Source organism: Pseudomonas sp. NBRC 111138 (genome assembly GCF_001320835.1).
In the GTDB taxonomy this organism is placed as follows: domain Bacteria; phylum Pseudomonadota; class Gammaproteobacteria; order Pseudomonadales; family Pseudomonadaceae; genus Aquipseudomonas; species Aquipseudomonas paracarnis.
Genome location: NZ_BCBO01000013.1, coordinates 1 through 57,671 on the forward strand (window position 1 = coordinate 1; position 57,671 = coordinate 57,671).

Below are 57,671 nucleotides of genomic sequence, written 5' to 3' on the forward strand. Positions count from 1 at the left end.
CAAGAGCAGATCAAGAGCGGCTCGCTTCGCATCGTGGTTACAGTTGGCTGCTACAACCTCCAACGTTGTGTAGATCCCTTCCACCTCGGCCCGCGCTCATCAGAAGAGTTTCCAAGCTTCTCACCACCCCTCTTTCAACATCCGCAGCTCCAGATGCTGCAACAACATAATCGTCTTGCCATCCACAATCTCCCCGCTCTGCACCATCGCCAGTGCCTGCTCAAAGCCCAGCTCCAGTACCTCGATATCCTCGCCCTCTTCTTCCAGGCCTCCGCCCGCTCCCACTCGGTCGCCTGGCTGGTATTCACCGATAAAAAAGTGAATCCGCTCCGTCACCGATCCCGGGCTCATGAACGCCGCGTAGATTTTCTCAACATGCCCGACGCGATAGCCGGTCTCTTCCTCGGCCTCCAGGCGGATGCGTTCTTCGGCGCTGGCGTTATCGAGCAAACCGGCCGCCGCTTCAATCAGGTAGCCGGGGTAATCGTTGACGAAAGTGGGCATGCGGAACTGGCGAATCAGCAAGACTGTGCGTTGCTCACGGTTGTACAACAGGATGGTCGCACCGTTGCCCCGGTCATACACCTCGCGGGTCTGGGCTTGCCAACTGCCGTCGCGACGGCGCAGGTCGAAGCTGTATTTCTTCAGCAGGTACCAGTTGTCCGAGAGGGTTTCTTCGGCGGTGATGCGCACGGGGCTGTTGTTCATGTGTGGGCCTTTGCAGGTAGGGCAGGTTCGAGCCGTCCACCCTATCAACCCGCGCGAGGATTGTTCAATGCTGTAACACTTTCATCCGTCACGGCCGTCGCATTAATGCCTACCCGCCCAGGCCATCTGGTAAAACCCGTGCTTCATCTTTGTTCTGGAACCTTCATGTCTTCTGTTTCTATGCCCCGCCGGGGCCTGCGCTGGCTTGTCTGGCTGTGCATGGCCGTGTTGATTGTCGGCCTGCCGGTCGGCTGCGCCGTGTTGCAACACAAGGAGCGCGAACTTGTGTTTCGCATCGAGCCGGGAACCGCCGGCTGGTACACCGGCCTGCCCAAGGCGGTGCAGGAATTCGAACTCACGCCCGCCAGTTTCAAAGCAGGGCAGAACATTCATGGCTGGTGGTACCCGGCAGCCAACAAAGACGCGCCCGCCATCCTCTACCTGCACGGGGTACGCTGGAACCTCACGGGCCAATTGTTTCGCATCGAGCAACTGCATGCCCTGGGCTTTTCGGTCCTGGCCATCGACTATCGCGGCTTTGGCCAAAGCCAGGGCGACCTGCCCTCGGAAGCCACGGTGTACGAGGACGCACGCATTGCCTGGGAGCGTTTCCAGACCCTGCAACCAGACCCCGGCAAACGCCTGATCTACGGGCACTCCCTGGGTGGCGCGGTCGCCATCGACCTCGCTGCCGAGTTGGGCAAGCAGGTGCCATTGCCGGTGCGTGGGCTGGTGATCGAGTCCACGTTCACCTCCCTGGCGGATGTCGCCACGGCCGTTGCCAACACCTCATTGCCGGTACGCTGGTTGCTGTCGCAGAAGTTCGATTCCATCGACAAGATTGCCGACATCCACATGCCGCTGCTGGTGGTCCACGGCCTCGACGACCGCTACGTGCCGCCGCGCTTCAGCCAGCAGTTATTCGAAGCCGCCCAGCAACCCAAACACCTGTTGCTGGTGCCAGGTGCCAGCCATAACAACAGCATGAACCTCGCCGGACGCAGCTATGGCCAGGCGCTGGAAAACCTGATGCGCACGAAGATGCCGGCTCAGGTGGTAACACACTCCACAGGCCGCGATAACGCCTCATAAATACGCTTTTCGGCACTGGGTTAGCGCTTGGCTGTCAAGCGCAAACCCTGGCCATGTTGGCCCGAAATACAAGTTGATCAAATAATGACCTTCGCTGAAATCGCCAACGCTGCCGGGCCTTCGCAAAGTTATCCACAGAGATACCCACGGTTTTCGTGGACAACTCTTTTTATATTTTTACGTTTTTTTTGCTCAAGCCGTGCTTCCAGGAAAGGTACCGGGCAACAGGATTTCGCGATTCACTTCGCGTATATCCTTATAGCCACAGAGCGCCATCGACACATCCAGTTCGCGGGCGATGATATCGAGGGCCTTGGTCACGCCCGCCTCGCCCATAGCCCCTAGCCCATACAAGTGCGGGCGGCCAATCATGGTGCCCTTGGCGCCCAGCGCCATGGCCTTGAGCACGTCCTGGCCGGAACGAATACCGCCGTCGAGCCACACTTCAATGCGGTTGCCCACGGCCTCGACAATCGCCGGCAATTGGCTGATGCTCGACGGCGCGCCATCAAGCTGGCGGCCACCGTGGTTACTCACCACCAACGCATCGGCACCGCAATCGGCTGCCAAGCGCGCATCCTCCACATCGAGAATGCCCTTGATGATCAGCTTGCCGCCCCAGCACCGCTTGATCCACGCCACATCGTCCCAGCTCAGGCGCGGGTCAAATTGCTGGGCGGTCCACGACGACAGCGAACTCATGTCGGCCACGCCCTTCACATGCCCGACGATATTGCCAAAACCACGCCGCTGGGTACCCAGCATGCCCATCACCCAGCGCGGCTTGGTGATCATGTTGAGAATGTTCGGCAGGGTCAGCTTGGGCGGCGCGGACAAACCATTGATCAAGTCCTTGTGGCGCTGCCCCAGAATCTGCAAATCCAGGGTCAGCACCAATGCATCCACCCCGGCCGCCTTGGCGCGCTCGATCAACTGCTCGATAAAACTGCGGTCGCGCATCACATACAACTGGAACCAGAACGGCTGGCCGACATGCTCGGCGATGTCTTCCAGCGAACAGATACTCATGGTCGACAAGGTGTAGCGCAGCCCGAACGCAGCAGCGGCACGGGCAGTGAGGATTTCGCCATCGGCGTGCTGCATGCCCGCCAGGCCAGTCGGCGCCAACGCCACAGGCATGGCCATGTCCTGGCCGATCATGCTGGCGCGGATCGAACGCTCGTCGATATTGCGCGCCACCCGTTGGCGGAACTTGATACGCGCAAAATCAGTTTCGTTGGCGCGGTAGGTGCTCTCAGTCCAGGAGCCGGAATCGGCGTAGTCGTAGAACATGCGGGGGACACGTTTTTGCGCCAGCTTGCGTAAGTCTTCGATGGTTGTGATCAACGGCATCGGGTCACCTCTCCCTGAACTGAACAAAGTGTCAAAGGCCATGCGCGATTGCAGCAGGTACGGGTCGCCCTGCTCGGCGCTGATGTGGTGGTAGAGAATGCCTTCCTGTAGCGGCGCCAGCGGGTAGATATCCTGGATATTCGCTGCACCACCCGGCACGCTGGCGACAATCCTCGCGATGGCCTGCGGGGTGAGTTGCACCAGGCTCAGCATCGACGGTGTGATCTGTATGCAGCCGGTGGGGATGCCATTGGCGGGCACCACGATTTCTCTGCCGCTGCCCACGGCTGCCGCCAGCGCGGCCAGGCTTGGCTGGCTGAACAAGACGCGCACATCGGCGCTCAGGCCCACTTGGCGCATGCGTTCGATCAGGCTGACCGCCAGCAACGAATGCCCGCCCAATTCGAAGAAATGATCATGGCGCCCCACGCGTTCAAGCTTGAGCACGTCCTGCCAGATCTGCGCCAGCAGGCTTTCCACCTCGCCTTGTGGGGCGTCGTAGCCACGGCTGATCAAGGCGGCCTGGTCGGGTGCCGGCAATGCCTTGCGGTCGAGCTTGCCGTTGGCGGTAAGCGGCAACTGCGCCAGCCACACATAAGCCGAAGGCACCATGTAATCGGGCAACCGGCCTTGCACATGAGCTCGCAGGGTTGCGATATCCAACGTTGCGTCGGCGGTGTAATAGGCCACTAACCGTTTGTGGCCAGGCTCGTCTTCGCGAACCGATACCACAACGTCCCTGATCCCGGCACAGGCACACAGGCACGCTTCGATTTCACCGGGTTCGATACGAAAGCCACGAATCTTCACCTGCAGGTCATTGCGCCCCAGATACATCAAATTGCCGTCGGCTCGCCAGCAGGCCAGATCACCGCTGCGGTAGAGTTGGCCATCGCCGAATGGGTTCGGGACAAATTTTTCCGCGCTCAGCTGAGGCAGATTCAAGTAGCCTTTCGCAACGCCCGCACCGCCGATATAGAGCTCGCCGGTCACACCCACGGGCAGCGGTTGCTGGCGCGCGTCCAGTACATAGGCCTGAGCGTTGGCAATCGGTCGACCAATCGGAATAGCGCCCTCGCCAAGGGTAGTGATCTCAAACGTGGTGGAGAACGTGGTGGCTTCGGTCGGGCCATACCCATTCAGCAGATGCTGGGGTTTGCCGAGCTTGAGTACCCGGCCAATCACCTGAGGGTCAAGCACGTCGCCGCCGACGATCAGGTAGCGCAATTGGCGGAACACCGGCATCAACGCATCGGCGTACTGATGAAATAGCCCGGCGGTCATCCATAACACGTTGACCGTCTGTTTTCGCAACAGCTCGGCGAACGCGGCTTGGGATAACAACTGCACCTGCTCGACCACCACCACACAACCGCCATTGAGCAACGGTGCCCACACTTCGAGGGTGCTGGCGTCAAATGCCGGGTTAGAAGCAAAGGCCACCCGGTCGTGGGCATTGAATTCGGCAAAACCGTTGTTCAGCACCAGCCGCGAGATAGCGAGGTGGGGCACTTGCACGCCCTTGGGTGCCCCGGTGGAACCGGAGGTGTAGAGGATGTAGGCAACGCTCTGCGCGGATTGGGCCAGGTCTGGGTTAGCGGGCGACTGCGTGTCCAGATCCAACTGCGCCAGGTCGTCCAGCACATGGCGTGCGCCGCTGTCTTTGACGATGAAAGCCTGGCGTTCGACAGGCGCGTTGACGTCCAGCGGCACATACACCGCAGCGCACTTGAGGATCGCCAGTTGGCAGACCAGCAGATCCAGGCAACGCGGCAAGGCAATCGCCACGCTTTCGCCGGGCTGCACCCCCTGGCTGACCAGATGATGGGCCAAGCGGTTGGCACGGCGATTGAGGTCACGGTAGCTCAGTGACAGCTCGCCCTGCACCGCCGCCGACGCTTCAGGGCGAGCCAGCGCCTGAGCTTCAAACAGTTGCGAGACAGTAAGTTGCGAGGGGTATTGCCGGGCGGTGGCGTTGAAACCTACCAGCACTTGATGACGCTCGGAAGGCGGCAGGATCGACACCGCCTGCAGCGGCGTGGTCGGCGCATGCTGCAGCGCGCTCACCACATGGCGCAACGCGGTGAGCATGTACTCACCCACGCGTTGCACATCCAGGTGCGCGACGCCTTGCACCGTCAGCGCAAAGCCACTCCCCAGGTCATCAACGTTGAGCACCAGCGGATAGTTGCTACGTTCTTCGGAGCTGAGAATCTCGATACCGGAAGTGGCAAAGGGGTTGTCCCCCGGCGCTTCATCGGCTGCGCTGTGCCGGTAGTTGAGCAAGGTGCTGAACAGCGGCAGCGAGCCCGGCACGCCACTGCAACGCTGGGCCAGGGACAACGAGGCATGTTCGTGCCCGAGCAGTTGCGCCAGGCGCGCATGGGTGGCGCGCACGCCGGCCTGCACGCCGACGCTGCCAACGCTGACCCGCAGCGGCAAGGTATTGATAAACATCCCCAGCGCCCGGTCCGCGCCCTCGCCGCCCTGCATACGGCCCAGCAACACGGTGCCGAATACCACCTCCTGCTGGCCAGACACCTGGCCCAGCACCTGGGCCCAGGCCAGGTGTACCAGGCTCGCGGTGCTCACGCCCAGTTGCCGCGCCTGTTCGCGCAAGCCCAGGTTGAGCGCAGGCTCCAGCGGCAGGCGCGCTTCATGGATGCCGCTGCCGTCACCATTCACGTCCTGCAAGCCGAAGGCCAGGGTCGGCTCGTCGATGTCGCCCAGCATCTGGCTGAAGAAGGCTTCATGCTGGGCCTGGGTGACACCGAGGCGGGCCTGGGCCACGTAGTTGCGATACTGCACCGCGTCAGGCAGTTGTGCGCTGTGGCCATGCAGGCTGGCACTCATCTCTTTGACCAGCACGTGCAGGGCCGTGTGGTCGAGGAGGATATGGTGCAGCAGCAAAATGCCGACCAAGCCGTGGCTGTCCTGCGCATACGCCAGGCGCATCAGCGAGGCGCGTGACAGGTCCAGGCGATAGCGGCGTGGGTCGAAACGCTGTTGCAGATGCTCCAGTGCATCACTGCCCAGCGCATCCAGGCGTTCGATCACCAAGGGTGCCTGGCGTAACACCACTTGCACCGGCTCTTCCAGGCCCTCCCAGAGGATGGCGGTGCGCAGAATATCGTTGCGCTCGATCACCGTGTGCAGCGCGTTGACAAACCCGTCGACGGCGCCCTGGTCGTGAAACCGCAACTGCACCTGCAACACGTAGGGGTCGCCCTCGGTGGTCGCCAGGTGATGGTAGAGAATGCCGGCCTGCAACGGCGCCAGGCCGTAGATGTCCTGCACGTTGGCAACGCCACCGGGCACGGCCTCAAGGATATGGTCGATAGCGGCCTGATCCAGCTCGACCAGGGGCAGCATGTCCGGGGTGATGGCCTGCGTGTCTGCTTGAATAGGGTTGGCCGGCACCTGCACGGTCTGCTGGCCGCCCACCGCCGCAGCGAGCGCCGCCAAGGTCGGTTGACCGAACAGCACGCGCACATCGGCGCTGAGGTCGACCTGGCGCATGCGTTCGATCAGCTTGACCGCCAGCAGCGAATGGCCGCCGAGCTCGAAGAAATTGTCCTCACGACCGACACGGTCGACGTTGAGCAGGTCTTGCCAGAGCATGGCGAGGGTAGTTTCCACCGCCCCCTGGGGCGCCGCATACTCGCGCCGGGCCACGGCGTCGGCATCGGGTGCGGGCAAGGCCTTGCGGTCGAGTTTGCCGTTGGTGGTCAACGGCAGCGTATCCAGGCGCACGAAGGCGCTGGGCACCATGTGTTCGGCCAGGCTCAGCAGTAGATGGTCACGCAGGGCGGCCACGTTGAGTTCGCCATCGCTGATCACATAGGCCACCAGGCGTTTGTCGCCCGGCTGATCTTCACGGGCGATCACCACCGCATCGCGCACGCCGCTGGCAGTGGCCAGGTGCGCCTGGATTTCACCCAGTTCGATACGGAAACCACGGATCTTGACCTGGTCATCGTTACGCCCCAGGTACTCGACACTGCCGTCGGCCAGCAGGCGGCCGAGGTCGCCGGTCTTGTACATGCGCAAGCCGGTGGCCGGGTCGGCAAGGAAGCGTTCGGCATTCAGCGCCTGGCGGTTGAGGTAACCACGCGCCACCCCGGCACCGCCCACGTACAACTCGCCCACCACACCCAGGGGCAAGGGCTCATGGCGCTCATCCAGCACGTACAACTGCAAATCGGGAATACGCACGCCAATCGGGCTCACGCCGACCAAGTGCGCGTCGGCCGCTTCCAGCGCACGGTAGGTCACATGCACGGTGGTTTCAGTGATGCCGTACATGTTCACCAGTTGCGTACCGGCATTCACTGCCCGTGCGTACCACGGCTTGAGCATGCCCGGTTCCAGGGCTTCGCCGCCGAAAATCACTTGGCGCAAGGAATGGGACTGGGCACTGTTGCCCTGGGCCGCGATCAACTGACGGAACGCGCTCGGCGTCTGGTTGAGGATGCTCACCCGGGCGTCGCACAACAGCGCGTAGCACTCATCCGGCGAGCGGCTGACCAGTTGCGGCACGATCAGCAACTGGCCGCCGTGCATCAGCGCGCCCCAGATTTCCCACACGGAAAAGTCGAACGCGAAGGAATGGAACAGCGCCCACACATCGTGCGGGTTGAACCCGAACCAGTGGTGGGTAGCGCTGAACAGGCGTGCGACCTGGCGATGCTCGATCATCACGCCCTTGGGCTGGCCAGTGGAGCCGGAGGTGTAGATGACGTAGGCCAGGTTGGCCGGGCTCAGGTGCAACCCAGGGTTGGTGATGGGCAACGGGCCCAGGTGGTCCAGGTCGATCCGGGCCAGTGCGCCGACCTGCTGCGCCGTGTTGGCCTGCACCAGTACCGCCACCGGCTGGCTGTCGGCCAGGGTGTAGGCGATGCGTTCCTGGGGATAGGCCGGGTCGATGGGCACATAGCCCGCACCGGCCTTGAGAATGCCAAGCAGGCCGATGATCATCTGCGGGCCACGCTCCACGCAAATCGCCACGCGCGCGTCGGGGCACACGCCGTGGGCCAGGAGCGCGTGGGCGAGCTGGTTGGCGCGTTCGTTGAGTTGGCGGTAGGTCAGGGCGTGCTGCTCGAAGCGCAACGCAATGGCATCGGGCTGGGCAGCGGCATGGGTTTCGACTTGCTGGTGGATAAGTTGGGTGTCGGCGTAATGCGTGGAGCAATGATTCAAGGTGTGCAGCAAATGGTGGCGTTCAGCGTCAGGCAGGATGTTCAGGCCGCAGAGCGGCATATCCGGTCGTTGTTCAAGGGCGTCGGCCAGGCTTTGCAAGGCCGTATGCAGATAACCCGCAACCCGCTGCGCGCCAATGGACGCATCAACCATCACGGTCAGGGCGAAGTCTTCACCCAGGTCATCGACGTTCAGCGTCAGCGGGTAATTGGTGCGCTCCTCGGCGCCCAACACCTGGATGCCGTCGGCGACTGCGATCACCGCCGCCATGTCGGTGGCGGCGCTGTGACGGTAGTTGAGTATCGCGCTGAACAGCGGCGTAGGCGCAGCCACGCCGCTGCACCGTTGTGCCAGCGCCAGGGACGCATGTTCGTGATCGAGCAAGCGCGTGAGACGCTCATGGGTGATCTTGACCGCAGCGCGCACGCCCTGCTCACCCACATCCACCCGCAGTGGCAAGGTGTTTATGAACATGCCCAAGGCCCGCTCACCGCCCTCGCCTGCGCCCATGCGCCCGAGCATAACGGTGCCAAATACCACCGCCTCCCGCCCCGAAACCGCACTCAGCACTCGCGCCAAGGCCAGGTGCATCAGGCTCGCCACACTCACCCCCAGCGGGCGCGCCATGCTTCGCAGGCGGCGGCTCAGAGCGCTGTCGACGGGAATGCGCACTTCGTCGATCCCCTGGCCGCCGCCCTGCACATCTTGCAGGCCGAACGGCAGCGTCGGTTCATCGATATCCGCCAGCATGTCGCGGAAGAACGCCTCATGGGCCTGCTCGCTGACGCCATGGCGCACCTGGGCGATATAGCTGCGAAACGCTACCGGTGCAGGGGCCTGGGCTTGCTGCCCGGCCAGGTACAGCTGGATCTCATGCCGAACGCCATCCAGGGCCGTGTGGTCAAGGATGGTGTGGTGGAACAGCAACATCGCCACCACCCGCTGGTTGGCCGGGTCGTCAGCGAACACCAGGCGCAGCAGCGGCGCCTGGCCCAGGTCCATGCGATAAGCGCGGGCATCATAGCGAGCGAGCAATTGAGCGAGGCGGTCAGCACCGTCCAGAGGCACCTCTTCGCAGGCCAGCACAGCCTTGCGCCACACCACTTGCAGCGGCTCGTCCAGGCACTCCCAGGCCATGGAGGTGCGCAGGATGTCGTGACGGTCGATGACCCATTGCAACGCCTCGGCAAAGGCCTCAAGGCGTGCACGGCTGTCGAACACGAACTGCGCGTGCAGCACGTAAGGGTCACCCTTCTGCGCCGAAAGATGGTGATAAAGCATGCCTTCCTGCAGCGGCGCCAGGGGGTAGATATCCTGCACATTCGCCGCACCGCCTGGGACCGCCGCGACGATGCGGTCGATGGCCGGCTGGTCGAGGTTGACCAGGGCCAGCATGTCCGGTGTGATGCGGTAGGCCGGGCTCAACCAGTCACCGCCATGTTCGGCGACCAACTGCAACAGCTGGGGTTTGTGCGCGATCAATTGATCCCAGAGCGCGTCGTCCAACGCTTCGTCATCGCCCAGGACGATCAGGTCGCCCTCTTCGGTCTGCAGACGGATCGCGTGGGTGGAGATCGCTGCCAGTAAGTCGCTGAACTGCATGGGTAACCTGCCTGATAATTCACGGTTGACGAGAATGTCCGTATTCAGTTTTGCCGCTTGGATCGGCAGTGCCGGGCGCCCAGGAAAAAAATAGCGGGCGCAGCCGAGGGCCTGGAGTGGCTTCCGGCAGGCTTGGAAAATTAAGGTATCTGTGGGCTGGGGGGTGACATGGGAAGCGGGGACAAGTGCCCGGCTGAAGGGTTCCACCGGACTCTGGCGGTTACCCCTCTCTGTGGATGCCAAGGCGGCCCGGAGCTGACAGCCTCAGGGTAAACAAGGTGCGCGGGACATGGTAAAACAGCGCCGTGCCCTTTTCCGGAGAACGCGGCGATGACGTCCAAACTTGAACAACTCAAGCCATTCACCACCGTGGTCTGCGACACCGGCAATCTGGAAGCCATCAGCCGCCTGCGGCCCGTGGGCGCCACCACCAACCCGTCGCTGCTGCTCAAGGCCTGCGCCATCCCGGAATACGTCGAGCGATTGCGTGCCGAAGGGATCCGGCCGTTTGCGCGGGATCAGGAAAAACTGGAAAAGCTGCTGGCCAGCGCATGACTGCACTCTCTGCTTTGGCCCAACCCCGCACGTTGGTGTTCCTGACCTACCCGCACATGGGCTTGCTCGACCTGACTGGCGCCCAGACGGTGTTCTGGGCCGCGACCAAGGCCATGGCCGAGCGCGGTTTGCAAGGTTATGTGTTGCACAACGCCAGCCTGGCGGGCGGGCTGATGCCGACCGCCGAGGGCTTGAGCGTCGACACCGTCGCCTTGGCACAGTTTGACCCCGCTGCCATCGACACCCTGGTGGTACCCGGCGCGCCGGCCATTGAGCAAGCCATGCTGGAAAATACCGCGCTGGTGGACTGGTTGCGCAACGCCTCCGGCCAGGCGCGACGGACCGCCTCGGTGTGCAGCGGCACGTTTTTGCTGGCGCTGGCGGGCTTGCTGGAGGGGCGCCGCGCGGCAACGCATTGGGCCATGTGCGAGCTGCTCAAGCAACGTTTCCCGAGCATCGAGGTGGACGTGGACGCGATCTTCGTGCAGCAAGGCCAGGTGTGGACCTCGGCGGGCGTCAGCGCCGGGATCGACCTGGCGCTCGCGCTGGTGGAGGCTGACTGCGGGCGCGAAGTGGCGCTGCAAGTGGCACGCGAATTGGTGGTGTTCCTCAAGCGCCCCGGTGGCCAGGCGCAGTTCAGCCAGGTGCTGCAAGCGCAAACCGCCGACAGCGCCAGCTTTGATGCGCTGCATGCGTGGATCAGCGACAACCTGCGCGACAGCGACCTCAGCGTCGAGCGCCTGGCCGCGCAGAGCCATATGAGCCCACGCAACTTTGCCCGGGTCTATAAGCAAAAAACCGGTCGCACCCCGGCCAAGGCCATCGAACTGTTTCGCATGGAAGCGGCGCGCCGCATGCTCGAAGACTCCCAGCGCAGCATCGACCAGATCGCCGGGCTTTGCGGGTTTGGCGATGAGGAACGCATGCGCTGCACCTTCCACCGCCACCTGGCCATCTCACCGCGCGACTACCGCGAGCGCTTTTCCCGCTAGGCCGGCAGAGGTGGCAGTCATCCAGGGTTATATGTCCTTTCGGACAGGCCCTGCTGCTTTTACAGTGATCCGGCAATGCCTTGCGGCTTATCTGGTCTCTGGAGCAACCCCATGAAACAACACATTCTGATCATTGGCGCCGGGTTCGGTGGCGTGTGGAGCGCCTTGAGCGCGGCTCGGCTACTGGATAAACACGACCGCAACGATGTGCGCATCAGCCTGCTCGCCCCCCAAGCGGAGCTGCGTATCCGCCCGCGGTTCTACGAGCCCGATGTACATACCATGCTGGCCCCGCTTGATGCGCTGTTCGACGCTGTGGCCGTGACCTTTGTGCAAGGCGCCGCCGACAGCATCGACGCCACTAATAAGCAAGTGACCTACCGCAACGCGGCCGGCATCCCGGCCACCCTCGCCTACGATCGCCTGGTAGTGGCCGCCGGCAGCCGCTTGAACCGCCCCGGCATGGACGGCATCGAGCATGTGTTCGATGTGGATCAGATCGAAGACGCCGCGCACCTTGAAGCCCATATCAACGCCCTGAAAAACCTGCCCGACAGCCCGGCCCGCAATACCGTGGTGGTGGCCGGCGGCGGCTTCACCGGTATCGAGACCGCCACCGAAATGCCGGCGCGCCTGCGTGCGGCACTGGGTGAGACGGCCAACATCCGTGTGATCGTGGTCGACCGCGGGCCGCAGATTGCCGCGTCGATGGGCGATGGCATACGCCCATCGATCATCGAAGCCAGCCAGGCACTGGGGCTTGAATGGGTACTGAACACCTCGGTCGCCTCGGTGGATGCCGGTGGCGTGACCCTGGCAGATGGGCAGCGGATTGAATCGAGCACCGTGATCTGGACCATCGGCTTTCGCGCCAACCCGCTGACCGAACAGATTGAGGGCACCCGCGATCCCCAGGGCCGCCTGCACGTGGACGCCCACCTCAAGGTCAAGGGCCAGGCTGCCATCTTCGCCGCTGGCGACGTGGCCTACGCCCCCACAGACGCGCTGGGTAACTTCGCTGCCATGTCCTGCCAGCACGCCATCGCGCTGGGCCGCTACGCCGGCAACAACGTCGCCGCCGATCTGATCGGCGTGGCCCCCATGGCCTACAGCCAACCCAAATACGTGACCTGCCTCGACCTCGGCGCCTGGGGCGCGGTGTACACCGAAGGCTGGGACCGTCAGCTCAAGCTGGTGGGCCAGGAAGCCAAGGAACTCAAACAGCAGATCAATAGCGTGTGGATCTACCCACCGGCAGCGGATAGAAAGGTGGCGTTGGCGGCGGCGGATCCGTTGATCCCGGTGGCGTAGAACTTCGCGTTGCTCACTACAATGACAGGATGTGAACGATCCATTTTTTTGATGTCATCCACTTCCCGGTTGCGATGGAGCATCGCGCAGGCTACTCTTTCAACTCGCAGCAAGTGCTGCGATTGGACTTGGCGGTCCGACCAGATATAGGCGCAACGGCGCCCCCAACACGATTGCAGGCGCTTTTTTTGCGCCCGTGATTTCGTGCAATGGCGGGTTGCGCAGGGACTTCTTCGGAAGTGCCGGGTCCTATATCCCCGGTCCGCCAACCTTGCGTAATCCGCCACCCTAATTCTGCTTGGCGGCAGAAGGTGACGGCTCACTTAGATATAGGAGCAAGAACCATGACCTCATCTGATCGGTATATGCCCATAACGGGCCCCGATTGCACCATACCTACACTGCTAATCGATACTCAGGCGCCGCTTGATGCTTTGCATGACGCAGCAGTTTTTCGTATTCGGGCAGTCACTCAAGTTCTGGAAAACCTGGCACTTCGCGATGAAATCAGCAGCGATACCGTGGTGCTGCAGGACTTCGCGTCGCTGTTGAGTATTCCATTGCGGGACGGCTGCGATTTACTGGATGTGATCGGGCGTAGGCTAAGGGCAAGGATGTCGTAACCGAAAACAGGCGACCTTACGGTCGCCCTCTATAAACTCAGCAAATCAGCAAAGCCGCATTTATTCAGCGTACCTTGTGATAGTTGGCCAAAGCATTCATATATGCTGCTTTAACGGTCAGGCCTACAGTATCCAATACCTTCGCGTTAAGGGCAGCAAGCTTGTCACCTATCAAGCTTTGCCCCGCCTGCTTCAACTTGAGCCGGGAATGCCCGGCATATTTCGTGCCGGCGATATCCACCGTCAGGCTAACCTCACAGGCGTAATAGTCAGGAGAGTTCCAAGTCTTGACGAAGACTCTGTCGATCTCGACGCTGGTTTTGAGTGTCGAAGAGGGAGAAACGCCCACCGCACGCTTGGTGAAGTCGGTCCAGTCGTCAACAGGAACGTTGGCGAACCCCTCGTAAAGGCCGACATTGTAATTAGCAGCATGCCAAACAAGCTTGCTCGACTCCTTGCAGCGCGTACACTTTTCAGCGCCAGTCACTTGCACGATGTCGGCCTGTACAACACTACTTTTGATTGCCGCCAACTCGGCCTCCGTCGAGTACGCCGCGAAGTGCAACTGGTTGGTAACGCAACCACTGAGCCCTAACAGAACACATGCAACGATCAAGTACTTCATCAATCACCAATCCCTGTGAAATTCATTTATTAAGCGGCACACCCTGCCCAAACCGCCGAATCGCCAGGCAATACCCCACCAACGCCAGCCCCGCCAACAAACCGCCCGCCGCGCCGATCCAGGCGAAGCCGAAGTGGCTGCCCACCCAACTGCCCATCAACGCGCCGCCGCCGATGCCAATGTTGTAGATCCCGGAAAACATCGCCATGGCCACATCCGTGGCATCCGGTGCCAGCACCAGCACCTTGGACTGCATGGCCAGGCCAAACCCCATGATCGCCATGCCCCAGAAAATGCTCAGCCCCACCAGGTAAGACTCGGCGCCGCTCAACGGCAGCATCAGCGCCAGGCACGCGGCGAGGATAGACACTGCGCCGATCACGAACAGGTGGGGGTTGAAGCGATGCACCAGGCTGAACAACAACGAGCCGATGATGCCAGCACCACCGAACACCAGCAGGATCAGGGTCACGGCACTGCCGCCCAGGCCGGCGACGCCTTCGACGAAGGGTTCGATGTAGCTGTAGGCGGTGAATTGCGCAGTGACAGTCATTGCGGTCAGCACATAGAGCGCCACCAGCGCTGGGCGCTTGAACAGCAACGGCAGGCTGCGCAGGGAGCCGGAGTTCTGGCTGGGCAGCAGCGGCAAGGTGCGCGCCAGCCAGAACACAAGGGCGGCGGCGAAGGCGGCGATCACCAGAAAGGTGGTACGCCAGCCCATGGCCTCGCCCAACAGACGGCCCAACGGAATGCCCAGTACCATCGCCAGGGACGTGCCGGTGGCCAGCAAACCAAGGGCCTGCACCTGCTTGCCCTCTGGCGCCAGGCGTACAGCCAGCGAAGCCGTGATCGACCAGAACAACGCATGGGCCAGGGCAATGCCGACCCGACTGACCATCAGCAAGCCGAAGCTGGTGGCCACGCTGGAGAGAATATGGCTGGCGATAAACAGACCGAACAGCACAATCAACAATTTTCGCCGTTCGACGTTGCGGGTCAGCAGCATCACCGGCAGCGAGGTCAGCGACACAATCCACGCGTAGATGGTGAGCATCAGGCCGACGCTGGCCACGGGCATGTCAAAGCTGGCACCAATGGCGCTGAGCAGCCCGACGGGGACGAATTCGGTGGTATTGAACACAAACGCGGCCAGCGCGAGGGCGATGACCGGTTGCCAATTGGCTTGGGGGGTTGCGGCTGAAAGGCTCATTGACGGGCGCGGTACTCTGACAGTGATCAAGCGGCCACCCAGGACAAGCGCCGCCGCCGAGCATTCTATAGGTTTCTCGCACCGCTGTTGCTGCGGATCGTCGCCCCAGGGTTTATGGCGAGGTCATGGTAATCACGTAATTGCCCGACTGAATCAGCTTGCCAGCGCGGTCTACCAGCACGTACCGCTGATCGTAATAGCGCCCCTCGCCGGTGTCCGCTACCAGCCGCACATGGGGTGCGTCGACGCTGACCACCGGCGCGACACTGCGCACCTCGATTCGGCTGCCACGACTGGATTGGGCGCAACCGCGCAGTTCCATTACCGAGCCGCTGCGCGCATTTGTCGCACACCCTGACTCGACAATCGCGCCGCTGAACCTGATGGTGCCCTGCCCCACGGTCTGGGCGGCGCCGCAGGTACTTGCCCACAGGCCCAGGAGGCCAGTCATTACCGCAACACGACGAACGTTCATGCCGACACTCCTTCTTGGGTTAGTTAAGAAGTAAGTCGTCGGCACGCCGGTTAACTTGAGCTTATTTACCCGCGAATGAGAGGTGCATCACGGATCTACCTGCCCCATCAATTCAGGAATGCTCTCCGGCCGCTGGGCATAGCGTTGGGCCAACGCCGCGCAGACCATCAACTGGATCTGGTGAAACAGCATCAACGGCAAAATCAACACCCCCATGCTCGCCCCGGCAAACAGCACCTGCGCCATCGGCACGCCGGTCGCCAGGCTTTTCTTCGAGCCGCAGAACAGGATGGTGATGCGGTCTTCCTGGTTAAAACCAAACGCCTTGCCCAGCAGCGTCGACGCCACCAACACCAGGGCCAGCAACACGCAGCAGGCCACCACCAACCCGCCCAATTCCCACAGCGGGATCTGGTGCCAGATGCCCTCATTGACCGCCTCGCTGAAGGCGCCGTAGACCACCAACAGAATCGAGCCCTGATCGACGAATTTCAGCCAGGCTTTGTTACGCCCGACCCAGCCCCCAATCCAGCGGCTGGCGACTTGCCCGGCAATGAACGGCAGCAACAACTGCACGCTGATTTTGACAATCGCATCGACTGTGGAGCCGCCATCCCCATGCACGTTGAGCAGCAGCGCTACCAGCAGCGGCGTCAGGAAGATGCCGAACAGGCTGGACGCCGCCGCGCTGCAGATGGCCGCCGGGATATTGCCGCGGGCCAGGGAGGTAAAGGCAATCGCCGATTGCACAGTGGCCGGCAAGGCGCAGAGGTAGAGCATGCCCATGTACAGCTCGTTGCCGATCAACGGCGACAGCACTGGCTTGAGCGCCAGGCCCAGCAACGGAAACAGTACGAAGGTCAGGCTGAACACCAGCAAATGCAAACGCCAGTGGCCGGCACCGGCGACGATGGCCTTGCGCGACAGCTTGGCGCCGTGGAGGAAAAACAGCAGCGCGATGGCCAGGTTGGTGACCCAGCCGAACGCCACGGCGGTCTGGCCGCTGGCGGGCAGCAGTGAGGCGAGGATCACGGTGGCGATCAGGGTGAGGGTGAAGTTGTCGGGGAGAAACCGGGGCCGGGTCATAAGCAATTCTTCCAGGGGTTGCCAAGAGCGTCGCGACGACTCTAACGTAACCACCTGTTACCGACTAACGCCAATGAGCCAGTAAATGCCGCCTAAAGGACATGAAAAAGCCGTGCGCCGCAGTGTACCTGGGCTTTCCAGCCTGCCGAGGCCGGTGTACGGGCGTACTGAATCCTTGCCCAACCGGGCGCTGACACGACGCCACAGCCACCCGTGGGTGCAGTTGTCCTACGCGATTTCCGGGGTGCTGGAGATCCAGACCAGCGTCGGTCGTTTCGTCGCGCCACCGCAGCGCGCCGTATGGATTCCGGCAGGCATGCCCCATCGTGTGTTCAGTTCGCCCCATACGGAAATGCGCAGCTTGTACCTCGATTGCAGCGTCACCGCCTGGGCCGCCGAGCGTTGCCAGGTGCTGGAGGTGAGCAGTTTGTTACGCGAGCTGATCCGCAACTTCAGCCAATTGCCGGTGGAATATACCGAGGACGGGCCGGACGGGCGCCTGGCTCAGGTACTGCTCGATCAGCTCGCCGCCGCGCCCCAGGTGGATTTGATGTTGCCGCTGCCTCACGACCCACGGCTGCGGCAGATCTACCGCAGCCTCAACCTGCATCCCGAGCAGCAGACGACGTTGGGCGAGTGGAGCCGAAAGCTGGAGGTTAGTGAAAAGACCCTCAGTCGGGTGTTCCTGAGTGACACCGGGCTGACATTCCGCGCGTGGCGCCAGCGCCTGCGCCTGTTGAGCGCCCTGCCCGCCCTGGAACAAGGCGAGCGGGTGACGGATGTGGCACTGGGGTGTGGCTATGAATCGACCTCAGCCTTTATCAATGCATTTCGTCAGCAGTTCGATTCCACCCCCGGTGAGTTCTTCCGCTGACCCTCCCACGACGCAAATAATCCCCAAACCCACGCTCGGCTGGTATTGTGCCGCGCTTTGAAACACAGCAACCGACTGCGAGGAATGGACGTTGAACACTGACGAAAAAATGACCGGGGACCTGTTCGAGGTTGATAAGCGCCTGTCACTCAAGCCCGTGGTGGACTTCAACGCCTACCTGCGCAGCGCCTTCGGCGACGGCCCTTGCACCTGCGTGCGCTGCACGGCCAACGGCGGCGATGAAAGCGGCTATGAGTTCCAACACACCTTCACCTTCGACGCCAAGCCCCTGCACCGTCGCTTCGCTTCGACGGCGGGCAGTGATGTATTGATGGCGTTGAAGAAGGCATGGTTGTCGTACACCAAGGCCGAGCTGCCGCTCAGTGGTACGTTGGCGCTGGATACGGTCAAGGAGTTTGTCGAGCCACAGTGGCACAAACGCCTGGCGCCGCTGTTTGTCGCCAGCGGGTTGGTCAAAGATGTCGAAGGTGAATTGCGCATCCAGCCGCAAGCCGCAGCCTGACACCGGTTAATGTGGGAAACACCACTGTCGAAGCAAAGAAGAACCAGCTCCCACATTGGTCATGCATCGCCCACAAAATCAGCGTCCGGCACAGATCCCCTGTGGGAGCGGGCTTGCCCGCGAAGGCGGCGTGTCAGTCACTGAATATTCAACTGAACCACCGCTATAGCAGGCAAACCAGCTCCCACATTTTTCCGGTTATTGGCCTAGAACCCGGGAACGCTTTGTACGCGCAACTCAGGGGTCAGTTCGTCCAGCGGCTCGGTCAGCGGCCGGTCGCTCCCACCCGGCAGCAGGATCACCTTGCGGCATTCCTCCTCGGCTTTATCAAACAGCTCATACCCCCGCGCCGCCTGCTCCAGGGGCAGCCTGTGAGTGATGATCGCCTCCGGATGCAGATGCCCCAGCTCGATGTGCTCCAACAACTCCGGTAAGAACCGCTGCACATGGGTCTGGCCCATCTTGAAGGTCAGGCCCTTGTCGAAAGCATCGCCAAACATGAAGCCATGGATAAACCCGGCATACACCCCGGCGACGCTGACCACACCACCGCGACGTACGGCGGCGATGCACTGGCGCAGCGCCTTGCCGCTGCTGCCCTCGATCTTGAGCGCGGTGAGCAGGGTTTCCGTGGTGCTGCCCTTGGCCTCGAAACCCACCGCGTCCACCACACCATCGACGCCGCGCATACCGGCGGTCTGGCGGATGATGGTGTCCGCCGGGTCTTCGTCTTCTTCGAAGTTGATCGGGATCACGCCGTAGGTTTTCTGCGCGTAGGCCAAACGATACGGATGGTCGTCGACCATGAAGATCTGCTCGGCACCCAGCATCTGCGCGCATGCCGCACTGAGCAGGCCCACGGGCCCGGCACCATAGATGGCCACGCTGGAGCCTTTGCCGATGCCAGCGTTGGTCACTGCCTGCCAAGCGGTGGGCAGGATATCGGAGAGGAACAGCACCTTCTCATCCGCCAGGGTGCCGGGCACCTTGAACGGCCCGGTATTGGCCTTGGGCACCCGCACCCACTCCGCCTGACCGCCGGGAATACCGCCATACAGGCGGCTGTAGCCAAACAGCGCGGCACCCGGTGGGATGGATTTTTTATTCAGGATCGCGCCGCGCCCATCGTTGGTGGTTTCGCAGGCGGCGAATTGCTGGAGCTGGCAGAAAAAGCAATCGCCACAGGCAATCACGAACGGAATCACCACACGGTCGCCGCGTTGCACGGCGGTGACGGCCGGGCCGGTTTCTTCGACGATGCCCATGAACTCATGGCCGAAGATATCGCCGTGCTCCACGGTCGGGATCTTGCCCCGGTACAGGTGCAGGTCCGAGCCACAGATCGCGGTGGCGGTGACCCGCAGAATGATGTCGTCGGGTTGTTCAATGATCGGATCGGGCACGGTATCCACCTGCACCTTGTGTGCGCCCTGGTAAGTCATCGCTCGCATGCTCTGCGCTCCTGCCGTTGAGGGGTTACTGATTAAGGGCGGAGCAAGACCATCAGTGTTCCATCAACCTCGATCAAGACCCGATCAATGGTCGCCGCGAGTCTGGGCCAACAGCAGGTCGACTACCTGGCGCAAGCTGGCAAGCGCATCGGCGCCGCTCGCCTGGGCCTGGGCCTGCAGGCGCAACTGCTCGGCCGCGCTGTTGCCGCGTCGCAGCAGCGCCTGCAGGGTATCGAACAGCAGCGGCTCGCCCATGGCCTCTGCGGTGGCGGCAAAGGTCTGCCGGGCGCACTGCAGCCATTGCTCAGCGCTGCCCAGGGTGCCTGCGTCGTCCAACGCGAAGGTGCCGGCGGCACCATAACGCTTGGCCTGCCAGCGATTTTCCTTGAGCAGCCAGCGCGCCTCGGCACTGAACCTGGCGCCAGGGCGCTGCATCGCGCAGGCATGGGCGATCATTACCCGAAACAGCGTGGCGAGGGCCAAGGCATCCGCCAACCGTGGGCAGGCGTCGGTCATGCGCAGTTCCAGGGTGGGATAGCGTGCCGCTGGGCGGATTCCCCACCAGCCATTGCCATCGGCCTTGATCGCGCCGATGCGCTGTAACATGGCCAGGTAGCGCTGGTACTCGGCCCAATCGCTGAAGTGTTCCGGCACGCCCATGCGGGGCCACTCGTCGCACGCGGCCTGGCGGTAGCTCATGAAGCCGCTGGGCGCGCCGTCCCAGAAGGGGGACGAGCAACTGAGCAGCAGCAACAACGGCAACCACGGCGACACCTGGTTCATCACCGCGATACGGTCCAGCGTTTGCGGCACCTGCACATGCACATGCAGCCCGCACAACACACTGCGCCGCGCTACATATTGAATATCGTCGAACAGGTGCCGGAAATGCGCCTGATCGGTTGGCCGCTGCTCACGCCAATCGGCCAGGGGGTGGCTGCCGGCGCACACCACACCGAGGCCGAACTCAGCCAGGGATTGCGCCAGGTTGCCGCGCACTGCCCGGAAGTAGTCCGCCGCTTCGGCGCTGGAGGTGAACACCGGAGAGGCCGCCTCGATCTGGCCCTGGAACATCTCAAACGAGAAGCCCGCGCCAATCGCTTCGCGACAGGCCGCCAGCACTGCCGCCGAGGGCTCGCCGACCATCTGGCGGCTGTGCAGGTCGGTGATGAAGTATTCCTCTTCAATGCCAAAGGTGAGCATCGGGTATTCAGCGCAATCGGGTGACAATCAGTGCGACCACGGCGATGCGCTCCACCTGCTCATAACCTGGCTTTTCCAGTTCTTCACCGAAAACATCCGGGTCCAGTTCGCGGTAGGTCCAGCCGTAGGCGTCGCTGCCCAGCAGCGGCTTGACCGCCTCCAGGAAGGGGTCGCTGCCGGCCACCATCGCCACCCCGGTATACAGCAACAGGCTACCGCCGAGGGCCAGGCGCCCGATGGACTCACTGACGATGCGCAGCGACAACTGCTCCCCCAAGGCGCCGCCGCCATGGCGATAGGCGCGCTGGCGGTCATCTTTCATGTACGGCGGGTTAGCGACGATCAGGTCGAATTCGCCCTCCACACTGGCCAGCACATCACTGTGGTACACGCTGACGTTATTCAGCGCGGCCAGCTCGGCATTCACCGCGGTCATGCGCAGGGCACGGGGGTTGATATCCACCGCCAGCACCTGGGCGTCATGCCGGGCTTTAGCAATCACCAGCGCACCGACGCCGGCGCCACAGCCAATGTCTACAGCGCGCTTGAGCGGCTCGAAACGCTGTTGCAGATAGGCTTCGATCACGTGGGCAAAGCGGTAGCTGTCGGGGCCGAAAAACACCGCGTCCGCCTGGTCGGTGGGATAAGGCGAATGGGCGAACAGCAGCCCGTCGAGGCTCGACCAACGCACTGCGCTGCGCCATAACGCGCCGTGCTTTTCGATCACATCCGCTTGCTGCAATTCTTCGCGCAGGGCCTCGGGCAACAAGCCTTGATCGAACGGCATCGACCAACCGAACACATCGCGCAGCGTCATTGCCAGGGGCGTCGTCAGCCGCCGATAGACACGCTCATGGGTCAAGGGCGTTGGCGTGATAAAGCGATAACCACCCTCCTTCAACCCCCGGCCCAAATTCAACAAGGCACGATCAGCCAGTTGTTGCGCAGACATAGGCACATTCCTTAGCGCAGGCGCGCACGCAGTTGGATAAAGCGGCGAGTGGCATACAGCCCGGCAGGCGTGCAGTGACGGCGTGCCGACAGCCACGGGATCAGTGCATTGAGCTGCTGCACATCGGGCAAGTTGCACAATGACTCCGCCAGGGCCTGGGTATCAGGATCCGCGGGACGATGCTGCTCGCGGGAAAACCGGCTGCCGCGTCCCGGCCGCACGGGCGGCACGCGTTCGCTGGTAACCCATTCACCCGCAATCCAGTCATGGATCAGTTGTTTTTCATAACCGCTGAACACCCCGAACATCGCGGCGCCAGCGCCCTCGATCAATTGCCAGAAGCGGCTGTTGGCGGGGTCCTGGTTGTGTTTGATCCAGCCTTTGTCTTCGAGGGCCTTGAGGAACGCGCCGATCTGCCCAGGCTGGGCCAGCCATTGGTTCACGGTCTGCCCTTCGAAGCGGCAATAGTCCGAATGCATGTGCTGGCCGAAGGCGCGCTTGCGCTCAAGCATCGCCACCACCTCGTCCTGCAAGTTGAATTGTTTGATGATAGACGTGGTACCCAGGCCCAAATCATTCAGACGGTAGCCTGCCGCCACACGGCGATAGAAGTCTGCCCTTCCCTCGCCCAGCGGCAACAGGTTCAGCACCGATTGCGCCGCCTTGCTCGCGTGGCCGCTGCTGGCGTTGTCGATGGTGACATGCAGCGTGAAGTAATAAGGGTCGATACCCAGCTCACTGAGTTCATAGGCGGTGATCAACAGGTGCAGCGGCAGTTGCTCGTAACCCAGGTTGAAGCCAATGACCTCCGGCAGGAACTCGTCGGCGCACACGCCAAGCGCCAGTTGCAGCGCGCCTTGCAGGTAATGGTCATCCTCAAGGCCGGCTTCGCTGTCGGCATCGTGTTCGCTGAGCAACTTGCGGTAGATCACCACATGGTTCTGCGCGGCTTCACCGTCGCCCAATTCTTCCAGGTAAGTGGTGAGCAGGCCGTCGAAGCGCTGGTCTTGCCAATAGCGCAGCAAGCCATAGAGCCAGGCGCCGTCGACCTGTTTGGTGGGTGCCACGCGCTGCAGAAAGTACAACGCATGGGCCTTGTTCTGGAAATACCGTCGTGGCCCCCCTTGCTGGCGCTGCTCAAGGTAGTCGGCATAGGCCTGGGCCACCTCGGCGCAGCGTTGCTCGACCCAGGCCATCAGCTGTTCGGGCGCCTCAGGCAAGTCGCAGTCGGTGTCCTCTACCAGGGCCAATTGATCGTGCAGGTATTCACGCGCCAGTTCGGTGGCGTCTTGGGTTTCGCCATGCAGCTGTTGGTAGACCCGTTGATGGCGGCCCTGGGCCGAGTCGGTGAGAGAGGCCGGCTGGCCAGACAGCGCTGTAAGGAGTGTCATGATGGCAGTTTCCGCAAAGTCCGTTACAACGGGCCTCCCACAAGGTGGCCCCGCAAGAGCGCTCAACATCACGCGCTTCTAAAATGCAGAGCCTCGGGGCGTGCGGAAAATTCAAATGAGGTTGGGTTGGGAGGGATAAGCGGTCTTTTGTCAGGGCTCACAAAACCAAAAAATGCCTGTAGGAGCGAGCTTGCTCGCGAAAAACGTCAACGATAACGCGTGCTTCCTGAATAAACGCGGCGTCGGTGAGTTCTTCGCGAGCAAGCTCGCTCCTACAGGGGTTGAGATGGCGCTGTTACTTACGCGCCGCCTCCCACTGCTTGAGCAGGTCGTTGTAGTTCACGGTTTCGCCCTTGGGCTTTTCGTTGGCCAGTTTCGGCTTCGGTGCACCCGGCTGGTCGAACCAGTATTGCGCGTCACGCTCGGGGTTCATTTTCGGGCCGCACACCGGTTGCACCTTGGAGCGTTCCAGGCGCGTCATGATCGCATCCTGCTCCTTGGCCAGGTTGTCCAGCGCCTGTTGCGGGGTCTTCTCGCCGCTGGCCGCTGCGGCGATATTGCTCCACCACAGTTGCGCCAGGCGCGGGTAGTCCGGCACGTTGGTGCCCGTCGGGGACCACTCGGTGCGGGCCGGGCTGCGGTAGAACTCCACCAGCCCCCCGAGTTTGGGCGCCATGTCGGTCATGGCCTGGGAGTTGATATCGGACTCACGAATCGGCGTCAGGCCAACGATGGTTTTCTTCAGCGACACCGTTTTTGAGGTCACGAATTGCGCGTAGAGCCAGGCCGCGAGTTTCTGCTTTTCGGGCGTGGACTTGAGGAAGGTCCATGAACCTACGTCCTGATAGCCCTTCTTCATGCCCTTTTCCCAATACGGCCCGACTGGGGACGGTGCCATGCGCCATTTCGGCGTACCGTCGGCATTCACCACCGGCAGGCCCGGTTTGACCATGTCGGCGGTAAACGCGGTGTACCAGAAGATCTGCTGGGCGATGTTGCCCTGGGACGGCACCGGGCCGGATTCGGAGAAGGTCATGCCCGCCGCTTCCGGTGGCGCGTAGGCTTTCATCCAGTCCACGTATTTCTGCGTGGCGAATACTGCCGCCGGGCCGTTGGTGTCGCCGCCGCGGGTGACGCTGGAGCCCACCGGGTGGCAATCCTCTACACGGATGCCCCACTCGTCCACCGGCAAACCGTTGGGCAAGCCTTTGTCGCCGCCGCCGGCCATGGAGAACCAGGCATCGGTGAAACGCCAGCCCAGGGACGGGTCTTTCTTGCCGTAGTCCATGTGCCCATAAATGCGCTTGCCGTCGATTTCCTTGACGTCTTCGCTGAAGAACTTGGCGATGTCTTCATAAGCCGACCAGTTCACCGGCACGCCAAGGTCGTAGCCGTATTTCTCCTTGAACTTGGCCTTCAGCTCCGGCCGCTCGAACCAGTCGGCGCGGAACCAGTAGAGGTTGGCGAACTGCTGGTCGGGCAACTGGTAGATCTTGCCGTCCGGCGCGGTGGTGAAAGATAGGCCGATAAAGTCCTTGAGGTCCAGGGTGGGCGAGGTGAAATCCTTGCCTTCGTTGGCCATCAGGTCGGTGATGGATTCGGTCTTGCCGTAGCGAAAGTGCGTACCGATCAAGTCGGAATCGTTGACCCAGCCGTCATAGATGTTCTTGTCGGACTGCATCTGGGTTTGCAGCTTCTCCACCACGTCGCCTTCCTGCAGCAGGTCGTGGGTCAGCTTGATGCCGGTGATTTCACTGAAGGCCTTGGCCAGCACCTTGGATTCGTACTCGTGGGTGGTGAGGGTTTCCGACACCACGTTGATCTTCATCCCACGGAACGGCTCCGACGCCTTGATAAACCACTTCAACTCTTCAAGCTGCTGGGCTTCGGTAAGGGTCGAGGGTTTGAACTCGCTGCCGATCCATTTTTTCGCGGCATCTTCATACGCATCGGCCCAGGCCGAAGCGCTCAAACCACTGAGGGCCAGTACGGCGGCCAATGAAATGCTATGTCGCAGCTTATTGTTTTTATTCAACATAGAGACCTCCAGGTTAATTTCAAACGGGGCTTGTAGGAGCGAGCTTGCTGTGGCGAGGGAGCTTGCTCCCGCTGGGCTGCGAAGCGGCCCCAAAATAGATATCCGAGTCGGTTATCGGTTTGGGAGTGCTGCGCACTCCAGCGGGAGCAAGCTCCCTCGCCACACAAGCCCGTGCACAGCTAGCCCCAACGCATCACACTCAACAGCCATACCAGGGAGAGCGCGGACGCCACCCAGATGCTCCAGTCGGTAACGCCGATCACCAGCAAATGCAGGTAGGCGCTGCCGAGAAGACCGATAAACAAGCGATCGCCACGGGTGGTGCTGATCGGCAGCAGCCCGCGCCGGGGGATGCTCGGCGAGCGCAGCTCCCAGGTGGTCATGCCCGCCAGAATCAGGGCGATACCGCCAAAAAACAGCGCAGTGGGGGCGGTCCAGGCCATCCATTCCATCATCGATTCCTCTAGACCCGGCCCAGGGCAAAGCCCTTGGCCACATGGTTGCGAACAAACCAGATCACCAACATGCCAGGGAGGATAGTCAACACGCCCGCTGCCGCCAGGACGCCCCAATCAATCCCCGATGCTGACACCGTGCGGGTCATCACCGCCGCGATGGGCTTGGCGTTGACCGAAGTCAGGGTGCGCGCCAGCAGCAGTTCGACCCAGGAAAACATAAAGCAGAAAAACGCCGTGACGCCGATGCCGGAGCCGATCAACGGAATAAAAATCTTCACAAAGAACTTGGGAAAACTATAGCCATCGATGTAGGCGGTTTCGTCGATTTCCTTGGGCACGCCGGACATGAAACCTTCCAGGATCCACACCGCCAACGGCACGTTGAACAGGCAATGGGCCAACGCCACGGCGATGTGCGTATCGAACAGGCCAATGGATGAATACAGCTGGAAGAACGGCAGCAGGAACACCGCCGGCGGCGCCATGCGGTTGGTGAGCAGCCAGAAGAACAAGTGCTTGTCACCGAGGAAGCGGTAGCGCGAGAACGCATAGGCCGCCGGCAACGCCACACTCAGGGAGATCACCGTGTTCAGACTCACGTAGTACAGCGAGTTGAGGTAGCCCGTGTACCAGCTTGGGTCGGTGAAGATCACCTTGTAGTTGGCCAAGGTGAAATCCTGCGGAAACAGGGTCAAGCCGCCGAGGATTTCGGTGTTGCTCTTGAAGGACATGTTCAACAGCCAGTAGATCGGCACCAGCAGGAACAGGATGTAGATCAGTAATGGAATTAGCTTGCGTTTGCTCATGCTGGCGGCCTCAGCGGTTGGCGTCGGAATGGGTCATGGCGGTGTAGAACAGCCAGGACACCAACAGGATGATCAGGAAGTACACCAGGGAAAACGCCGCCGCCGGGCCCAGGTCGAATTGGCCGACGGCCATTTGAGTAAGCGTCTGACTCAGGAAGGTGGTGGCATTACCCGGTCCGCCGCCGGTGAGCACGAAAGGTTCGGTGTAGATCATGAAGCTGTCCATGAAGCGCAGCATCACCGCGATCAGCAGCACGCTTTTCATCTTCGGCAACTGGATATGTCGGAACACCGCCCAGGCCGATGCACGATCAATCCGCGCGGCCTGGTAGTACACGTCCGGAATGGCCCTTAAACCTGAGTAGCACAGCAGCGCCACCAGTGAGGTCCAGTGCCACACGTCCATCACCAGCACGGTGACCCAGGCGTCCATGGTGTTGGCCGCATAGTTGTAGCTGATGCCCATGGCGTTGAGGGTCGAGCCCAGCAGGCCGATGTCGGCACGGCCAAAAATCTGCCAGATAGTGCCGACCACGTTCCACGGAATCAGCAAGGGAATGGCGAGGATGATCAGCACCAGCGAGGACCAGCGGCCCTTGGTGGGCATGGTCAGGGCGATGGCGATGCCCAGCGGGATCTCGATCAACAGCACGCAGGCCGAGTAGATGAACTGGCGCAGCAGCGAGTCGTGCAGGCGTGGGTCGAGCAGCACCTGCTTGTACCAGTCGGCCCCGACGAAATAGCGGCTGGATTGGTCGAAAATGTCCTGCACCGAATAGTTGACCACGGTCATCATCGGGATCACTGCACTGAACGCCACCAGCAGGAACACCGGCAGCACCAGCCACCAGGCCTTGTTGTTCTGCACCTTGTTCATGGCGCCACCTCCAGCAAATAATCGTCGGCGTAGAGCATCAGCCATTGCGCGGGGAAGCTGACGGAGGCCTTGCCTTCCGGTACCGGTTTGTCCTCGGCCAGGCGCACCTTGAGGGTGGCGCCATCGAGGTTGAGGGTCATGATCTTGTAGGTGCCGAGGTCTTCCACATGTACGACGTCGGCTTGCAGGGCGTCAGGGTTGTACTCGTCCCACACGTGGATAAATTCCGGACGAATGCCGACCTGGAGCTTTTTGTAGTCGGTGGTGTCGAGACGTTGCTGCATCGCTTCGGACAGCGGCAACAGGGTATTGGCGAACCCTACACCGCCAGCCTTGGCTTGCACCTCGATCAGATTCATCCCAGGGCTACCGATGAAGTAACCGACAAAGGTGTGGCTGGGCCGCTCAAACAATTCACGCGGCGTACCGAACTGCACAATCTGCCCGCCGTACATCACCGCGATCTTGTCGGCGAAGGTGGAGGCCTCCAGTTGATCGTGGGTGACGTAGACCATGGTGATATTGAACTGCTCGTGAATCTGCTTGAGCTTGCGCCGCAGTTTCCACTTCAGGTGCGGGTCGATCACCGTCAGCGGCTCGTCGAACAGGATCGCCGACACGTCATCGCGTACCAGGCCACGGCCCATGGAGACTTTCTGTTTTTCGTCGGCGGTGAGGTTACGGGCTTTTTTGCTCAGCAGGTTTTGCAAGTCGAGGACTTCGGCGATCTCCTGCACCTTGCTGTGAATTTTCGCTTCGGCCATGCCCTGGTTGCGCAGCGGGAACGCCAGGTTGTCGAACACCGTCATGGTGTCGTACACCACCGGGAACTGGAACACCTGGGCGATATTGCGCTTTTCCGGGGTCAAGTCGTTGACGACTTGGGTATCGAACAGCACCTGGCCTTCGGACGGGCTGAGCAGGCCGGAAATGATATTGAGCAGCGTGGACTTGCCGCAGCCCGACGGCCCGAGCAAGGCGTAGGCACCGCCCTGCTCCCACACATGATTCATTTCCCGAATGGCGTAGTCTTCTGGCCCTGTAGGCGTAGGGCTGTAGCTATGGGCCAGGTTGCGCAAATGGATCTCGGCCATCAGGCAACCCTCGCGACACGGCGTCCGGGGGCCTGGACCAAGCGGCCCTGACCATCGAACACAAACAGTTTATGGGTGGGGATATACACGCGGATCGGCGCGTCGACATCGTATTCATGCACCCCCGGCAGGTGCAGCACCAGCAGGAAATGCTCACTGCGCACATGCAGGAAGGTTTCCGAGCCGCTGATTTCGGCGACTTCCACGGTCACCGCCAGCTCCAGGTCATCATCGTTGCTGGGCACCAGGCTGATATGGCTGGGGCGCACGCCAAAGCGGAATTCGCCTTCGCCGATAGGACGCAGGTCAACATTGAGTGGGAAATGCACGAAATTGGCGAAGCTCACTTCGTTGCCGCTGATGCGCCCTGGCATCAGGTTGATCGGCGGCTCGGAGAACAGCTCAGCGGCGAGGACCGTTTGCGGCTGATGGTAGACCTCGGCGGCCTTGCCGCTCTGAATCACTCGCCCCTCGTGAAGAATGGTGGTGGTGCCACCCAAGGCCAGGGCTTCGTTGGGCTCGGTGGTGGCATATATCGCGATGGTGTGGCGCGCCTTGAACAGTTCGCGCATTTCCTGGCGCAGCTCTTCGCGCAGTTTGTAGTCCAGGTTGACCAGCGGCTCATCGAACAGAATCAGTTCGGCATCTTTCACCAGGGCGCGGGCCATGGCGGTGCGTTGTTGCTGGCCACCGGACAATTCCAGGGGGTGGCGCTGCAGGAATTTCTCGATGCGCAGCATCTTGGCGGTTTCCAGCACCTTGCTCTGGATCACCTCCTGGGACACACCGGCCTGGCGCAACGGCGAGGCGATGTTCTCGAACACGGTCATGGTCGGGTAGTTGATGAACTGCTGGTAGACCATCGACACATTGCGCAGGCGTACCGGCTTTTGCGTGACATCCACGCCGTTCATCAGGATGCGACCGCTGTCGGGCTTGTCCAGGCCGGCCATCAGGCGCATCAGGCTGGTCTTGCCGGACAGGGTGCGACCGAGCAGGACGTTGAAAGAACCGGCTTCGAACCGCAGGTTGGCGTCGTCGATCCAGGTTTGGCCGTCGACAACGCGGGAGACATGTTCCAGGGTCAATGACATGACACGACCTTTTTTATTATTGGAATGAATCTGGTGCGTTGTCAGAGCGAGTTTCGTGCCAAAACCGCAAGCGCTTGATGTGTAAGGAGATGGGTGAATCATGATGTTCAGGAGTGAACAATCCGGCTGAACAACTGAACACTGCCGGGGTTGACAATGAACAGTTGTGAACAACACTTTATGCGCGACGAAGATCAAATGTGGGAGCGGGCTTGCCCGCGATGGCGGTGCATCAGTTTGTAGATGCTGTGCCTGACCCTCTGCCATCGCGGGCAAGCCCGCTCCCACATTGTTCGATGTCCGACATTAGATGGCGCAAGACCCGACAACAATAATAAAGAAGGTCGCACGATGGCCGAACCCTTGACCCACGACACCCTTATCCAGGAATCCTGGCGCCGTTGCCGCGCCTACGGCCTGGACCACCAGAGCGCCCCCAGCTTTGACCAACTGCCCGCCGAAGGCATTCGCCAGCTCCTGGAAAGCCAGCATTCCCTGGTGCAGACCACCCACCAGGAAGTATTGCCCTACTACGAGAACATCCTCAGCAATTCCAATTGCCTGATCATGCTGGCCGACAATCAGGGCCAGGTGCTGACCTCGTGGGGCACCCAGCGGTTTATCGAGCCCACGCTGGCCCGTGGCTTCAGCCCCGGCGCCAGTTGGATGGAACGCGCCAGTGGCACCAACGCCATCGGCACCGCACTGGCCTGCGCCCAGGCTGTGCATATTGAGCACGATGAACACTTCCTCAAGGCCAACCGCTTCATGACCGGTTCCGCGGCACCGATTTTCGACGCCCAGCGCGAAATCATCGCGGTGCTGGACGTGTCCAGCGACAGTTACCTGCCGCCCTCCCACACCCTGGGCATGGTCAAGATGATGAGCCAGACCGTGGAAAACCGGCTGATCCTCAACCTGTTTCGCGGCGAACATTTCCAACTGACCTTCAACACCGGCCTGAGCAACCTCGACAGCCAATGGGCCGGCCTGCTGATCTTTGATGAAAGCGGCCAGGTGCTCTCGGCCAATCGGCGTGCGGATAACTTGCTGGGCATCAGCCTCTCGCGGGTGATGATCGACAGTCTGTTCAAGGTGTCGCTGCTGGAGTTGCTCAACCAGCCGGAAGGGCTGCCCTTTGCGTTGCAAGCGGCGGGACGCAATCGGTTCCAGTGCCTGTTGAAGGGCCCCAGGCAGATGCCGGTGCAGGCCCGGGTGTTCAGCCAACCGCAGCCGCCAGCACCGACCTCGATCAACCTCCAGACCCTGCATTTTGGCGATGTGCGCGTGGAAAAAGCCGTGCGCCAGGCCGAGCGCCTGCTGGAAAAGGACATTCCGTTGTTGATTCACGGCGAGACCGGCGTGGGCAAAGAGGTGTTCGTCAAAGCCCTGCACCAGGCCAGTTCCCGCAGCCGGCAGGCGTTGATCGCAGTGAACTGTGCGGCGATTCCCGCAGAACTGGTGGAATCGGAACTGTTCGGCTACGAAAAAGGCGCCTTCACCGGCGCCAACCAGAAAGGCAGCATCGGCCTGATCCGCAAGGCCGACAAGGGCACGCTGTTTCTCGACGAAATCGGCGATATGCCGCTGCCCACCCAGGCCCGCCTGTTACGGGTATTGCAGGAGCGCTGTGTGCAGCCGGTGGGCAGTAGTGAGGTATTCCCGGTGGACTTGCGCATCATCTCGGCGACCAACCGCGCACTGCGCGAGCTGGTGCAGGCCGGGCGCTTTCGCGAGGATTTGTACTACCGCATCGGCGGCCTGACCCTTGAATTGCCGCCGTTGCGCGAGCGTACCGACAAGCAGGCGCTGTTCCAGCAACTGTGGCAACAACACCGCGAGCCGACGCAATGGGCCGGGCTGAGCGCCGAAGTGCTGAGGCTATTCGAGCAACACCCGTGGCCGGGGAATTTACGCCAAGTGAGCAGCGTGTTGCAGGTGGCGCTGGCAATGGCCGAAGAGCAGCCGATCCGCGCAGAGCACCTGCCCGATGATTTTTTTGTGGATATGCAGGCGACAGTGCCGCTGTCTAAACTTGAACACCTGGATGAAAGTCTCGACCTGAGCCAACGCCTGGAAGCCGTGGGCGGGAATATTTCCCACCTGGCGCGAGAGCTGGGGGTGAGTCGCAACACCCTGTACAAGCGCCTGCGCCAACACGAAGGTTGATTTAACGCCAGCTCCAGGAAACGCCGGTGTAGATACCACGCCCATCAGCGGGGGTGGAGCGTGCAGCGTCCATGCCTTTGTCGTCGTAGCCCGGCGTGACGGTGTTGGCGTAACGGCGGTTGGTGAGGTTGCGCAGGTCGACCCAGGCTTGCCAGTCCTGCTTGGGCGCGTCGTAGCCGAAGGTAGCGCCGAGGGTGGTGTAGGCCGCCGCGTAGTAGGTATTGGCGTAGTCCACCGCTACCCGTGATGCATGCTCGGTATTGAGGCTGGTGTAGAAACCCGTCGGGTGGCTGTAGCGCAGTTGCGCCTGGTAGTAGTGCTTGGGAATGCCGGGCAAAGTGTTGTCGCCGAAACGCTCGTCGTCGCGGTAGTGGAAGTCGCTGAAGGTGTAGGCCTGGCGCAGCTGGAGCTCACCGCTGCCGCCGCCGTCCCACAGCAGGCTGAGCAGGCTCAGTTCCACGCCCTGGTGCACGGTGGGGCTGGCGTTGGATTCGGCGATGATAGCGTTGCTGGTGGCAGTCTGGGCCTGGGTCTCTACAGAAAGCAGCTCGTGGCGAACTTCCGAGCGATAGAGCGCCAGGTCCCATTGGCCGAGCCAGGCGTCACCGCGCCCGCCGACTTCCAGGGTGGTGGCGGTCTGATTACGCAGCTTCACGCCTTCGCGCTGCAACCCCGTGGCTGCCCCACTGCCCGGGCCAAAGTATTTGTTCGAGCCCCAGATCATCGACCACGCGTGCGGTGGCTCTACCGAGCGGCTCAGGTTGCCGTAGACCTGCAACTGCGGGGTGAAGTCGTAACGCAGGCCAATGCGCGGCGCGTAATCCCAATCATGCTGACTGAGCGGTGCCTGGCCGTCAGGGTAAGTGACCTGGGTTTCGCGGCGCGTATAGATGGCGGCAAGGCCGGTGGTCAGCCACAGATCCTCCACCAGTTCCAGCTCGTTGCCTACATGCAGCACAGTATCGGAGCCCAGGTAGCTGTAGTCGCGGGTCTTGGTGCCGGGGGCATAAATGGCAGTATTGCCCGCAGGGATGCGCACGTATTCCGACGCGCCATTGTTCGGCATCGCCTGGGTAGTACGCAGGCCGAGAGTGGTGGTGCTGGCATGGCCGAACAGGCTGTCCTGCCGGATGTAATTCAGGGTGCCGCTGATATCGGTGTAGGCAACTTTGAGGCGGTTGGTGCCTTCGCGCAGGTCCATGGGGTAATCGTGATAGGCCAGCCCGACCTCGACCCGCGCATTATCGTCCAACCGCAAGGTGGTCTTGTTGGCAATCCAGGTAGAGCCCGGTTGCAGGCGCTTTGAATCGCGGGCGGCATTGAGGCTGTTGGCGGCACGCGGATCATGGCTGATCTGGTCACGCGTGAGCCTGCCGGGTGAATCGTTGGTGGTTTCGCGGTAACGCAAGTAGAAGCGCGTTTCCAGGTCCGGGTTAAAGCTATAGCCGAAATTGGCAGCGATGCCCTTGCCGCTGCCGGCGCTTTGGTGCTGATAACCGTCGGACTCCGAATCGGTGAGGCTGATGTAATAGTCGGCGTCCCCCAGCACTTGCCCGGAACTGACTTCACGCTGGGCATAGCCGCGACTGCCGACCTCATAGCGCACCTGTAGCTTGGGCGCGTCCAAGCCGGTGCGGGTGACGTAGTTGACCGCACCGCCCAAGGCCAATGCCCCCTGATCGAACCCGTTGGCGCCACGCAGCACCTCTACCCGGCTTTGCCACAGCGGGTCCTTGAGCTCATAGGGCGTGCCGCCTGGGCCGGTAAGCGGCAGGCCGTCGAACATTTCATACAGGCCGGAGGCATGGGCACCGGGGGCGCGGTTCAGGCCCGAGCCACGAATGGACACCTTCACCCCTTCGTTATTGGCCGCCTTGGCGTACACACCGGCCTGGTACTTGAAGACATCCTCGTTGGTGCTGACCCGCCCCTGCTGCACGCTGTCCATATCGATGTAATTGGTGCCACCGGGCACGCTTTTGAGCTGTGCCTGGGCGATTTCTGCGGCGCTGGCCTCAGCCGTGGTGACTTCAACCGGCGCCAATTGCAGGCTTTCAGCCTGTACCAGCGAACTGAGGGTCAAGGCGGCAAAAATAAACGGGGGGTGGCGCAGCAGCATGTGGGCAGGTCCTTGGAATCCGGGAACGTGCCAGGCCAAACCCACCACGCGAACAGTGATGGGAAGGCAGGCATGCCCGTCAGGTCACTCCTTGATGACGGACAGGGGCGTTTTAAAAACAGGATGGATCAGGTTTGCCCGTCAGGCGTTGCCAATGCCCGCATCAGGTCATCGGCATCCGACCCCGGCGGAAAGCGGAAGCCATACATTTCGTCAGTGGCGAGAATCTCCCCCAAGGTGTCGCGCAACTGGACCTCCGTGGGCGAGTCACGCAATAACTTATGCGCCGGCAGCAATAACTCGGCAGACACGCCCTGGGCGGTCGCGGCATCGATCACCGCATAGAGGATAAACCGCAAGCGTATTTCGCGATCCGTGGGCCAAACCGTTTTTCGTTTACCCAAGGGAGGGCCTCGTGTTTAAGAAAAATCCGAGGCTATTGCCCGCAGGCAGGCGTTTCAAGCAGCGCGAGGCAAGATAGGCCGCTTCCTACAACGGAAAGGGAAACACCGCACCGATTGGTCGATGCGATGGGCCTCACTGCACCGGCAGGAAATTCATCAGCAACAGGCTTTGTGCGTAATTGAGGCCAATGCGCCGGTAGCGCTCATCAAGGATTTGGGTCAGCAGGTCCAAACGCGCGACGATCTTGCCGAACTCAACGGCAAAACTGAGGTTACTGCCCTCCTCTGATATCTCGTTGGAAAACAACAGCAGCACGCCATTGGCATCCTGACGCTGACTGAGCAGCCAGGTGGCCTTTTCGATATTGCGCGCGGCATTGCTGACAAACTGCGGGTTGATCGAGTCGGTCACATAAAACTGCGTACGCCCGCCGTGAGCGGTCACGAGCATGCTGCCAATCGCGTAGATGAACGCGCCGACGCGGTCGCCGCGAAAGTCAGGGCTCAAGGAATAACTCAGGGCAGCCAGGTCACTACGATCTCCCAGTGCGGGCAAGGGACGGCGATTTTCGATGGCCTGACGGATTTGCCGGGCGGCGGTCACTGCATCCGGATACCCCGATTGACGCCACTGGTTGGGGTTGCGCAGGTAGAGCTTGCTCATCAGCAAGTAGAGGCTTTGCAGGTTGTCACGCATCCCCAGGGTGGCCATGCGGTCGACGCTGGTCTGGAAGAATTCATCCGGCTTGCCATCGCTGAACTGCCTGGCGATATCGCGACCCTGTTGTTGGCTGCAACCTGTTGCGCAGAGCGCGAAAACCGCAGCAAGCAGCAGCGGCCATCGGGAGGTAAAAACAGTTGACGTTCGATCCATCGGCACCGGGTCTGATTCTGTTGGCCACCCGTGGGAGTCGGGTGGCTGGGACAGGGTAGATCAGCAGAATGGAAAAAAGTGCAGCGGTGCAGGCCAGATAAGCATCGGACTACAGACGCTGATCTGACCCGACACTTGATTCCCCGGCGTGCTAGAGCACTACCGTCGCAAGCATCCCCAAGACGCCCAGGCAGAACCCGATCAACGCGCCCCGCCCTGGAGCTCCATGAAACAGCGCCCAGACCACCACAGGCTCCAGAAGCAATAACGAAGTGACCGAGACTACCGTGACAATCCAGATATCACCGACAACCACAAACCCCAGCCAATAGGCGCCCAGCAGGCAAAGCCCGGCAAAACACATCAAGACCACGGGAAGTACAAAGACCTCCCAGGAACCACTGCCGGCCTGGGCCAACTTGGCGGTCACCACCTCACTGTAGATTGCACAAAACTCACCGACCACCATCAACCCTAGAGCAAAAACTCCGAGTAATTCTTTGGACATATCAAAAACTCCTTCGTATTCAGCGCACTGTTTTTCAGCTCCCAGTCGGCAGTGCTGCAGCCGTTGTGAGCGTCGTTGCCTTGATACGAAGGGTTCTTGAAAAGGCCCGAATTACCGAAATGCTTGTCCATGCTCATGTCCTTCAAAGGGTTGAGGCTCAGCTATCCAATACAGTGCGTGCTGATCATAGAGGCATCGTGAAGCCATTCACAATTATGCGATGCCAATACTTAAGGATTACGGTTATTTAAATGAGCCGAAAGCCGCAATAAAAACCCGGCGCTGGGCCGGGTTTCATTGATCGGGAGGTCTTCAGGTAGCGGGGTGCTCACTTGCTACGGAGTCCGCCGCGTCTACATCCGACATGTCCTCCTCGATCGGGGCCTCGTCATCCGGGGGTAGCGGGATATCGTCCTCATCGCGCCTCGGGTCATGTCCCGTCTCATTATCGGTGTTACGAGTAACCGCTTGCTGGGAAATGTTGCCTTGGGCTTTCTCGTTGATTTCCATGCTGGCTCTCCGTGTATCGCTCGGGATATCCGTGCTTAAGATTGAGAGGAAGCAACGGATGGAGAGTGCCGGATGTTAGACGAATGGTGGTTCGTCTTTGAAAGGTATGAATGCGAAAAACAGCGTTTATTTGATTATCAGCACACCCAAACCCCAGAAACGCAAAAGCCCCGCTTTCGCGAGGCTTTCGTGTAAATCTTGGCGGGAAACCAGGGATTCGAACCCTGGAGACGCTATTAACGTCCGCCGGTTTTCAAGACTGCCGAGTTAGCTACAAAAATCAATAGCTTAGCCATTTATCGTTTCCGCAACTTAGAGTTTTTAACCAGCCTACAGCCAGCATATATCAAGGGGCGTACACTGGGTTGCGGAAATGATTTACCCCTCCTCCGGCGTCCTGCCGAACGATCTCCCAACTCCATAATTTGCCTGCTACGCTGTTCGCTCCACGGAGGAACTACGATGCCGAACTCAGACCTAATCCCTTCCCTGCTTTCCAAACTCTACGAAAACCAACTTGCCCTCGAAGCGTCCATCCTGGAGCTGTCAAATTGGGTTGAGCAACGTGGCTCCGCCGAGGTGGCAGACAACGTGCGAGGCGCCCTTTTCACAATCGGCCACAATGAAGAATTCATCAAAATGTCTCTGGCTGTCCTTATGACGGAGGAATGAGCGTTACTTGCAGGCCACCGTCCAGAGCTGATCCAGCTTAGTGGTATAGCTCTGGCTCATCATCTCTCGACGCATACCCCAGTCAGGGTTTGTAGGTACGCTGGCAGATCGAAGCGTTCCCCTTCCCCAGCGTTCATTGATCTGATCAAGAACCGTCATGACCTGGGTTGCCTCGGTCGGCTGCGATATTGCAAAAAGATCATCGGTGTATTCGCCTGGCTGGCACAGGTTGAGCAGCATTACCTCGGCCTTGCTGTATTTGAAACCCGGCCGGAAGATCCGATCGAGCGCGTCTACCGCCGCCTTCGTGAGCAGGCGCACGTCATCGGTAGGGTATGGCATATCTACCATCACCCCGTTGGCGTACTTGGCTTCCTCCGGGTTGAACATGCCTGTGCGGATGCAGACGCGGACCTTTTTGCAAAGCGAGTTCTGCGCACGCAGCTTTTCCGAGGCTCGCATCATGTAGGTGGCCACCGCCTCCTTGATCGGCGGCAGCTCAGTCAGCCGCTTGCCGAACATCCGACTGCAGCAGATTTCCTGCTTCGGCGGGTCGGGCTCGTCCAGCTCCAAGCACGACGTGCCGGCCAGTTCACGCGCCGTTTTCTCGATCACTACGCTGAATTTCTTACGGAGCGTCCAAGGATCTGCTTTGGCCAGGTCCATCGCTGACTTTATACCCATGGCGTCGAGGTGGAGTTTCATTTTGCGGCCCACGCCCCACACTTCGCAGACGTCAGTATTACGCAGGACCCAATCGCGCTTGACCGGATCGGTGATGTTCACTACACCACCGGTTTGAGCTTGCAATCGCTTTGCCGTGTGGTTGGCCAGCTTGGCCAAGGTCTTGGTGCTTGCTATTCCAACCCCCACTGGAATGCCAGTGCAGCGCAGCACCCGCTCCCTGATTTGACGACCCAAAGCATCCAGCCCAGGAATACCCGATAGGTCAGCAAACGCCTCATCGATGTAAAGGAAAGATGTCAACCCATGGACATGAGTGAAGCCCACGCCAACTCTAGTTTCCCGCTGAATACACCATGACCATGGATATCCACCTACGAAGCGCTTTCAGAGCCTAATCTGTCCATACCGAAAGCCGCTGTTGACTGCGAGCAGCAGGAGCTGACATCAGGTTAGGGTATAGCCCAGCCTGACACCGCAGCTTGTCAACATAATATTATTAGTTATGATTACTTTGAATCATTTTTTTTGGACGCTGGCGTAGAATGAGAGGCTCAATCACATGTCATTCCACCGGCTGCTGATGACATTCCTCACTCGAACCCCACCGTACCAATTCGAGAGAAGTGACGCTTCATGAAAAATCATCCTGACACAGTTGAGCTGTTACAGAAAATTGATAAGCTGCTGACGGCAGTGGAGTCGTTGCATAATTGCCTCCAAACCCTCGAAGCTGTACCCAATGACAGTTACGATATTGCCCGTACCCAATTGCGTAATGCGGCCCGCGAGGCCTCGCACGTGATCGAGCGCCATCGAAGCACGCAAGAACTGAATCAAAAATCAGAGCAAAACGTGCCGCACTCTTTGGCGTTGCTTGCTTCTGCCGAAGCGGCGGAATGGCGCGCCAATGAACTCAGAAAAAATGGCGATTATGCCGAAGCACGCCAAGCCAGCGAACGTGCCATTACGTTACGCCAAGCGGCATCGGAAGCTGCTGTGATTGAACGCCGGCAAGGCATGCACCTTGTGCAGCCAATTGGTTAGAAGTAGCAGTCTTCATGGCAACTACCGCAAAAACTCGATCCGTCACCGCTCATGTACCTATGCAGTTAGCCGAAAAGGTAGATTTAATGGCTGAGCGGCTGGAGCGCTCCAAGAATTGGATCGTCAAGCAGACTCTGGCTGCTTGGATAGACCAAGAAGGGGGGCGCAGTCGCCTGACACGCGAAGCGTTGGCCGATGTAGACGCTGGTCATGTGATTGACCACTAAGCTGTCCAAGCCTGGGCCGACAGCCCCAACACCGAATCGCCATTAGCAATCCCGAATTGATGGAGTTGAATTGCACCAGCAAAGCGCTTTCTGACCTTGCTCGCCTATATGAATTTCTGGCGACGGTGGTGGATCAGCCTGCCGCTGCTCGTACTGTACAGCAACTAACAGTTGCCCCGACAACGTTGCTGGCAAATCCACGCATCGGTGAGCGGCTAGATGAGTTCGAACCTAGCGATGTGCGCCGAATCCTGATTGGCCACTACGAGATGCGTTACGAAATTACGGGATCTATCGTCTACCTGTTGCGCGTGTGGCATAAACGCGAGAACCGATAGATAAATTTTTAACACAAATCGCATTCTCCGCGACGATTCCAGGGAGAGGATCAGTTCTCCTCAGAGTTGACAGCCAGAGTCTCGTTTCCTCGATATTGAATTTCAGACCCTGTATTTCCATAAGAACGAGAAAGTTTCTTGAGATTCGGTAATGCCCGCAGGTAGCACAGTGACGCTCCTCCCAATCGCCAATTGACCGTTGCAAACCAGTCTTTTGAGCGCATATCAAGCAGCCCATTTACCCCTCCATGGAGCAGCCGTGACTCTTGCGAGGCAGGGACAAAGCACAGTTAGATTTTATTGGCAACTTTACGGTAGCTGCTTATCGTGAGAAAGCCATATTCGTAGCGAATATTTTCCTTAAATTTTGGCACTCAACTTAATGAACAAAATCTCCGAACGTACGTTGGCTGGCTGGAATTTTACGTTGAGCACCACGAAGCGGGATCGCTGCCAGCGCCCTTGAAGGGCTCATGGGTGGCGATTTTTTAAATGCACACAGTCTCTACGCTGGCTTCAGATTCGTACCTGGTGGAATTGGTGGAAGCCGTTGAGCTGGCTCGCATTGCTTGGCGGGATACGGTTAATCACCTGCAACACGTTTCAGATGACGTTTGGCTGGGTCAGATGGAAGCAGTGGTGTGTCTTGAAATCCAATACAGAACCCAGCAAGAGCAGCTCTGTCGTTACCTCTACAAAACAGTAATGAGCAGTGGCGGATAATTGCTGCTCTTGGATAGCGCCAATCATTCAAGCCTACGCTGGGCGGGCTTTTTGAGCATCCGAGGGATACGATATCTGACAATCCATTGCCCGACACGGGTTTCAGATTAACCTTACACAGAGCGCTCGCCGAGATGAAGTTGCAGACCGTTTCCATTAAAGTCCTTGTACGTTACGGTCTCCCTGCTCATCTCAGAAGACCATCAGGAACCAGCCTTGCGGGGAGGCGAGTCTTGAACACAGGAGAAAAAATTATCTGAAACGCGGTGCCTCCAAGGTCTGCGTTGGGCTCATGACTTAGCGAACCATCTAGGTTCTTTACCAGTTCAGTGATCACCTTCATTCCCAGCCCCGACATTTTATGTACATCAAAGTCAGTCGGGAGGCCTCTGCCATTGTCGCTCACAGTCAAGCAGCATTGGTGCTGATATGGTGTTAAATGAACGTTGATTTTAGAGGCTCCATATTTCAATGCATTGGTCACCAATTCGTTAACAATCAGACCGATTCGGCTGAGTTGTTCACTATCCAACGCCAGTGGGACGGCGTCGACTGAGATTACCATCTGGCTTTCAGATCCCAGCATCGTAGATAAGCCAGCGCACAATTGGACGAGATAGTCAGCACTATCCAGCGTAGAGGCTGCCTTGCCGACATTAATATGTTTATGCACATTGGCTACAGCAAATATCTTGGTTGCCGCTCTGGAAATCTCCTTAGCCGCTTCAGAGCTGCCCAGCTGAGCACTTTGAATGCTCAACATCGACACAATCAGATGAAGGCTATTCATCACACGATGGTCGATTTCTTCGGCCATTAAGTGGGAATGATTCAGCGCCGCTTCCTTTTCCGCGATGGATCGCATAGCAGACAGGCGCAGCTCCAGTTGATCCATCACAACGCTTGCAAGATCCGTCAATGTGTCTAGCTGGTCTTGGGTGACCGTACGCGGCTGCGTGTCCAAAACACATAGCGTGCCAAGATTGAAACCGTCGTGGGTATGAAGCGGTACTCCCAAATAAAACTGTAACCCGAATTCGCCTGCGACGAGGGGATTAACGAGCGTACGAGGGTCGTGTCTAGCGTCCGTTACTAACCAAGGTTCTGCCTGGAGGATCGCGGAAGAACAAAGGCCTGAATTGCGGGGAATTTGTTTTACGTCGAGTCCGTGATGAGATTTGAACCAGATTCGGTCTGTATCGACGATGCTCACGATTGCTATCGGAGTTCCAAGAAGACGAGCTGCTATCGCGGTCACACGATCAAATGCGCCATCCGGAGGCGTGTCTAGGATGGCGTACCTGCGAACAGCGTTCATCCTGAGCGCTTCCTCTTGAGCGGACTTACTAGAACTGACGGGATGAGTCACGGTGTTCATAGTGTGCACTCACAGGAATAAGGCCAGTAGCTGTGCTCTCGGGTTCGATGGAATGCCCCAAAAAAATTGGAACTTTTCTATGGCCTCGCGCACAGGGAGCAAATTGGATGATAGCAGAGTGTGCATTGCTACACTATTACGTGCGGAACAGCTGGACATCCTACGCTGCGCTCAGTGCGCCGGTATCTTGTGGTTAGAAGAAACCAAAAGGTTAGCGTACGTTTTTTCCGGGTTCTCTCGGCCGCCTTCCGGAACACCCCGGATGGCAGAAGTCCGCATCCGACACTAGGTTCACGCCAGCATGACGATAAGCCTGGACGATCAAACGCGAGCAGAACTGCCTCCGGTCGGCCACGAAGGCAGCTAACAGTAACCGTCTGGCCAACTCACCGCTCAGCACACAGACCAGCTCGAACAGGAATGAATGGAAAGCAAAGTCTTGCCCGCAGGTATACCGATTGACTAAGCCTATATCTGACGTAGCTCATGCAGAGCTTGGCAACGGGTCGCAATCGGCGACGGCTTCATTGTATACTTCGGTTCCGCATACCCCTTGAGCACAGGAACATCAGCATGACTGTACTCCAAACGATCTACTGGCAGCCTACGCCGCCTTAGCGCTACGCCCCCCTCGCAACACCTGCTTCCGCTAGTCTCGCTCGCGGGCGCACACTGCTGTACGCCTGGTTTTTGCACCTCAAGCACACAGCAAAAAATCCTCAAAATTTGAACTTGTATCGATTCGTTCGCCATTCCTTTGGCGTGCGCGATGCTTTGCCTTGGATATTCTGATGCTGCAATCGCTCAAACAAACGTGGTTTTCCAACGTCCGTGGAGACGTGCTAGCAGGTCTCGTAGTCGCCCTGGCATTGATCCCGGAGGCCATTGCCTTCTCGATCATTGCCGGCGTCGACCCCAAGGTTGGTCTCTACGCCTCCTTCTGTATCTGTGCTGTTATTGCCTTCGTCGGCGGTCGTCCCGGCATGATCTCGGCGGCTACCGGCGCCATGGCACTGCTCATGGTTACTTTGGTTAAAGAGCACGGACTTCAGTATCTGCTGGCAGCCACGTTGCTCTGTGGGGTACTTCAAATCCTCGCGGGTTACCTGAAGCTAGGTTCGCTGATGCGCTTCGTCTCTCGCTCTGTGATCACGGGTTTTGTAAACGCATTAGCGATTCTGATTTTTATGGCGCAGTTACCTGAATTGACCAACGTGACCTGGCACGTCTACGCCATGACCGCAGCGGGCCTAGGGATAATCTACCTGTTTCCGTATGTACCTGTGATTGGCAAGCTGATTCCTTCGCCATTAGTGTGCATCCTGACACTGACTGCACTTGCCTTTTACCTCGGGCTGGACATCCGTACCGTGGGTGACATGGGCCAATTGCCGGACACACTGCCGATTTTTCTGTGGCCTGAAGTGCCGCTGAACTTTGAAACCCTGCGCATCATCTTTCCTTACTCCGCAGCGCTGGCAGTTGTAGGCCTATTGGAGTCGATGATGACCGCGACCATCGTCGACGGTCTGACGGATACCACCAGCAACAAAAACCGCGAGTGCAAAGGTCAGGGTGTGGCCAACATCGCCGCTGGCATGCTCGGCGGGATGGCAGGTTGCGCGATGATCGGCCAGTCAGTCATCAACGTGAAATCTGGTGGCCGCACCCGCCTCTCGACATTGTGTGCCGGCGTTTTCCTGCTGCTGATGGTGGTATTTCTTGGCGAATGGCTCTCTAAAATCCCGATGGCGGCACTCGTGGCAGTGATGATTATGGTGTCCATCGGTACCTTTAGCTGGGATTCCTTGCGCAATATGAAAGAGCATCCGCTGTCGACCAACCTCGTCATGGTGGCGACCGTCGTGGTCGTCGTGGCCACTCACAACCTGGCCTACGGCGTATTGGTCGGTGTGCTGCTGGCGTCCCTGTTCTTTGCCAACAAGGTCGGACACTATCTGGACATCAAGAGCACTCTGCAAGAGGCGCAATCGCATCGGACTTATTACGTTGTGGGCCAGGTGTTCTTCAGCTCTGCAGACAAGTTCACTGAGGGTTTTGACTTCAAGCAAGCGCTGAAAAAGGTCACCGTCGATCTCACACAGGCGCATTTCTGGGATATTACCGCCGTCGCAGCGCTGGATAAGGTCGTGATCAAGTTCCGCCGTGAGGGCGCTGAGGTTGAAGTGCTCGGTCTCAATGAAGCCAGCGCAACAATCGTTGACCGCTTCGGTATGCATGACAAACCCGGTGCCATCGACAAGCTCATGAGCCACTAAGGAGGACGACAATGACCCACGTAATGGCATGCAGATAACTCACAATCCGCATTGGCGGTCTGTGATTACGCAGCATGGGCTTCGCAACGTCTCAGCGCTCCCCCTGACCTTGCTTCATGTGCTGGATAAGGAGAAATATCCTGCATCCGCTGACCTCAGCGGCAATATCGGTCTCGGCAGCAGTGAACATCTACTGGAAGATCTGGCCACGCTGGATGCGCAGCGTGCAAAACTGGCCTTGGAGCATGGCCAACACATGCTGGAAAAGGCCAGGGAGCGAACGGCCATTTCCGGCGCTGCGTTTCCTGAGCTGAAGCAGCGCCACGGACACTTGGTAGAAATCTGAGCGACCTTCAGGAGGATTCGACTGTTGGTGATAGGAAGAGTGGGTGAAGACAACTCACGCAACGCGCACAGCCTTGGCAGCCAGATAGAAGCTGTGGTGCGAACAATTCACCGGCCTATCCTGATCACAGCTAGCAGCTATAAAAAGCCCGAAAAGGTGATGCTCGCATTTGACGGCAGCTCCACTGCCGTATCCGTCCGGCGAACACGCCTTGCTTCCCGATAGATAATGCTGCGCCCTCGATTCTCGACTGTTCAAAGTTTCAAGCTACGCTTAGGGATCCGGAGCATATGCAAAACAAAGCTTATTCCCCTCTGGATCCCGACAATATGCTGCATAGAAATCTGAAGCATATTCTCGAAAGCCCGGCTTACCCTCATTGGTTCCTCCCATCTCAATAGCAAGCGCCCAGACCTCACGAACCTGGGCCTCCGAAGCTGCCAGAAAACTCACTTGAACACCGTTCCCCCAAGTGGCTGCAAGACCATTTATAGGGTGCTGGACGTAGAACTGGGGCCATCGCCTATTGGGGTATCGCCAGCCTACGCCGCGAGCAGCCCCACCGTTCCCTTCAGGCATCTGGATAAGGCCTAGTTTCGCCAGCAAGGCGTCGTAAAAGACTACCAAACACTCAAGATCCCTAGCTCCGACGTGCACGTGACTGAACATAGGTATACTCCGCGAAAGGGGGACGTGTCGCTTTGTGATAATGCGCAAGCACCGGGCATCACACATTGTAATGTCGCCCCGGTGCACACGGGTGTCTAGCCATCTTTGCTGGACTTGACCGCAGCCATTGTGCTGTGGAACACGGTGTTTCTCGAGCGGGCAGCCCAAAGGTCAGCCGACGCCGGAAAGCCGGTGAATACAGATCTGTATCAGTACCTGTCGCCGTTGGGCTGGTAGCACATCAACCTGACAGGCGATTACGTGTGGCGGCAGAGCCACAAACTGGAAGATGGAAAATTCAGGCCGCTACGGCAGGTCGGAAAACCTTAGTATACGATTTTCCCGGTTCCTGCTCACTAGCGGTCGACGGCCAGTTCGTGGAATGCGCACTGACGTATGCGTCCTGTCAGCGGTGTCCAGCCAACACATCTTCCAAGCTCCGGCATTAAGCGCCACGGTGTCTCCGGTTTTAAAATGAACACCATCGCGCTTATAGCTGGGTTTGTGTAGGTGACTCCAAACGACGCTTACCAAAGAACTTTCTCCGATGGGCTTTCAGAGCAAATCACGCCTGTACACTCGAACCTGCGCGGTAACTTGGCGTCATGACCTTTATTGCGATTGTGGCACCTGTTAACAGGGCTATTACTCCCAGCATCTCAAGACCGGTAGGTAGACGGTTTTCGGCGATAAGGCCGAACGCAGCGGCGAAGATCGTTTCTACAGAAATGAGCTGCCCAGACAGGGCCATGGGTAACCGCTGGCTTGCAATGTTCCAAGCCCATGCCCCTCCAACGGAGGCAAAACATGCCAGCGCTGATGCTGCGGCGAAAACCGGTAGAGTATTGTCCAAACGTAGGTCAATGTGCGGGTAGCTATATACCCCAAACACAAGCCCGAAAGGTAAGAAAAGCAGGACGCTGACACCTGCTCCACTCATCATTAGTCCAGTCCAAAGACCTGAATGTACTTGGGGAATTTTTGCCAATATCTTTTGGTTTAATATGCTGAACATTAACCAAGCCAATACTGCGCCTAACGCATAACCTACTGCCACAAGGTACGAGGGCGCGCCTCCATCTAAAACGCTGACCAAAATTCCATAATTCGTTGCAACCAAACCAAAAACTGCCAGAATTATGGGTGCACAGAAGCTGCTCCAGGAAACTGTTCGGTTGATCAAATTGCCTGTGATGGCAACTATAACCGGCGTAGCGCTCAAAAATGCGGGTGCGATTATAGCCCCACCGTGAAGTACACTTCCCATAATGCATCCTATGTAAAGAGCATATCCTAGGACGCCAAGCAGCCCGGCCATCATAGTTGAACGCCAGCTTAAAACTGGATCGCCAGGCCAATAAACACGAATAACAACAAGACCAATGCAGCCAGAGATGATGAATCTCAATGTAATAAAATCAACCGGTCCAAAATCTCCCATCATGTAAGGAGACAGAAAATTAAGCGCCCAGCTGAACGTAGCGAAAATTGCAGCTGCAATCCCAATCACATAGGATTTTGACATCGCCTCTCCTGTGACGGGCTTACACGCCCGATTTTAGATAATAGGATCGCAATATTTCGAGGAGCGAATCTCCTTACCGTCCTTTATACCAATAAATTGTGACCCATAGGCCGTCTGAGTTGGTTTACCCAAGTTAACGCCCATCCCTACGTCGCCACCACTTTCAGACTTGCCTTCGAACATGGATTTTGTCTAGTCGTGAGCGCCAGTCTAGAAAGCGCATTGTCACAGCAAGTCGGGTCTTACACGGCCGCAGCGCTGTCGCGCTACCTTGATGACGGTGCCGTACCCATAGACAACAAATGGGCCGAAAACCAAATCAGGCCATGGGCTCTTGGGCCGAAGAACTGGCTCTTTGCAGGGTCGCTGCGCAGCGGTAAACGTGCGGCAGCGATCGTGAGCCTGATCCAGTCTGCACGGCTGAATGGTCATGATCCGTATGCTTATCTGAAAGACGTTCTCAGACGCCTGCCGACGCAGCGGGTGAGTGAAATCAAGCAGTTGCTTCCGCATAAGTGGGAGCCCGTTTAATCATGTAAGGGTGACGCTCGGACGTACACACTTAAGTTCGTCTGGCTGTAGCCAATAAGGCGGCTGCGCCGAGCATCATTGCACCCGTTATGCGATTGATGATCGACAATTTCCGCTTCGAAGGGTGCAGAGATCGAATGATGCTGCCAGCAAGGGCCCAGCCTATAGCGGCGATAAACTCGACCGCAATGTAGATTGCACTTAAAACGACGAACTGGGCAGTGAAGGAGGCGCCAGTACCAGCAACAATGAATTGGGGAACAAAAGCAGTGAAGAGCAAGATTGCTTTGGGGTTGGTCATGGCAGTCATGAACTCCCTGCGTGCCAAGGAGTAGGCATCGACAGGCTGGAATACCGAAGCCCCATCTTCGTGACAATCACGGCCTATCATCATTCTTACGCCGAGATAGGCGAGGTAAAGGACACCTACCCACTTAATAATCTGGAAAGCGGGTTCAGACGCCTCTAGCAATGCGCCTAAACCGACAATCACCATTGCGATCATCAATGCAAAGGCCGTACACCGACCTGACAGACCGACCACTGTAGGCAGCAAACCCTGCCTGCTGCCATTTGCGAATGCAAGCAGGTTGTTGGCGCCCGGTGAGACGGCAACGATTGCTGCTGCGGGGAGAAATAGGAGGAGTTGGGCTAGGGTCATGGTTGGAACCTCGGCATCGACAATAATTGATTCTAGCCAGAGCTTGAATAGTCTCTACGAGGATCGGGCATATTTCGCAGCGCCTATCCTTTGGAGAAGCGGTGTTCAGGTGTTTGTTGGTAGCTTCGGAGTATGCTTTGGGGTCAGTAAGGTGTGTTGGCTAGACGCTTACTACGCTTCCGCAAATCACCTTTGTTTACGTTCACCCCCGCTGAACCCTGGATGATAGCAGCATCTCATGCTCACTGGATTGTTTGCGACGTCAAAGGGCCCGTGCCGTACTCACTGGGCTTGTGTCTCGTAACCAAAACGATCTAAAACGTTAGCGCACGACCACAAGCATAAGTACATCCTGCGATGGTCCCCGCTAAATTCAGAGAATTAAAACTGTCGCAGGGTATAAAAATCTGTCGCAGGCTGGTCGCCGTTGTGACGGGTCGCTGCCAAATAAGTATTCTCCAGGCGTCGTACCTGACAGACGTTTCAGATTACTAAAGATCAAATACTGACTCTGTTGTGAATCTGAACTGCGTCTTTGGAAAAGGAGGTTGCCTTGGCTTGCGTGGGTTTAGTGAACGGCTGTCGTACTGTGGCCTCAGTGCTTAGCGATGAAGATTGGAAGAAAGTAGTGAAAATATCGAAAGGCCGCCAGGTGCTCATGCCGGATACGAAACTTCCGGCACAGGCCAAAACCCTCAGACGGGATGGAGGCATCACCAGGTACTTTTCCCATTTTCCTGGAGAGAGCCCTGAGGGCTACTCCAGCACTGAAAGCCCAGACCATATCGCCATGAAGGTGGCCATTTACAAGAAGCTGGTTGCTCTAGGCATTCAAGCCGAGCTTGAAGACGGCGTAGACGATTGGCGGGCTGACATTCTGGTTGGCGACTCGGCCTTTGCTCCGCGCCTAGCAATAGAAGTGCAGATTTCGCCTCAGTCTGCGCAGCGGACATATGAGCGCACTGAACAACGCAATCGCTCTGGTGTTCCGACTCTTTGGATATTCGGCAGTATCGGCCTGACGGGCGTTATCAACGAGGATCTAGCACGAACAAACCCCGTGTTCGTCGCAAAAACACCACTGGATGCAGCCGATATAGCGAGTGCAGTGTGTCGTGGCCAAGCATTCTACGATGACTTGTCGCACTACCAGCAAACGCCAGCAAGACCAGTTGCGCTGCTCATAAACTGTGCATGCGGAGACAGATGGCTCTACCCGTTCGGCTGTGTTTTGCTTCTCAACAGAATCTCCGGTGAAACTGCCCCAATGTTCATTAGTTGCTTTAGGACAAGCAGGGTGGGAAAGGGGCTTCTACCTACAGCTAGAATGAGGGCGGTGGAAAGATATTTTGACCTGGGCATGTCTGCCGTGAAAGTTAGCGCCGAAAAATATGGCGTTGGGTTTGGACGGCCATCTGAGGTCTGGCATCGTTACGGGCGCTTTGGAAACTCAAAATCAGGCATTCGGGTATGGGAGCGAAGCTATAGCTGCCCGACCTGCACCAGCACGCCTGAACCGCTGACGCGGGGCTTACCAAAGAATGTAGCCCTGTCGATGTGCCCGGTCCCCGTCGCCACTACCGTCGATGCGCGTTCTGTTCTTAGCGTCACACCGAGTTGGAGAATGAGCAGAAAGGACGGCTGGGTTGAGTCTGTAATGTGTGAACGTAGATGGAAGGATGAATTCATCTACCCGCTCAGGTCGGCAATTGCGCAGGCGTGACTCGCTGAACAGTTGCAACATGCCTAATCGGGTGGTCGCGACAGTTTTAATTCTCTAGGCCTCCGCTCCACAGCAGAGACTTGAGGGTTTGCGACAGTTTTGCGTTTCCTCCAGAGTTGGCTTGAAGCCCCAGAAAGCCGGGCTTCGCAGCGACAGTTTTAATTCTCTAAATCCACCGCGACTGTCGTGATGATCCGCCTCGACGATACTCCAGGTGTCGTCTCGTCCCCCTGGTCAGTCAGCAAGGTCAGCCAAAGCGGACGCTCGTTGAGCATAGCCTCACAACACGCTCATTGAGTATCGCCCCTAGCCTTGCGGCTAGTTGCGGATCGTGTACCCCCACGACTGCCATCTCAAAGCTTTCTGGGCCCGCGTGGATCCAACGATAGTATGTTGGACGCAGGTAACTGTCGTTCAAGCTCAGCAATACGGTCATACAGCTCTATGATTTTCGCATCCGCCTCGCTCAATAAACTTGCTAGCTGGTCGCGCTGTCGGGCAACCTGCTCAATCCGATCTCGCAAGGCGCGGCTTTTCTGACGGGCAAGATGATTTATCTGGTTCAACGAACGAGGTCGCTCCTCCGCATGTTGTTCGATGTAGGTTTTTATCTCTGCGATGAGACTCGGGAAACGTGATTTCTTAAGTGCCGACGGATCGCTCCCGGCCTCTTTGGCCACGTTGTTTTGAGTAACCGGTGTCCCCTTCGTTAGAAGCTGCGGCTTATTGAGTTTCAAGCGCTCAAAAGCCTCGCGATATTGATCGGCCGCGCTGCGACGCGCCGTGAGTTCAACGTCCATTTGCTCCCCCTATGACTCGCCGGAAGCTCTCTACGCTTCGTTGTTGAGCGATTAAGGACTCCATTAGCGGACTTCCGTACTGAGCATTAACAAGCCGCTCTTTGAGGACATGTTCAAGATCATCGACTGCGTCCAATCGTTCTGAGTCATACAGCACATCAGGGCAAGGTTTTTCATCCTCCGAATCACCGCCCCCGCAATGAGCAATGTTGTCGACTCCTCCGTACGGACAAGGCTTGCGACTCGAGCAAACGCCAAGAAGGATTTGGCGACATGCTGCGGCACCCTTCTTCGCCAAACCGATCATCTTCTTTGCATCCTCTGGCGTGATCAGCCGAACGATCTCAGCCTTACGTTTATCTCCATGGGGACTTACAAAACGCTCACTCGTAAGCTGCTGTAACTCTCTACCAAGCGTCTCGTACATCGTGCGAACGTACAGCGTGTGAGCCTTATCCTCTAGACGCATCTGCGAGTGATTTTGTCCGTAGTAAAGGCTCATCGCTCGGGTGACGTGCTTGAGTTGGTACTGAAGCGAGGCATCGCTTACGAGCCCGGAAGCTTGCATGTTTACTGCACCAGTTCTACGCAACTGATGCCATGCTAACGGCCATACCGCGCCCACTTGATAGTCCTCCGGCAATGTAGGAGTAGCTAGCCGGGCCAATTTCAAATCCTCACTCGTGATACGCAAACGCTCCAAGTCAAACACCTTGCCGTAGTGGCTCAAAAGGTCGGAATATGACGGAATACTTGGTCTCAGTGAGTGATCATTTTTCTTGCTCGATGGGGCCCACGGTTCGTAAGAAAACGAGGTTAAAAAACGCCCCGTGAGCCCGCTCGCAGCTACATGAGGTGCGTATAATGACCGAAACAGAGAAATGACCTCCATCGCCCTCACTGCGACCTTTACAGATGGGGATGTGACCCACAGGGCGTCGCTATCGGCCTGCGTTTTCGTCGTCTGTCCACGTAACAAAAAAATGTCGCCGAAATTCTTGTCGTGCTCGACCTCAAGGCATCCCGCTCGAAGATTCCAAGCTTCCTCGACTCGCATGAGGCTGAAGTTAAGGATGTAAGCTAAACCTGCGCTATTGACCAGTTTCAGATAGCTAGTCAGCGTTCTTACTTGCAATTCACCACTGCGCCCCACCCAACGTTCAAGTAGCTCAAAAATGCCGAAGCGTTTCGCGGTATCTGCAAACGCTCCGAGAAAACGAAGCCCCGTTTTAGCGCCTGATAAATGCATCTTATGGCCGCAAAAAGGTTGTGCGTTTGCGCACGCCACTCTTTTTGAAACTCTATGATTATGTTCGTAAGCCTCAATGCTGAACCGGTAACAAGCTTCAACTTGTTGTTGATGGGATAGGAAGTCATCAAGACACTCTCGCAGCCTGGTGACTTGGTAGTGCCAAATACGTGGAGGAATGTACGGTGTTTGAGCTGTTTGGTGGGGTGGAAACAGCGCAGCCAGACGGGTTAGCGAGCCCGAATCCAGCAAAGTAAACCCTACGGCGCTGCGAGACGCGTATAGCTCATGCATTAACGACAGAAACTCAGTCTTTCTTGAGGCATGAAGAAAGGCAGGGATTTCCTCGCATACGCGTGGAAAGCGGCTCAATTCGCTGGCCAGTATTCCTGCCTCTTCACACAAAACAAACAACCGCCGCATCTGATCGAACCGCGTCTTTAGAGATCGATAGCCGCGAGCGCCGTACGGCCCGTATAGCCACCAGCCTGTGATGATACGAAGCAGATCAGCGTTCGCCGAGCTAATGGGCGCCGCGACTTTTGTGGCGGGGCCATCCCCGAAATTTAGCGTTAACGCCTTCTTGGCCCATGGGTCAAGCCTCCAAACTGGGTCGCCCCAACGGCTTACTACTTTGCCCTGTGCATCAATTACGACAGGCCAATCAGGTGGCGGAGGCCAGCTCTCAGGACGGTAATTTGGCGCTCCGGGAACGGCGAGAGGCGACTCAATAGAAAGCCCTAACGTCGTGAGGATATTCATAAGGAAGGTCCCGCTGTAACTTCCGCCAGCCGAATAAATCCGTCCCAAGCTGGGTGATAACTCTCCTCAGCTATGCGAGCCAGTGCCTCCTCAACCCAAAGCCGACGCACCTCGCTACTTTCTTGAAAGAACCGCAGCTTCGCACTCAGACGCTCAATCGCAAGCATTGCAGGATGGTCAGCCTCCTCAGATCTATCCGTGGAAGCTGGACGATATCTAGTTAGCTCCAAGCTCTTGAGCACGCGCAAACTACTTAGCGACCAGACGTGATCTTCGCTTTCAATATCCCGATGATTGACGCAGAAGAGGCAACCAGCAGCGTTGATACAATCGGGATCAGGTGCATTCGTCGGAGCATCTACGACCGATTCTGGCAAGGACGTCGCACAAGCACCTGGAGCAGGTGAGCAAATGACGGGATCTGATTGCCGGTGAAATCGAGTAATTTCAATCATCGCAATTTGCGGATTGGGCTCAGCGTACACACGGATCAACGTTTCAGCTGTGTGCTGTGCGATTTCCGCGACCAGTTCAGGGCGTTGCGATTCACGTAACAACCAGTTAATACGAGCACCCCGTAGCTTACGTGGTCGAACGAATCGAATATTGGAATCGGTACAGAGGCGCACTAGAGCTGTGAACTGAGGAGCTTCTACAACGAGACGTCCCCCAAGACGGACGAGAGGAAAAAGAAGCCCCTCTAGGTCGTCCGGAAACCACGTGTTTCGCCACTCAATGTAGCGTTCAAACCACTCCTTGTAGCTTGAGAAAACTTCAAATAGCACTTCGCCCTGACGACGCTTTTTGTAAGACCTGACTTGGTAACCATCAAGGTGACTCGTATAGTGGTATTGGTCGATCCGAAGTTGATGCGCCTGCGACAAATTCATGCCGGTTTGCGCGATGAACATAAGCATCTCGGCTTCGATTCTCAGATTTACTGCCGGGTATCGAGTCTCGATTGAAACGTCAGAGTCCCGGAATTCTCGGTGTCGAAGGATGGCCGCAATCTGGAATTTGGTTTGAGGTCGAACCCGTCGTGACGCTTCTTTCTCTGTATCGCGAAGGCCGCACCAGATAGGTAGCGTTGTACCCGATCTCAATGCCACTTGGATGGGGAGTGGTCCCGCCACAGCCTCATAAGTGAGTGACGTACAGAGGTCGGCAATTAACTGCCCGAAAGAAAAGCTCTCTTCCACACTTTGCTTATCAGCGCTCCCATTTCTAACCCGTCCGTTGCCTCTGGGTTTGCGAATTCGTGTGCTGTACAAAAGTGTCGAGCTTCGGCCTAGCACTCGATCAAGCATCGTCGCTGTCAAACTTGCAGTGTCGTATAACGATCCGGCAGTTAAATATCCTTCCACACGGTGACGGTGTAAAAGATGCTCTGCCCACCCCAGGTAAGCTTGCGCAACCTTGTCAATGCTCAACTGGCGTCCGGATTGATCCGCCCACCGAAAAAACTGCCGCAACGAACCGATCTTGTTATTCGCCGAAAAGCGGCTCCCCCCGCCTACAAGGTCGTCGGCCAAACACTCGTGGAGCTCCTTTACAAGCTCTACCCGTTCCAGCAAAGGATCCCCTAAAACACCTGATGTGATTTCATTGCGTACAGTCTTCACTTTTGCCTTTGCACCACCGCTGTATAAAAATGGGGTCAGATCCCAAGGCGTCTCGTTCTTCGCGTACTCAAGCATTGGAAACGTTAGGTCTGAAGACGTCCGATTATTCATTGCTCGCTCCGTGCCTGGAAGAAATCCCTGTAAACGCAGCCATGAAGCTGTTCGCAATGGCCTGCTTAGCGGGTGTGGCTTGCACAAACTTGATGTATTTGAAGGTAGTAGCCTCCGAATTTCGACCGTGAAGCAATGCATTGCTAACAGTCGCAATCACTATCGCCACATCATCGCAATTTGCTAAAGCCAGCTTGGCTAGCTCAGTTCCAAAGGTGCACCGGGACTGATGGAAGCGAAATGTCCTGAGTACCTTAACGCCAGCTGTGATGCCTGCTTTTCTAAGCGATGACATCTCAACGTTTATGGCCGAAGACTGATCGCTGCTGCGCCGTCCGAAGGTATTACCGAAACGAGTCAAGAAAACTAGGTCTCGATTCTCATCGGCAGCAGATGCCTCGCGACTTAACCTGCGGAGCCCCTTGGAATATTCCAAAACTTCTGAACACAAAGCTTCGGGAATCCATACCTGGCCAGTTACTCCAAATTTGGTATGCACGGGCGGGGACGCACCTGGCCCCACAAATATCCTAAGCAGGCCTTTAGCGGACGGATCAGGTATCGCACGTTCCAACGCGCCGATACGAAGGTCACAGATTGTTCCCAGTCGCATACCCGTGAAAAAGCCTAGAGCTAGCATCAGGTACAGCTCAGGCGAGGCATTACGTTTTGCAAAATCGAGAATGACGTCGCGGTCAGATGAGGTGACAGGAAGCAACCCGCCTTCCAAAGTGATCCCGATGCGTTTCCGGTTGGGAATCCCCAGATCGGTAGTAGTGCCAGCGAAGGTTCGTTCAAAACCAACCTGGTCAAAGTATTTGATGAAAAAGCGCTTGTCTTTCCATAGTGGCAACAGCGGAGATAGAAGCCCACGCTTCCTGACCCACCTATAGAAACTGATGCAGTTGCGCATGTACTCGGAGGCCGTTGCTGGGCTGATATGACCAGCATCTCGCGCCTTAATAAGCGCCCCACGGTACTGAACGAGACACCGATCAGCTTTTCGAGACGGGAACTCAAACCACTCAAGTCTGCGGCTCTCCAAAAACTTCGCGTAGTTCAGCAGTCCATTAACGTTGCTGGAAACGGTCTTTAGGATTGCTTCCCCATTGGTGACACGCTCCATAGCCCAGAGGTTCGCCTCTCTCCAGGGCAAGCCGTTTACCCAGAAAATTTGTGGTAGCCCTTCGATTACTACCCGGGAGCTATTCGACGAGTAGGTAATCAGGCGGTCTTTGACAGAAAGGTCATGCGGACTGAAGTGGATGTGCTCAACGGTAGCCAAGGGATATCTCTGTAAGAAAAAGCGCCAATGTCCATGGGAACCCTATCTAACTTTGGGCGTCCACAGTATGCAACTTATTCTTATCGATACTGTAAATTTCAACGGCAGGAACCATCGATTCGATCAGAGTCATCACTCGCTCGCTCATGTCGCCATAGAGCGCGTAGTTAGACGAGAAGGGAATGATGCCGTGTTGCTTCAGCTTGTGTTTGATTAGAAAATACGGCTCGCCCATCTTGATAAACGGCTTGGCGTCGTAGCTGCGGGCAATGACGCAGCCATCGTTGTATCTGAATAACCCTAACAGTTAGTTGAGTGTAAGATATTGATTTATAAGCAAATTAACTCCCTAACATTTTTTTGATTATTTTCCTTCGTTCCTGATGGCGATACTCCTCGACTAAGCCTATTTCAGACGTGGCTTCGCAAAGCAGGGCGGCGGATCGCAATCGACGATAGCTTCACTGTATACTTTTGGCTCCGCATACCCCTTGAGCTACAGGAACACCAGCATGACTGTACTCCAAACGCTCTACTGGCAGCCTACGCCGCCTTAGCGCTACGCCCCCTCGCAACAACCTCGCCTCCGCCAGTTTCGCTGGCGGCTGCGTACTGCTGTATGCCCGGTTCTTACACCCAAAGCGCACAGCAAAATAATCCTCACAATTTGAATTCGTATCGACGCGCTCGCCATTTTCCTGGCATGCGTGCGGTGCATTGCTTTGGATATTCTGATGCTACAAACACTCAAACAAACGTGGTTTTCCAACGTCCGTGGCGACGTGCTCGCGGGGATCGTCGTCGCACTTGCGCTGATCCCTGAAGCCATCGCTTTCTCTATCATTGCGGGCGTCGACCCCAAAGTTGGTCTCTACGCCTCATTCTGTATCGCCGTGGTGATCGCCTTTGTCGGTGGCCGCCCAGGCATGATTTCAGCCGCGACAGGGGCCATGGCACTGCTGATGGTGACCCTGGTCAAGAACCATGGTCTTGAATATCTGCTGGCCGCCACGCTGCTGTGTGGCGTGTTGCAAATTGGTGCTGGCTACCTGAAGCTCGGCTCGCTGATGCGCTTCGTTTCGCGCTCGGTGGTGACCGGCTTCGTCAATGCACTGGCGATCCTGATTTTCATGGCTCAGCTGCCCGAGCTGACCAATGTCACCTGGCACGTCTACGCCATGACAGCCGCAGGCCTCGGCATCATCTACCTATTTCCCTATATCCCCAGGATCGGCAAGCTCATCCCATCGCCACTGGTGTGCATCATCGTGCTGACCGCAGTCGCCATGTCGGTTGGGCTGGATATCCGCACGGTCGGTGATATGGGGGAACTGCCGGATACGCTGCCAATCTTTCTCTGGCCTGACGTGCCGCTGACGTTCGAGACGTTGGCCATCATCTTCCCTTACTCGGCAGCGCTGGCCGTGGTCGGTCTGCTGGAGTCGATGATGACCGCGACTATTGTCGACGACCTGACCGACACCCCCAGCGACAAGAACCGCGAGTGCAAGGGCCAGGGCGTGGCCAACATTGCTTCGGGTCTGATCGGCGGTATGGCCGGCTGCGCGATGATTGGTCAGTCGATCATCAACGTGAAATCCGGCGGTCGTTCTCGTCTGTCCTCCCTGGCCGCAGGTGTATTCCTGCTGCTGATGGTGGTGTTCCTCGGCGACTGGCTGAAGCAGATCCCGATGGCTGCGCTGGTGGCAGTGATGATCATGGTGTCCATCGGCACCTTCAGTTGGGATTCGCTGCGCAACCTGAAGAAGCACCCGTTGTCGACCAACATTGTCATGGTCGTCACCGTTGTGGTCGTGGTGGCCACCCACAACCTTGCCTTCGGCGTGTTGGCCGGCGTGCTGCTGGCCGCGATGTTCTTCGCCAACAAGGTTGGCCATTACATGGCGATCAGTTCTTCGCTGGACGAATCCGGCGAGCATCGTAGCTATAACGTCACTGGCCAGGTGTTCTTCAGCTCGGCAGACAAGTTCGTCGCGGCCTTCGACTTCAAAGAAGCCCTGAACAAGGTAACCATCGACCTGAATCGCGCCCACTTCTGGGATATCACCGCAGTTGCTGCCCTGGACAAGGTGGTTATCAAGTTCCGCCGCGAAGGCACCGAAGTTGAAGTGTTAGGTCTCAACGAAGCGAGCGCCACTATCGTGGATCGATTCGGAGTTCACGATAAACCCGACGCCATTGATCAACTCATGGGCCACTGAGAAGGAGAACAACGATGACCCAAGTAATTGCCTGTATCGACGGTTCCACCTCGGCTCCAGCTGTGTGCGACTACGCAGCCTGGGCCAGTCTGAGCCTGGAAGCCCCGCTGACCTTCTTGCATGTGCTGGATCAGCGCCAGTACCCAGTTGCGGCCGACTTGAGTGGCAATATCGGCCTTGGCAGCCGCGAGCATCTGCTCGATGAGCTTGCTTCCCTGGATGAACAGCGCGGTAAGTTGGCCCTGGAGCAGGGGCGGATCATGTTAACGGCCGCGAAAGAGCGGGCCATGACGGATGGTGTGACCGCGCCGGAGTCCAAGCAACGTCATGGCGATCTGCTGGAAAACCTGCAAGAGCTGGAAAGCGAAACGCGCCTATTGGTCATCGGTCGCCAAGGCGAGTCTAGCGGCGGTCTGAGTCAGCATGTCGGAAGCCAGCTGGAGAGCGTGATTCGTATCATGCACCGGCCAATCCTGGTCACCCCGGCCAACTTCCAAAAGCCCGAGAGCGCGATGCTGGCCTTCGATGGCAGCGCTACTACCCGCAAGGGTGTGGAGATGCTGGCGGCCAGCCCCCTGCTGAAGGGGCTGCCGATCCACCTGGTGATGGTTGGGCCAGTGAACGACGAATCGTCCGCGCAG

45 protein-coding genes and 6 pseudogenes (1 of these 51 running past the window's edge) are annotated in these 57,671 nt (G+C 58.3%); 19 read left to right on the forward strand and 32 right to left on the reverse strand.

What is annotated here, in order from left to right; all coding sequences use genetic code 11:
- Window positions 1–120 precede the first annotated feature (120 nt).
- A complete protein-coding gene (locus APH41_RS01855) occupies window positions 121–708 on the reverse strand; it encodes an NUDIX domain-containing protein (protein ID WP_034125680.1) in 588 nt (195 codons plus the stop codon).
- A 165-nt stretch (window positions 709–873) separates the two neighbouring features.
- Here APH41_RS01855 and APH41_RS01860 point away from each other — a divergent pair, with 165 nt between their 5' ends.
- The gene (locus APH41_RS01860) at window positions 874–1,800 is read left to right on the forward strand and encodes an alpha/beta hydrolase (RefSeq protein WP_054898677.1); all 927 of its coding nucleotides are present in this window, start codon (window positions 874–876) and stop codon (window positions 1,798–1,800) included.
- A gap of 192 nt (window positions 1,801–1,992) precedes the next feature.
- On the opposite strand, the gene APH41_RS28975 is transcribed toward APH41_RS01860, so the two are convergent.
- Window positions 1,993–3,153 carry an alpha-hydroxy acid oxidase gene (locus tag APH41_RS28975; RefSeq protein WP_057974864.1) on the reverse strand — a complete coding sequence of 387 codons (1,161 nt, stop codon included), beginning with the start codon at window positions 3,151–3,153 and terminating at the stop codon, window positions 1,993–1,995.
- 24 nt (window positions 3,154–3,177) lie between these two features.
- Window positions 3,178–9,954, reverse strand: a pseudogene (locus APH41_RS01865) (amino acid adenylation domain-containing protein); the annotation flags it as partial.
- Between the two features lie 330 nt (window positions 9,955–10,284).
- Here APH41_RS01865 and APH41_RS01870 point away from each other — a divergent pair.
- The 4 genes and pseudogenes from APH41_RS01870 to APH41_RS01885 form a co-directional block, all read left to right on the forward strand.
- Window positions 10,285–10,443: pseudogene (locus APH41_RS01870) on the forward strand (transaldolase family protein); the annotation flags it as partial.
- Between the two features lie 62 nt (window positions 10,444–10,505).
- Window positions 10,506–11,501, forward strand: a complete 996-nt coding sequence (locus APH41_RS01875; RefSeq protein WP_034127747.1) for a GlxA family transcriptional regulator — start codon at window positions 10,506–10,508, stop codon at window positions 11,499–11,501.
- 111 nt (window positions 11,502–11,612) lie between these two features.
- Window positions 11,613–12,812 carry an NAD(P)/FAD-dependent oxidoreductase gene (locus tag APH41_RS01880; RefSeq protein ID WP_054917140.1) on the forward strand — a complete coding sequence of 400 codons (1,200 nt, stop codon included), beginning with the start codon at window positions 11,613–11,615 and terminating at the stop codon, window positions 12,810–12,812.
- Between the two features lie 365 nt (window positions 12,813–13,177).
- Window positions 13,178–13,435 carry a hypothetical protein gene (locus APH41_RS01885; protein WP_054917309.1) on the forward strand — a complete coding sequence of 86 codons (258 nt, stop codon included), beginning with the start codon at window positions 13,178–13,180 and terminating at the stop codon, window positions 13,433–13,435.
- A 64-nt stretch (window positions 13,436–13,499) separates the two neighbouring features.
- Here APH41_RS01885 and APH41_RS01890 read toward each other — a convergent pair whose 3' ends face one another.
- From APH41_RS01890 to APH41_RS01905, 4 genes are all read right to left on the reverse strand, one after another.
- Entirely contained in the window at window positions 13,500–14,060 is a 561-nt protein-coding gene (locus APH41_RS01890; RefSeq protein WP_054898764.1) for a hypothetical protein, read from the reverse strand.
- A gap of 22 nt (window positions 14,061–14,082) precedes the next feature.
- Window positions 14,083–15,270, reverse strand: a complete 1,188-nt coding sequence (locus tag APH41_RS01895) for a sugar transporter (RefSeq protein ID WP_054917142.1) — start codon at window positions 15,268–15,270, stop codon at window positions 14,083–14,085.
- A 112-nt stretch (window positions 15,271–15,382) separates the two neighbouring features.
- Window positions 15,383–15,745: a type 1 fimbrial protein gene (locus APH41_RS01900; RefSeq protein WP_034127749.1), complete on the reverse strand. Its 363-nt coding sequence runs from the start codon at window positions 15,743–15,745 to the stop codon at window positions 15,383–15,385.
- 87 nt (window positions 15,746–15,832) lie between these two features.
- The gene (locus APH41_RS01905) at window positions 15,833–16,831 is read right to left on the reverse strand and encodes a bile acid:sodium symporter family protein (RefSeq protein WP_034127750.1); all 999 of its coding nucleotides are present in this window, start codon (window positions 16,829–16,831) and stop codon (window positions 15,833–15,835) included.
- Window positions 16,832–16,916: 85 nt separating this feature from the next.
- Here APH41_RS01905 and APH41_RS01910 point away from each other — a divergent pair, with 85 nt between their 5' ends.
- Window positions 16,917–17,705, forward strand: coding sequence for a helix-turn-helix domain-containing protein (locus APH41_RS01910; protein WP_014718855.1), 789 nt, complete (start codon window positions 16,917–16,919; stop codon window positions 17,703–17,705).
- Window positions 17,706–17,796: 91 nt separating this feature from the next.
- Window positions 17,797–18,228, forward strand: a complete 432-nt coding sequence (locus APH41_RS01915; protein WP_054917143.1) for a hypothetical protein — start codon at window positions 17,797–17,799, stop codon at window positions 18,226–18,228.
- Window positions 18,229–18,434: 206 nt separating this feature from the next.
- Here the strand turns inward: APH41_RS01915 and APH41_RS01920 are convergent, their stop codons facing one another.
- From APH41_RS01920 to APH41_RS01965, 10 genes are all read right to left on the reverse strand, one after another.
- Entirely contained in the window at window positions 18,435–19,679 is a 1,245-nt protein-coding gene (locus APH41_RS01920) for a zinc-dependent alcohol dehydrogenase (RefSeq protein ID WP_054917144.1), read from the reverse strand.
- An 84-nt stretch (window positions 19,680–19,763) separates the two neighbouring features.
- Entirely contained in the window at window positions 19,764–20,882 is a 1,119-nt protein-coding gene (locus APH41_RS01925) for a carboxylate-amine ligase (protein WP_054917145.1), read from the reverse strand.
- A 7-nt stretch (window positions 20,883–20,889) separates the two neighbouring features.
- Window positions 20,890–21,834: a class I SAM-dependent methyltransferase gene (locus tag APH41_RS01930; protein WP_054917147.1), complete on the reverse strand. Its 945-nt coding sequence runs from the start codon at window positions 21,832–21,834 to the stop codon at window positions 20,890–20,892.
- 11 nt (window positions 21,835–21,845) lie between these two features.
- Window positions 21,846–23,225: an iron-containing redox enzyme family protein gene (locus tag APH41_RS01935; protein ID WP_054917148.1), complete on the reverse strand. Its 1,380-nt coding sequence runs from the start codon at window positions 23,223–23,225 to the stop codon at window positions 21,846–21,848.
- 295 nt (window positions 23,226–23,520) lie between these two features.
- Window positions 23,521–25,263, reverse strand: coding sequence for an ABC transporter substrate-binding protein (locus APH41_RS01940; protein ID WP_003192009.1), 1,743 nt, complete (start codon window positions 25,261–25,263; stop codon window positions 23,521–23,523).
- 179 nt (window positions 25,264–25,442) lie between these two features.
- On the reverse strand, window positions 25,443–25,715 hold the full coding sequence (locus APH41_RS01945) for a DUF2160 domain-containing protein (protein ID WP_054917149.1): 273 nt from the start codon (window positions 25,713–25,715) through the stop codon (window positions 25,443–25,445).
- Between the two features lie 11 nt (window positions 25,716–25,726).
- The gene (locus APH41_RS01950) at window positions 25,727–26,527 is read right to left on the reverse strand and encodes a carbohydrate ABC transporter permease (protein WP_003232361.1); all 801 of its coding nucleotides are present in this window, start codon (window positions 26,525–26,527) and stop codon (window positions 25,727–25,729) included.
- A 10-nt stretch (window positions 26,528–26,537) separates the two neighbouring features.
- Complete coding sequence (locus tag APH41_RS01955; RefSeq protein WP_005789024.1) at window positions 26,538–27,404, reverse strand: carbohydrate ABC transporter permease; 867 nt, start codon at window positions 27,402–27,404, stop codon at window positions 26,538–26,540.
- Window positions 27,401–28,498: an ABC transporter ATP-binding protein gene (locus tag APH41_RS01960; protein WP_054898271.1), complete on the reverse strand. Its 1,098-nt coding sequence runs from the start codon at window positions 28,496–28,498 to the stop codon at window positions 27,401–27,403. Before APH41_RS01960 ends, APH41_RS01955 begins: the two co-directional genes overlap by 4 nt.
- Entirely contained in the window at window positions 28,498–29,592 is a 1,095-nt protein-coding gene (locus APH41_RS01965; protein ID WP_014718865.1) for an ABC transporter ATP-binding protein, read from the reverse strand. The genes APH41_RS01960 and APH41_RS01965 overlap by 1 nt, the downstream gene beginning before the upstream one ends.
- A 351-nt stretch (window positions 29,593–29,943) precedes the next feature.
- Between APH41_RS01965 and APH41_RS01970 the strand changes: the two genes are divergently transcribed.
- Window positions 29,944–31,761, forward strand: coding sequence for a sigma-54-dependent Fis family transcriptional regulator (locus APH41_RS01970; protein ID WP_054917151.1), 1,818 nt, complete (start codon window positions 29,944–29,946; stop codon window positions 31,759–31,761).
- Between the two features lies 1 nt (window position 31,762).
- Here APH41_RS01970 and APH41_RS01975 read toward each other — a convergent pair whose 3' ends face one another.
- The 5 genes from APH41_RS01975 to APH41_RS01995 form a co-directional block, all read right to left on the reverse strand.
- Complete coding sequence (locus APH41_RS01975; RefSeq protein ID WP_054917152.1) at window positions 31,763–33,880, reverse strand: TonB-dependent receptor domain-containing protein; 2,118 nt, start codon at window positions 33,878–33,880, stop codon at window positions 31,763–31,765.
- 128 nt (window positions 33,881–34,008) lie between these two features.
- Window positions 34,009–34,284 (reverse strand): hypothetical protein, encoded by a 276-nt coding sequence (locus APH41_RS01980; protein ID WP_054917154.1) that lies wholly within the window; start codon window positions 34,282–34,284, stop codon window positions 34,009–34,011.
- A gap of 133 nt (window positions 34,285–34,417) precedes the next feature.
- Window positions 34,418–35,158: a hypothetical protein gene (locus APH41_RS01985; RefSeq protein ID WP_054917155.1), complete on the reverse strand. Its 741-nt coding sequence runs from the start codon at window positions 35,156–35,158 to the stop codon at window positions 34,418–34,420.
- A gap of 151 nt (window positions 35,159–35,309) precedes the next feature.
- Entirely contained in the window at window positions 35,310–35,666 is a 357-nt protein-coding gene (locus tag APH41_RS01990; protein ID WP_082430403.1) for a hypothetical protein, read from the reverse strand.
- Between the two features lie 312 nt (window positions 35,667–35,978).
- Window positions 35,979–36,176: a hypothetical protein gene (locus tag APH41_RS01995; protein ID WP_034127763.1), complete on the reverse strand. Its 198-nt coding sequence runs from the start codon at window positions 36,174–36,176 to the stop codon at window positions 35,979–35,981.
- 462 nt (window positions 36,177–36,638) lie between these two features.
- On the opposite strand from APH41_RS01995, the gene APH41_RS02000 reads away from it, so the two are divergent.
- A complete protein-coding gene (locus tag APH41_RS02000; protein WP_034135893.1) occupies window positions 36,639–36,848 on the forward strand; it encodes a hypothetical protein in 210 nt (69 codons plus the stop codon).
- 3 nt (window positions 36,849–36,851) lie between these two features.
- Here APH41_RS02000 and APH41_RS02005 read toward each other — a convergent pair whose 3' ends face one another.
- Window positions 36,852–37,859 (reverse strand): DUF4113 domain-containing protein, encoded by a 1,008-nt coding sequence (locus APH41_RS02005; RefSeq protein WP_256220080.1) that lies wholly within the window; start codon window positions 37,857–37,859, stop codon window positions 36,852–36,854.
- 309 nt (window positions 37,860–38,168) lie between these two features.
- Here APH41_RS02005 and APH41_RS02010 point away from each other — a divergent pair, with 309 nt between their 5' ends.
- Genes APH41_RS02010 through APH41_RS27780 form a run of 3 tightly spaced genes read left to right on the forward strand, consistent with a single transcriptional unit; the run spans window position 38,169 to window position 39,144 of the window.
- A complete protein-coding gene (locus APH41_RS02010; protein ID WP_019819623.1) occupies window positions 38,169–38,579 on the forward strand; it encodes a hypothetical protein in 411 nt (136 codons plus the stop codon).
- Between the two features lie 14 nt (window positions 38,580–38,593).
- Window positions 38,594–38,806 carry a CopG family ribbon-helix-helix protein gene (locus APH41_RS02015; RefSeq protein ID WP_019819621.1) on the forward strand — a complete coding sequence of 71 codons (213 nt, stop codon included), beginning with the start codon at window positions 38,594–38,596 and terminating at the stop codon, window positions 38,804–38,806.
- 59 nt (window positions 38,807–38,865) lie between these two features.
- Window positions 38,866–39,144 (forward strand): type II toxin-antitoxin system RelE/ParE family toxin, encoded by a 279-nt coding sequence (locus APH41_RS27780; protein WP_019819619.1) that lies wholly within the window; start codon window positions 38,866–38,868, stop codon window positions 39,142–39,144.
- Between the two features lie 910 nt (window positions 39,145–40,054).
- Here the strand turns inward: APH41_RS27780 and APH41_RS02025 are convergent.
- Window positions 40,055–41,245, reverse strand: coding sequence for a sensor histidine kinase (locus APH41_RS02025; protein WP_081376978.1), 1,191 nt, complete (start codon window positions 41,243–41,245; stop codon window positions 40,055–40,057).
- 791 nt (window positions 41,246–42,036) lie between these two features.
- Here APH41_RS02025 and APH41_RS02030 point away from each other — a divergent pair.
- On the forward strand, window positions 42,037–43,524 hold the full coding sequence (locus APH41_RS02030; protein ID WP_019819612.1) for a SulP family inorganic anion transporter: 1,488 nt from the start codon (window positions 42,037–42,039) through the stop codon (window positions 43,522–43,524).
- An 11-nt stretch (window positions 43,525–43,535) separates the two neighbouring features.
- A pseudogene (locus tag APH41_RS02035) lies at window positions 43,536–44,059 on the forward strand (universal stress protein); the annotation flags it as partial.
- An 84-nt stretch (window positions 44,060–44,143) separates the two neighbouring features.
- Here APH41_RS02035 and APH41_RS29245 read toward each other — a convergent pair.
- Complete coding sequence (locus APH41_RS29245) at window positions 44,144–44,539, reverse strand: VOC family protein (protein WP_019819608.1); 396 nt, start codon at window positions 44,537–44,539, stop codon at window positions 44,144–44,146.
- A gap of 114 nt (window positions 44,540–44,653) precedes the next feature.
- Between APH41_RS29245 and APH41_RS27795 the strand changes: the two are divergent.
- Window positions 44,654–44,869, forward strand: a pseudogene (locus APH41_RS27795) (Tn3 family transposase); the annotation flags it as partial.
- Window positions 44,870–45,104: 235 nt separating this feature from the next.
- Here APH41_RS27795 and APH41_RS02045 read toward each other — a convergent pair.
- Window positions 45,105–46,064: a DMT family transporter gene (locus APH41_RS02045; protein ID WP_019819605.1), complete on the reverse strand. Its 960-nt coding sequence runs from the start codon at window positions 46,062–46,064 to the stop codon at window positions 45,105–45,107.
- A gap of 255 nt (window positions 46,065–46,319) precedes the next feature.
- On the opposite strand from APH41_RS02045, the pseudogene APH41_RS02050 reads away from it, so the two are divergent.
- Window positions 46,320–46,595 (forward strand): annotated as a pseudogene (locus APH41_RS02050) (transposase domain-containing protein); the annotation flags it as partial.
- 31 nt (window positions 46,596–46,626) lie between these two features.
- Here APH41_RS02050 and APH41_RS02055 read toward each other — a convergent pair.
- Window positions 46,627–47,256 (reverse strand): LysE family translocator, encoded by a 630-nt coding sequence (locus APH41_RS02055; protein ID WP_019819600.1) that lies wholly within the window; start codon window positions 47,254–47,256, stop codon window positions 46,627–46,629.
- Window positions 47,257–47,884: 628 nt separating this feature from the next.
- On the opposite strand from APH41_RS02055, the gene APH41_RS02060 reads away from it, so the two are divergent.
- The gene (locus APH41_RS02060) at window positions 47,885–48,979 is read left to right on the forward strand and encodes a competence protein CoiA family protein (RefSeq protein ID WP_019819598.1); all 1,095 of its coding nucleotides are present in this window, start codon (window positions 47,885–47,887) and stop codon (window positions 48,977–48,979) included.
- Window positions 48,980–49,332: 353 nt separating this feature from the next.
- Here the strand turns inward: APH41_RS02060 and APH41_RS02065 are convergent, their stop codons facing one another.
- From APH41_RS02065 to APH41_RS02085, 5 genes and pseudogenes are all read right to left on the reverse strand, one after another.
- Window positions 49,333–49,779: a hypothetical protein gene (locus APH41_RS02065; protein ID WP_019819597.1), complete on the reverse strand. Its 447-nt coding sequence runs from the start codon at window positions 49,777–49,779 to the stop codon at window positions 49,333–49,335.
- Complete coding sequence (locus APH41_RS29250) at window positions 49,769–51,790, reverse strand: hypothetical protein (RefSeq protein ID WP_236183096.1); 2,022 nt, start codon at window positions 51,788–51,790, stop codon at window positions 49,769–49,771. The genes APH41_RS02065 and APH41_RS29250 overlap by 11 nt, the downstream gene beginning before the upstream one ends.
- Complete coding sequence (locus APH41_RS02075; protein ID WP_019819593.1) at window positions 51,787–53,523, reverse strand: hypothetical protein; 1,737 nt, start codon at window positions 53,521–53,523, stop codon at window positions 51,787–51,789. Before APH41_RS02075 ends, APH41_RS29250 begins: the two co-directional genes overlap by 4 nt.
- Window positions 53,516–54,808 (reverse strand): site-specific integrase, encoded by a 1,293-nt coding sequence (locus APH41_RS02080; protein ID WP_032873808.1) that lies wholly within the window; start codon window positions 54,806–54,808, stop codon window positions 53,516–53,518. The genes APH41_RS02075 and APH41_RS02080 overlap by 8 nt, the downstream gene beginning before the upstream one ends.
- Before the next feature lie 79 nt (window positions 54,809–54,887).
- Window positions 54,888–55,094, reverse strand: a pseudogene (locus tag APH41_RS02085) (DNA polymerase V subunit UmuC); the annotation flags it as partial.
- Between the two features lie 448 nt (window positions 55,095–55,542).
- Here APH41_RS02085 and APH41_RS02090 point away from each other — a divergent pair.
- Both APH41_RS02090 and APH41_RS02095 read left to right on the forward strand, forming a co-directional pair.
- Entirely contained in the window at window positions 55,543–57,030 is a 1,488-nt protein-coding gene (locus APH41_RS02090; RefSeq protein ID WP_028692951.1) for a SulP family inorganic anion transporter, read from the forward strand.
- A 14-nt stretch (window positions 57,031–57,044) separates the two neighbouring features.
- Window positions 57,045–57,671, forward strand: partial view of a universal stress protein gene (locus APH41_RS02095; protein WP_028692952.1) — the 5' portion only. It continues 225 nt past the right edge of the window; the window shows 627 of its 852 coding nt (coding positions 1–627); it begins with the start codon at window positions 57,045–57,047; its stop codon lies off the right edge, out of view.

Excerpts from the sequence above, each read along its gene's own strand:
- APH41_RS01855 (WP_034125680.1), bottom strand. The coding sequence starts at position 708 with ATGAACAACAGCCCCGTGCGCATCACCGCCGAAGAAACCCTCTCGGAC.
- APH41_RS01860 (WP_054898677.1), top strand. The coding sequence starts at position 874 with ATGTCTTCTGTTTCTATGCCCCGCCGGGGCCTGCGCTGGCTTGTCTGG.
- APH41_RS28975 (WP_057974864.1), bottom strand. The coding sequence starts at position 3,153 with ATGCCGTTGATCACAACCATCGAAGACTTACGCAAGCTGGCGCAAAAA.
- APH41_RS01875 (WP_034127747.1), top strand. The coding sequence starts at position 10,506 with ATGACTGCACTCTCTGCTTTGGCCCAACCCCGCACGTTGGTGTTCCTG.
- APH41_RS01880 (WP_054917140.1), top strand. The coding sequence starts at position 11,613 with ATGAAACAACACATTCTGATCATTGGCGCCGGGTTCGGTGGCGTGTGG.
- APH41_RS01885 (WP_054917309.1), top strand. The coding sequence starts at position 13,178 with ATGCCCATAACGGGCCCCGATTGCACCATACCTACACTGCTAATCGAT.
- APH41_RS01890 (WP_054898764.1), bottom strand. The coding sequence starts at position 14,060 with ATGAAGTACTTGATCGTTGCATGTGTTCTGTTAGGGCTCAGTGGTTGC.
- APH41_RS01895 (WP_054917142.1), bottom strand. The coding sequence starts at position 15,270 with ATGAGCCTTTCAGCCGCAACCCCCCAAGCCAATTGGCAACCGGTCATC.
- APH41_RS01900 (WP_034127749.1), bottom strand. The coding sequence starts at position 15,745 with ATGAACGTTCGTCGTGTTGCGGTAATGACTGGCCTCCTGGGCCTGTGG.
- APH41_RS01905 (WP_034127750.1), bottom strand. The coding sequence starts at position 16,831 with ATGACCCGGCCCCGGTTTCTCCCCGACAACTTCACCCTCACCCTGATC.
- APH41_RS01910 (WP_014718855.1), top strand. The coding sequence starts at position 16,917 with ATGCCGCCTAAAGGACATGAAAAAGCCGTGCGCCGCAGTGTACCTGGG.
- APH41_RS01920 (WP_054917144.1), bottom strand. The coding sequence starts at position 19,679 with ATGCGAGCGATGACTTACCAGGGCGCACACAAGGTGCAGGTGGATACC.
- APH41_RS01925 (WP_054917145.1), bottom strand. The coding sequence starts at position 20,882 with ATGCTCACCTTTGGCATTGAAGAGGAATACTTCATCACCGACCTGCAC.
- APH41_RS01930 (WP_054917147.1), bottom strand. The coding sequence starts at position 21,834 with ATGTCTGCGCAACAACTGGCTGATCGTGCCTTGTTGAATTTGGGCCGG.
- APH41_RS01935 (WP_054917148.1), bottom strand. The coding sequence starts at position 23,225 with ATGACACTCCTTACAGCGCTGTCTGGCCAGCCGGCCTCTCTCACCGAC.
- APH41_RS01940 (WP_003192009.1), bottom strand. The coding sequence starts at position 25,263 with ATGTTGAATAAAAACAATAAGCTGCGACATAGCATTTCATTGGCCGCC.
- APH41_RS01945 (WP_054917149.1), bottom strand. The coding sequence starts at position 25,715 with ATGGAATGGATGGCCTGGACCGCCCCCACTGCGCTGTTTTTTGGCGGT.
- APH41_RS01950 (WP_003232361.1), bottom strand. The coding sequence starts at position 26,527 with ATGAGCAAACGCAAGCTAATTCCATTACTGATCTACATCCTGTTCCTG.
- APH41_RS01955 (WP_005789024.1), bottom strand. The coding sequence starts at position 27,404 with ATGAACAAGGTGCAGAACAACAAGGCCTGGTGGCTGGTGCTGCCGGTG.
- APH41_RS01960 (WP_054898271.1), bottom strand. The coding sequence starts at position 28,498 with ATGGCCGAGATCCATTTGCGCAACCTGGCCCATAGCTACAGCCCTACG.
- APH41_RS01965 (WP_014718865.1), bottom strand. The coding sequence starts at position 29,592 with ATGTCATTGACCCTGGAACATGTCTCCCGCGTTGTCGACGGCCAAACC.
- APH41_RS01970 (WP_054917151.1), top strand. The coding sequence starts at position 29,944 with ATGGCCGAACCCTTGACCCACGACACCCTTATCCAGGAATCCTGGCGC.
- APH41_RS01975 (WP_054917152.1), bottom strand. The coding sequence starts at position 33,880 with ATGCTGCTGCGCCACCCCCCGTTTATTTTTGCCGCCTTGACCCTCAGT.
- APH41_RS01985 (WP_054917155.1), bottom strand. The coding sequence starts at position 35,158 with ATGGATCGAACGTCAACTGTTTTTACCTCCCGATGGCCGCTGCTGCTT.
- APH41_RS01990 (WP_082430403.1), bottom strand. The coding sequence starts at position 35,666 with ATGTCCAAAGAATTACTCGGAGTTTTTGCTCTAGGGTTGATGGTGGTC.
- APH41_RS01995 (WP_034127763.1), bottom strand. The coding sequence starts at position 36,176 with ATGGAAATCAACGAGAAAGCCCAAGGCAACATTTCCCAGCAAGCGGTT.
- APH41_RS02000 (WP_034135893.1), top strand. The coding sequence starts at position 36,639 with ATGCCGAACTCAGACCTAATCCCTTCCCTGCTTTCCAAACTCTACGAA.
- APH41_RS02010 (WP_019819623.1), top strand. The coding sequence starts at position 38,169 with ATGAAAAATCATCCTGACACAGTTGAGCTGTTACAGAAAATTGATAAG.
- APH41_RS02015 (WP_019819621.1), top strand. The coding sequence starts at position 38,594 with ATGGCAACTACCGCAAAAACTCGATCCGTCACCGCTCATGTACCTATG.
- APH41_RS27780 (WP_019819619.1), top strand. The coding sequence starts at position 38,866 with ATGGAGTTGAATTGCACCAGCAAAGCGCTTTCTGACCTTGCTCGCCTA.
- APH41_RS02025 (WP_081376978.1), bottom strand. The coding sequence starts at position 41,245 with ATGAACACCGTGACTCATCCCGTCAGTTCTAGTAAGTCCGCTCAAGAG.
- APH41_RS02030 (WP_019819612.1), top strand. The coding sequence starts at position 42,037 with ATGCTGCAATCGCTCAAACAAACGTGGTTTTCCAACGTCCGTGGAGAC.
- APH41_RS29245 (WP_019819608.1), bottom strand. The coding sequence starts at position 44,539 with ATGTTCAGTCACGTGCACGTCGGAGCTAGGGATCTTGAGTGTTTGGTA.
- APH41_RS02045 (WP_019819605.1), bottom strand. The coding sequence starts at position 46,064 with ATGTCAAAATCCTATGTGATTGGGATTGCAGCTGCAATTTTCGCTACG.
- APH41_RS02055 (WP_019819600.1), bottom strand. The coding sequence starts at position 47,256 with ATGACCCTAGCCCAACTCCTCCTATTTCTCCCCGCAGCAGCAATCGTT.
- APH41_RS02065 (WP_019819597.1), bottom strand. The coding sequence starts at position 49,779 with ATGGACGTTGAACTCACGGCGCGTCGCAGCGCGGCCGATCAATATCGC.
- APH41_RS29250 (WP_236183096.1), bottom strand. The coding sequence starts at position 51,790 with ATGAATATCCTCACGACGTTAGGGCTTTCTATTGAGTCGCCTCTCGCC.
- APH41_RS02075 (WP_019819593.1), bottom strand. The coding sequence starts at position 53,523 with ATGAATAATCGGACGTCTTCAGACCTAACGTTTCCAATGCTTGAGTAC.
- APH41_RS02090 (WP_028692951.1), top strand. The coding sequence starts at position 55,543 with ATGCTACAAACACTCAAACAAACGTGGTTTTCCAACGTCCGTGGCGAC.